Annotated in this window: 60 protein-coding genes (1 of these 60 running past the window's edge); 11 read left to right on the top strand and 49 right to left on the bottom strand. The window is 46.9% G+C overall.

Annotated features, from left to right (window positions below):
• Window positions 1–17 precede the first annotated feature (17 nt).
• The 20 genes from ACH97_RS08240 to ACH97_RS08335 form a co-directional block, all read right to left on the bottom strand.
• A complete protein-coding gene (locus tag ACH97_RS08240; RefSeq protein WP_050820750.1) occupies window positions 18–1526 on the bottom strand; it encodes a S8 family serine peptidase in 1509 nt (502 codons plus the stop codon).
• Window positions 1527–1896: 370 nt separating this feature from the next.
• Window positions 1897–3030, bottom strand: coding sequence for a cell division protein FtsZ (gene ftsZ / locus ACH97_RS08245; RefSeq protein ID WP_020451308.1), 1134 nt, complete (start codon window positions 3028–3030; stop codon window positions 1897–1899).
• A 34-nt stretch (window positions 3031–3064) separates the two neighbouring features.
• On the bottom strand, window positions 3065–4363 hold the full coding sequence (ftsA, locus tag ACH97_RS08250) for a cell division protein FtsA (RefSeq protein ID WP_020451307.1): 1299 nt from the start codon (window positions 4361–4363) through the stop codon (window positions 3065–3067).
• Window positions 4364–4546: 183 nt separating this feature from the next.
• Complete coding sequence (locus ACH97_RS08255; protein ID WP_003181559.1) at window positions 4547–4900, bottom strand: small basic family protein; 354 nt, start codon at window positions 4898–4900, stop codon at window positions 4547–4549.
• Complete coding sequence (locus ACH97_RS08260; protein WP_020451306.1) at window positions 4900–5625, bottom strand: DUF881 domain-containing protein; 726 nt, start codon at window positions 5623–5625, stop codon at window positions 4900–4902. Before ACH97_RS08260 ends, ACH97_RS08255 begins: the two co-directional genes overlap by 1 nt.
• Before the next feature lie 25 nt (window positions 5626–5650).
• A complete protein-coding gene (locus ACH97_RS08265) occupies window positions 5651–6310 on the bottom strand; it encodes a DUF881 domain-containing protein (protein WP_371268716.1) in 660 nt (219 codons plus the stop codon).
• A 29-nt stretch (window positions 6311–6339) separates the two neighbouring features.
• Window positions 6340–7128: a cell division protein FtsQ/DivIB gene (locus ACH97_RS08270; protein ID WP_020451304.1), complete on the bottom strand. Its 789-nt coding sequence runs from the start codon at window positions 7126–7128 to the stop codon at window positions 6340–6342.
• Between the two features lie 205 nt (window positions 7129–7333).
• A complete protein-coding gene (gene murB, locus ACH97_RS08275; RefSeq protein WP_020451303.1) occupies window positions 7334–8245 on the bottom strand; it encodes a UDP-N-acetylmuramate dehydrogenase in 912 nt (303 codons plus the stop codon).
• A 28-nt stretch (window positions 8246–8273) separates the two neighbouring features.
• The gene (murG, locus tag ACH97_RS08280; protein ID WP_020451302.1) at window positions 8274–9374 is read right to left on the bottom strand and encodes an undecaprenyldiphospho-muramoylpentapeptide beta-N-acetylglucosaminyltransferase; all 1101 of its coding nucleotides are present in this window, start codon (window positions 9372–9374) and stop codon (window positions 8274–8276) included.
• A gap of 71 nt (window positions 9375–9445) precedes the next feature.
• Window positions 9446–10546 (bottom strand): stage V sporulation protein E, encoded by a 1101-nt coding sequence (spoVE, locus tag ACH97_RS08285; protein WP_020451301.1) that lies wholly within the window; start codon window positions 10544–10546, stop codon window positions 9446–9448.
• A 52-nt stretch (window positions 10547–10598) separates the two neighbouring features.
• On the bottom strand, window positions 10599–11954 hold the full coding sequence (murD, locus tag ACH97_RS08290) for a UDP-N-acetylmuramoyl-L-alanine--D-glutamate ligase (protein ID WP_048350611.1): 1356 nt from the start codon (window positions 11952–11954) through the stop codon (window positions 10599–10601).
• Window positions 11955–12929 (bottom strand): phospho-N-acetylmuramoyl-pentapeptide-transferase, encoded by a 975-nt coding sequence (mraY, locus tag ACH97_RS08295; protein WP_020451299.1) that lies wholly within the window; start codon window positions 12927–12929, stop codon window positions 11955–11957.
• A gap of 127 nt (window positions 12930–13056) precedes the next feature.
• The gene (locus ACH97_RS08300; protein ID WP_020451298.1) at window positions 13057–14523 is read right to left on the bottom strand and encodes a UDP-N-acetylmuramoyl-L-alanyl-D-glutamate--2,6-diaminopimelate ligase; all 1467 of its coding nucleotides are present in this window, start codon (window positions 14521–14523) and stop codon (window positions 13057–13059) included.
• Between the two features lie 207 nt (window positions 14524–14730).
• On the bottom strand, window positions 14731–16665 hold the full coding sequence (locus ACH97_RS08305; RefSeq protein ID WP_020451297.1) for a stage V sporulation protein D: 1935 nt from the start codon (window positions 16663–16665) through the stop codon (window positions 14731–14733).
• A 145-nt stretch (window positions 16666–16810) separates the two neighbouring features.
• Window positions 16811–18946 carry a penicillin-binding protein gene (locus ACH97_RS08310; RefSeq protein ID WP_057957828.1) on the bottom strand — a complete coding sequence of 712 codons (2136 nt, stop codon included), beginning with the start codon at window positions 18944–18946 and terminating at the stop codon, window positions 16811–16813.
• Window positions 18947–18952: 6 nt separating this feature from the next.
• A complete protein-coding gene (gene ftsL, locus ACH97_RS08315; RefSeq protein WP_020451295.1) occupies window positions 18953–19306 on the bottom strand; it encodes a cell division protein FtsL in 354 nt (117 codons plus the stop codon).
• A 31-nt stretch (window positions 19307–19337) separates the two neighbouring features.
• A complete protein-coding gene (rsmH, locus tag ACH97_RS08320; protein ID WP_020451294.1) occupies window positions 19338–20276 on the bottom strand; it encodes a 16S rRNA (cytosine(1402)-N(4))-methyltransferase RsmH in 939 nt (312 codons plus the stop codon).
• Between the two features lie 66 nt (window positions 20277–20342).
• Window positions 20343–20774, bottom strand: coding sequence for a division/cell wall cluster transcriptional repressor MraZ (gene mraZ, locus ACH97_RS08325; protein WP_009328555.1), 432 nt, complete (start codon window positions 20772–20774; stop codon window positions 20343–20345).
• 125 nt (window positions 20775–20899) lie between these two features.
• Window positions 20900–22516 (bottom strand): bacillithiol biosynthesis cysteine-adding enzyme BshC, encoded by a 1617-nt coding sequence (bshC, locus tag ACH97_RS08330; RefSeq protein WP_020451293.1) that lies wholly within the window; start codon window positions 22514–22516, stop codon window positions 20900–20902.
• A gap of 78 nt (window positions 22517–22594) precedes the next feature.
• Window positions 22595–23482 carry a 2-dehydropantoate 2-reductase gene (locus ACH97_RS08335; RefSeq protein WP_026579764.1) on the bottom strand — a complete coding sequence of 296 codons (888 nt, stop codon included), beginning with the start codon at window positions 23480–23482 and terminating at the stop codon, window positions 22595–22597.
• A 182-nt stretch (window positions 23483–23664) separates the two neighbouring features.
• Here ACH97_RS08335 and ACH97_RS08340 point away from each other — a divergent pair, with 182 nt between their 5' ends.
• Window positions 23665–24144 (top strand): N-acetyltransferase, encoded by a 480-nt coding sequence (locus ACH97_RS08340; protein WP_020451291.1) that lies wholly within the window; start codon window positions 23665–23667, stop codon window positions 24142–24144.
• A gap of 36 nt (window positions 24145–24180) precedes the next feature.
• On the opposite strand, the gene gerR is transcribed toward ACH97_RS08340, so the two are convergent.
• The 3 genes from gerR to ACH97_RS08350 all read right to left on the bottom strand — a co-directional run bounded on the left by gerR (window position 24181) and on the right by ACH97_RS08350 (window position 25647).
• Window positions 24181–24786 carry a sporulation-specific transcriptional regulator GerR gene (gerR, locus tag ACH97_RS08345; protein ID WP_020451290.1) on the bottom strand — a complete coding sequence of 202 codons (606 nt, stop codon included), beginning with the start codon at window positions 24784–24786 and terminating at the stop codon, window positions 24181–24183.
• A gap of 148 nt (window positions 24787–24934) precedes the next feature.
• Window positions 24935–25108, bottom strand: coding sequence for a 50S ribosomal protein L32 (gene rpmF, locus ACH97_RS22795; protein ID WP_003181522.1), 174 nt, complete (start codon window positions 25106–25108; stop codon window positions 24935–24937).
• Between the two features lie 23 nt (window positions 25109–25131).
• A complete protein-coding gene (locus ACH97_RS08350) occupies window positions 25132–25647 on the bottom strand; it encodes a YceD family protein (RefSeq protein WP_020451289.1) in 516 nt (171 codons plus the stop codon).
• Window positions 25648–25864: 217 nt separating this feature from the next.
• On the opposite strand from ACH97_RS08350, the gene ACH97_RS08355 reads away from it, so the two are divergent.
• Window positions 25865–27115, top strand: coding sequence for a nucleotidyltransferase (locus ACH97_RS08355; protein WP_020451288.1), 1251 nt, complete (start codon window positions 25865–25867; stop codon window positions 27113–27115).
• A 19-nt stretch (window positions 27116–27134) separates the two neighbouring features.
• Here the strand turns inward: ACH97_RS08355 and ACH97_RS08360 are convergent, their stop codons facing one another.
• Window positions 27135–28157, bottom strand: coding sequence for a SepM family pheromone-processing serine protease (locus ACH97_RS08360; RefSeq protein ID WP_048350116.1), 1023 nt, complete (start codon window positions 28155–28157; stop codon window positions 27135–27137).
• 322 nt (window positions 28158–28479) lie between these two features.
• On the opposite strand from ACH97_RS08360, the gene ylbJ reads away from it, so the two are divergent.
• Window positions 28480–29700: a sporulation integral membrane protein YlbJ gene (gene ylbJ, locus ACH97_RS08365; protein ID WP_020451286.1), complete on the top strand. Its 1221-nt coding sequence runs from the start codon at window positions 28480–28482 to the stop codon at window positions 29698–29700.
• Window positions 29701–29708: 8 nt separating this feature from the next.
• Here the strand turns inward: ylbJ and coaD are convergent, their stop codons facing one another.
• The 10 genes from coaD to ACH97_RS08405 form a co-directional block, all read right to left on the bottom strand.
• Window positions 29709–30203, bottom strand: a complete 495-nt coding sequence (gene coaD, locus ACH97_RS08370) for a pantetheine-phosphate adenylyltransferase (RefSeq protein ID WP_020451285.1) — start codon at window positions 30201–30203, stop codon at window positions 29709–29711.
• Window positions 30196–30762 (bottom strand): 16S rRNA (guanine(966)-N(2))-methyltransferase RsmD, encoded by a 567-nt coding sequence (rsmD, locus tag ACH97_RS08375; protein WP_020451284.1) that lies wholly within the window; start codon window positions 30760–30762, stop codon window positions 30196–30198. The genes coaD and rsmD overlap by 8 nt, the downstream gene beginning before the upstream one ends.
• 48 nt (window positions 30763–30810) lie before the next feature.
• Window positions 30811–30945, bottom strand: a complete 135-nt coding sequence (locus tag ACH97_RS24200; RefSeq protein ID WP_256163752.1) for a hypothetical protein — start codon at window positions 30943–30945, stop codon at window positions 30811–30813.
• Between the two features lie 108 nt (window positions 30946–31053).
• Entirely contained in the window at window positions 31054–31326 is a 273-nt protein-coding gene (locus tag ACH97_RS08380) for a YlbG family protein (protein ID WP_009328559.1), read from the bottom strand.
• Window positions 31327–31396: 70 nt separating this feature from the next.
• On the bottom strand, window positions 31397–31846 hold the full coding sequence (ricF, locus tag ACH97_RS08385) for a regulatory iron-sulfur-containing complex subunit RicF (RefSeq protein WP_020451283.1): 450 nt from the start codon (window positions 31844–31846) through the stop codon (window positions 31397–31399).
• 72 nt (window positions 31847–31918) lie between these two features.
• On the bottom strand, window positions 31919–32047 hold the full coding sequence (locus ACH97_RS24205; RefSeq protein ID WP_256163750.1) for a hypothetical protein: 129 nt from the start codon (window positions 32045–32047) through the stop codon (window positions 31919–31921).
• Between the two features lie 78 nt (window positions 32048–32125).
• Entirely contained in the window at window positions 32126–32365 is a 240-nt protein-coding gene (locus ACH97_RS08390) for a YlbE-like family protein (protein ID WP_020451282.1), read from the bottom strand.
• A gap of 14 nt (window positions 32366–32379) precedes the next feature.
• A complete protein-coding gene (gene ylbD / locus ACH97_RS08395) occupies window positions 32380–32778 on the bottom strand; it encodes a YlbD family protein (protein WP_020451281.1) in 399 nt (132 codons plus the stop codon).
• Window positions 32779–32956: 178 nt separating this feature from the next.
• Entirely contained in the window at window positions 32957–34000 is a 1044-nt protein-coding gene (locus ACH97_RS08400; protein ID WP_020451280.1) for a CAP domain-containing protein, read from the bottom strand.
• 141 nt (window positions 34001–34141) lie between these two features.
• Window positions 34142–34588: a CBS domain-containing protein gene (locus tag ACH97_RS08405; protein WP_023857262.1), complete on the bottom strand. Its 447-nt coding sequence runs from the start codon at window positions 34586–34588 to the stop codon at window positions 34142–34144.
• A gap of 168 nt (window positions 34589–34756) precedes the next feature.
• Here ACH97_RS08405 and ACH97_RS08410 point away from each other — a divergent pair, with 168 nt between their 5' ends.
• Window positions 34757–35116 carry a YugN family protein gene (locus ACH97_RS08410; RefSeq protein ID WP_020451278.1) on the top strand — a complete coding sequence of 120 codons (360 nt, stop codon included), beginning with the start codon at window positions 34757–34759 and terminating at the stop codon, window positions 35114–35116.
• A gap of 56 nt (window positions 35117–35172) precedes the next feature.
• Here the strand turns inward: ACH97_RS08410 and ctaG are convergent, their stop codons facing one another.
• The 6 genes from ctaG to cyoE all read right to left on the bottom strand — a co-directional run bounded on the left by ctaG (window position 35173) and on the right by cyoE (window position 41235).
• Entirely contained in the window at window positions 35173–36072 is a 900-nt protein-coding gene (gene ctaG, locus ACH97_RS08415; protein ID WP_025811368.1) for a cytochrome c oxidase assembly factor CtaG, read from the bottom strand.
• Between the two features lie 34 nt (window positions 36073–36106).
• Complete coding sequence (ctaF, locus tag ACH97_RS08420; RefSeq protein ID WP_020451276.1) at window positions 36107–36436, bottom strand: cytochrome c oxidase subunit IVB; 330 nt, start codon at window positions 36434–36436, stop codon at window positions 36107–36109.
• A 2-nt stretch (window positions 36437–36438) separates the two neighbouring features.
• On the bottom strand, window positions 36439–37062 hold the full coding sequence (gene ctaE, locus ACH97_RS08425) for a cytochrome c oxidase subunit III (protein ID WP_020451275.1): 624 nt from the start codon (window positions 37060–37062) through the stop codon (window positions 36439–36441).
• Entirely contained in the window at window positions 37062–38930 is a 1869-nt protein-coding gene (ctaD, locus tag ACH97_RS08430; protein WP_020451274.1) for a cytochrome c oxidase subunit I, read from the bottom strand. Before ctaD ends, ctaE begins: the two co-directional genes overlap by 1 nt.
• A 32-nt stretch (window positions 38931–38962) precedes the next feature.
• The gene (gene coxB / locus ACH97_RS08435) at window positions 38963–40030 is read right to left on the bottom strand and encodes a cytochrome c oxidase subunit II (protein WP_020451273.1); all 1068 of its coding nucleotides are present in this window, start codon (window positions 40028–40030) and stop codon (window positions 38963–38965) included.
• A gap of 278 nt (window positions 40031–40308) precedes the next feature.
• Entirely contained in the window at window positions 40309–41235 is a 927-nt protein-coding gene (gene cyoE / locus ACH97_RS08440) for a heme o synthase (RefSeq protein ID WP_020451272.1), read from the bottom strand.
• A gap of 402 nt (window positions 41236–41637) precedes the next feature.
• Here cyoE and ACH97_RS08445 point away from each other — a divergent pair, with 402 nt between their 5' ends.
• Window positions 41638–42546: a COX15/CtaA family protein gene (locus ACH97_RS08445; RefSeq protein ID WP_020451271.1), complete on the top strand. Its 909-nt coding sequence runs from the start codon at window positions 41638–41640 to the stop codon at window positions 42544–42546.
• An 81-nt stretch (window positions 42547–42627) separates the two neighbouring features.
• Here ACH97_RS08445 and pyc read toward each other — a convergent pair whose 3' ends face one another.
• The 4 genes from pyc to glsA all read right to left on the bottom strand — a co-directional run bounded on the left by pyc (window position 42628) and on the right by glsA (window position 49053).
• Window positions 42628–46071: a pyruvate carboxylase gene (pyc, locus tag ACH97_RS08450; protein WP_020451270.1), complete on the bottom strand. Its 3444-nt coding sequence runs from the start codon at window positions 46069–46071 to the stop codon at window positions 42628–42630.
• Between the two features lie 78 nt (window positions 46072–46149).
• Complete coding sequence (locus ACH97_RS08455; protein ID WP_020451269.1) at window positions 46150–47361, bottom strand: FtsW/RodA/SpoVE family cell cycle protein; 1212 nt, start codon at window positions 47359–47361, stop codon at window positions 46150–46152.
• A gap of 333 nt (window positions 47362–47694) precedes the next feature.
• Window positions 47695–47976 carry an Fpa/YlaN family protein gene (locus ACH97_RS08460; protein ID WP_003181465.1) on the bottom strand — a complete coding sequence of 94 codons (282 nt, stop codon included), beginning with the start codon at window positions 47974–47976 and terminating at the stop codon, window positions 47695–47697.
• A 132-nt stretch (window positions 47977–48108) separates the two neighbouring features.
• Window positions 48109–49053, bottom strand: coding sequence for a glutaminase A (gene glsA / locus ACH97_RS08465; protein ID WP_371268713.1), 945 nt, complete (start codon window positions 49051–49053; stop codon window positions 48109–48111).
• Between the two features lie 102 nt (window positions 49054–49155).
• On the opposite strand from glsA, the gene ACH97_RS08470 reads away from it, so the two are divergent.
• On the top strand, window positions 49156–49638 hold the full coding sequence (locus ACH97_RS08470) for a hypothetical protein (protein WP_020451267.1): 483 nt from the start codon (window positions 49156–49158) through the stop codon (window positions 49636–49638).
• 142 nt (window positions 49639–49780) lie between these two features.
• On the opposite strand, the gene ACH97_RS08475 is transcribed toward ACH97_RS08470, so the two are convergent.
• Window positions 49781–51109, bottom strand: a complete 1329-nt coding sequence (locus tag ACH97_RS08475) for a PhoH family protein (RefSeq protein ID WP_020451266.1) — start codon at window positions 51107–51109, stop codon at window positions 49781–49783.
• Window positions 51110–51264: 155 nt separating this feature from the next.
• On the opposite strand from ACH97_RS08475, the gene ACH97_RS08480 reads away from it, so the two are divergent.
• From ACH97_RS08480 to ACH97_RS08495, 4 genes are all read left to right on the top strand, one after another.
• Window positions 51265–51879, top strand: coding sequence for a YhcN/YlaJ family sporulation lipoprotein (locus tag ACH97_RS08480; protein WP_020451265.1), 615 nt, complete (start codon window positions 51265–51267; stop codon window positions 51877–51879).
• A 119-nt stretch (window positions 51880–51998) separates the two neighbouring features.
• Window positions 51999–52205 carry a YlaI family protein gene (locus ACH97_RS08485; RefSeq protein WP_003181456.1) on the top strand — a complete coding sequence of 69 codons (207 nt, stop codon included), beginning with the start codon at window positions 51999–52001 and terminating at the stop codon, window positions 52203–52205.
• 138 nt (window positions 52206–52343) lie between these two features.
• Window positions 52344–53840: a monooxygenase gene (locus ACH97_RS08490; RefSeq protein ID WP_020451264.1), complete on the top strand. Its 1497-nt coding sequence runs from the start codon at window positions 52344–52346 to the stop codon at window positions 53838–53840.
• A gap of 72 nt (window positions 53841–53912) precedes the next feature.
• The gene (locus tag ACH97_RS08495) at window positions 53913–54419 is read left to right on the top strand and encodes a MarR family transcriptional regulator (protein ID WP_023857268.1); all 507 of its coding nucleotides are present in this window, start codon (window positions 53913–53915) and stop codon (window positions 54417–54419) included.
• A gap of 21 nt (window positions 54420–54440) precedes the next feature.
• On the opposite strand, the gene ACH97_RS08500 is transcribed toward ACH97_RS08495, so the two are convergent.
• Together ACH97_RS08500 and typA are read right to left on the bottom strand one after the other, a co-directional pair.
• Window positions 54441–54761 (bottom strand): YlaH-like family protein, encoded by a 321-nt coding sequence (locus ACH97_RS08500; RefSeq protein WP_003181448.1) that lies wholly within the window; start codon window positions 54759–54761, stop codon window positions 54441–54443.
• A gap of 57 nt (window positions 54762–54818) precedes the next feature.
• Window positions 54819–56657: a translational GTPase TypA gene (gene typA / locus ACH97_RS08505; RefSeq protein ID WP_020451262.1), complete on the bottom strand. Its 1839-nt coding sequence runs from the start codon at window positions 56655–56657 to the stop codon at window positions 54819–54821.
• A 160-nt stretch (window positions 56658–56817) separates the two neighbouring features.
• Here typA and ACH97_RS08510 point away from each other — a divergent pair, with 160 nt between their 5' ends.
• Entirely contained in the window at window positions 56818–57006 is a 189-nt protein-coding gene (locus ACH97_RS08510; protein ID WP_020451261.1) for a YlaF family protein, read from the top strand.
• Between the two features lie 77 nt (window positions 57007–57083).
• Here ACH97_RS08510 and ACH97_RS08515 read toward each other — a convergent pair whose 3' ends face one another.
• Entirely contained in the window at window positions 57084–57380 is a 297-nt protein-coding gene (locus tag ACH97_RS08515; protein ID WP_020451259.1) for an anti-sigma factor family protein, read from the bottom strand.
• Window positions 57381–57384: 4 nt separating this feature from the next.
• On the bottom strand, window positions 57385–57671 hold the 3' portion of the coding sequence (locus ACH97_RS08520; protein ID WP_048350114.1) for a sigma-70 family RNA polymerase sigma factor. It continues 229 nt past the right edge of the window; only the last 287 of its 516 coding nucleotides appear in the window; its start codon lies beyond the right edge, outside the window; the stop codon is at window positions 57385–57387.

Here is a 57671-nt window from a genome sequence, read left to right on the forward strand (position 1 = left end):
GGTTTTGTCCTTTTTTATCATTTTGTTTTTTTAGCCGCGTCAAAAGCTTTTACAGCGTTGACCAAGCCGTATCCGTAGCCGTTGTTCGGCGATTTTTTAAACGTTTTGTCAGTCAGAGGCGTCGCCGTATTCAGCAGGATGCGCTCGATTTCATCGACTGTGAGGTCCGGATTGGCTTCCCTCATTAAAGCGACGATCCCTGATACATGCGGGGTCGCCATCGATGTTCCGCTCATCGCAGCATACTTGTGTCCCGGATAAGCAGAGCGGATGCTGACGCCCGGTGCCGAAATATCGGGCTTGATTTCGTCATATGGCGAAGGTCCTTGCAATGAAAAATCGGCTAACGCGTTTGCGCTGTCAACTGCGCCTATCGCGAAAGATTGCGGATAGTTGGACGGATTCTCAACTGAACCCGGTCCGCCCGGTTCCAATTCGCTGACATTACCTGCTGCGAATGCAGGAAAGATATCAGCTGACCGCCAAGCTTTGACAATATCCAAATACCATTCATTGAGTCCGCGTTCACCCGCCCAAGAATTGTTGACGACATCGGGAGCCTTTTCGGGGTGCCCTTTTCCTTTCGCATCTTTCGGAGCCAAAATCCATTCTCCTGCAGCCAAAAGGGATTTTTCGTCTCCACCGTCCTCTGAAAAGGCTTTGACAGCGATCCATTTCGCAGTCGGTGCGACACCGATCTGGTTTTTGCCGCCGGCTTCTGAGCCGACCATCGTGCCTGTCACATGTGTGCCGTGGCCCAAGTCGTCATATGGCGTTTTCTTATTGCTTGTCGCATCAAACCAGTTGAACTCATTGTCTGGACTGTTCGGTTTAGAAGGGTTGTAGCCCCTGTACTTTGTCTTCAACGCCGGATGATCCCACTCAACGCCGGTGTCAATCGAAGCGACAACGGCTCCTTTGCCTTTATAGCGCTTTTTCCAGACATTAGGCGCATGAACCTGCTGAATGTTGGAAGCGGGGGAACGATCCGCAGACGTTTTCGATTCTACCGTGGGTTTTTCAGTGTTGCCGAGCTTAATTTTTTGATTTGGCAGCACTTTTTCAACCTCCGGAAATGAAGCCGCTTTTTCCATAACATCCTTTGTCGCTGTCACGGCAATGCCATTTACAATATAAAAAGATTCCACTTGCTTTGCTGTTCCTTTTTTCTCTTCTTTTTCTAAAAACGATTTTAAGTCTTTTTGCGTTCTCTCAGCTTTTGTACGCAGGGACGTCAGCACGGCTGAACGTTTGATTTCTTTTACTTTTTTCACGGTCATCACGCTTGCTTTCGCCCGGTTTTCAGCCGCTGTCGCCGCTTGCTGAAGATTCGCCTGGTTTTTCATTTTGATTAAAAAAGTCACTTTATCTTCTTTCTCAAAACGTTTGTAAAGAGCGCTTGATATTTTGTTTTGTTCCTTGGCCTTCGCTGTCGTGCCTGTTTCAGCCTGCACAGCGGCCGGAGCGAGAAGTGAACCGATGAGTGCAGCGCACATGAATGTGCTGAATAATGGCTTTTTCTTCACATGACATCCTCCTTTAAGCAATAGCAAATATAGTCGTTTCTTGCGTTTCTTTGTCTAGAAACAGAAACTATTAATAATGGTAAAAGAAAAGACTTATAGACATTGTCGTATTTTGTCATTTTTCCTTTGTCGGTTTGTAAATTCGTTCTTTTTACATATGACTTGTTCACTGTTCATAGTTCGGCCAGATGACAAGCTGAAAGGAAAATCCGTGCATCCGGGAGAAAAGAGAGAGGTTAGATGCAAGGCTTTTGAGGGAGGCGCTTCGATCAGAATGACAATTGATGCTTTTGGAGGGGAGAATCCGTTCCAGCGCATAAAAAAAGCCGCCGACTTCTTGTCGGCAGCTTTCCAATGTATTATATACGTTTTAGCGTTTATTGCGGTTTCTTAAGAAAGTCGGGATGTCAAGCGTATCCTCGGCAGGCTGTGATTGGCTGCGATGCGGCATGCTTGGCTCCTCGCGCTTCGGCTCCCGTTTCGGAGCAGGCTGATGATGCTGTTTTAAGCCTTGGTTTAAAGGTCTCTGCGGCTTAGATGCATCTTGATCCTGTTCGATAAAGCCGGTCGCGATGACCGTAACGACGATTTCGTCTTTCAAGTTTTCATTGATGACAGATCCGAAGATCATGTTGACGTCCTGGTCAGATGCAGCCGCCACAATGTCCGCTGCTTCCTGAACTTCGTAAAGGCTTAAGTTGGCTCCGCCTGTAATGTTCATCAGCACGCCTTGGGCACCGTCAATCGCCGTTTCAAGCAACGGGCTGGAAACAGCTTTTTTAGCGGCTTCTGCAGCGCGGTTCTCACCTGTCGCTACACCGATACCCATCAGTGCAGAACCTTTGTTGGACATGATTGTTTTGACGTCGGCAAAGTCAAGGTTGATCAGTCCAGGTGTTGCGATCAAGTCTGAAATGCCCTGAACACCTTGGCGGAGAACGTTGTCCGCTTCGCGGAACGCTTCAAGCATCGGTGTGTTTTTATCGACGATTTCAAGAAGACGGTCATTCGGAATGACGATCAGGGTGTCGACGGCTTCCTTCATTGCTGAAATACCGCCTGCCGCCTGAAGCTGTCTTTTTCTTCCTTCAAAGGTAAACGGCCTTGTGACAACGCCGACAGTCAATGCGCCCAGATCTTTTGCGATTTGTGCGATGACAGGTGCCGCGCCCGTTCCTGTTCCGCCGCCCATTCCGGCTGTGACGAACACCATGTCTGCACCTTTCAGCGCTTCTTCAATTTGTTCTTTGCTTTCCTCTGCGGCTTTTTTGCCGACTTCCGGATTGGCTCCTGCGCCGAGCCCGCGCGTCAGCTTCGCACCAATCTGCATTTTCGTTTCCGCTTTTGACAGGTTGAGAGCCTGGGCATCCGTATTGACTGCGATAAACTCGACTCCCTGAACGTCATTTTCGATCATCCGATTGACGGCATTGTTACCGCCGCCACCTACTCCTATTACTTTAATCGATGCTAAGCCGTCTATATTTGTTTCAAACTCTAACATGCTAAATCCTCCTAATCCGTCGAATGACTAATCTCTATTCCCAAAAGAAGTTAAATATTTTCTTCATTTTGCTCGGCTTTTTCTCAGCTTGAGCGTGCTGCTTGGATTTTGGCTTCGGTCGCTGCTGCACTTCTTTTTGATGTGTTGCCGCGACTTCCTGAACCGCTTGTTCCGGCATCTTAAAACCTACTTTTCTGCCTTGGATTTTTGCGTTGCGGTAAGCGAATTGGATGAGGCCGACTCCTGTCATGTATTGAGGTTCTCTTACACCGATATAATTCGGGCTAGCCACTCTGACGTTATTTTGAAGAACATCCTGTGCGAGGCTGAGGACACCCGGCATTCCAGCCTGTCCCCCTGTAAGCACAAACCCTCCCGGCAATTCTTTTATTCCCATGTTCCGCAGTTCCTCTGCCACGAATAAAAAGATTTCTTCGAGCCTGGCTTCTATAATGTCTGCCACTTCCCGCTGAGAAAAGGTCTGCTTTTGGTCTGTCCCGATCACGGCGACTTCAAATGTTTCCTCTTCCGACGCTTCTTCATAGAAAGCATGTCCAAACTGCTTCTTCACCCGCTCAGCTTCGTCTGTGGAAGTGCGCAATCCGATTGAAATATCCTTGGTGATGTTTTCTCCTCCCAGGGGTATGACGCGGGTCGCAAGAAGATGTCCGTCCTCAAATACGGCAACCGTTGTCGATCCTCCCCCGATGTCGATTAAAGCCACTCCGAGGTTTTTTTCGTCCTTTGATAAAGCGACAGATCCGGCAGCCAGCGGCTGAAGACAAATATCCGTTATTTCAATTCCCGCTCTTTCCACACAGCGCAGCAGGTTATGTAAGATCGTTTTAGAGCCCGTGATCAGCGATCCTTCCACTTCAAGGCGGACGCCGAGCATCTTTTTCGGATCTGTAATATCGCCTCTGCCGTCAACGATAAACTGTCTCGGAATCACATCGACGATCAGCTGTTCAGGCGGGATGGAAACGACTTGAGCGGCCTCCATCACCCGGCGCACGTCTTCAACGTGGATCTCTTTATTCTCGCTTGAGACAGCCACAACACCGTTCGTATCTTGAATATGGATGTAGTTCCCATTAACCCCGACGATCGCGTGGGTCAGCGGAAAACCTATCATTCTTTCTGCTTGTTCAAACGCTTTTTTTATAGAATGAACCGTTTCATCTATATCAACGATTGATCCTTTTTTCAGCCCCTCTGAGGGAACATTTCCGACTCCGATAATGTTAAGAGAATCGTCTGACATTTCACCGACGATCACTTTAATATTGGACGTACCGATGTCTAGACTGACGTAAAGTTCATTGTTGTTCATTCTATGGCACCTCCTCACATTTCAGTCAATTCTATTCTATTATTTGCCGAACAACAATACAATGAATCTGGTTTTACAAGTGTGTAACAATCAATACAAACCAATACGCTTCGTTTTTAGTTTTAGGATTACTGTGAATATTCGTGATATCCTATGTATATCCTCTTTTAAATCCGATTTTTTTTAATTTTTTCTCCTCGAGGCCGTCCATTTGGCGAGCAGTATTCTTCTGATGACCGCGATGTTTTGAAAAAGCCTCACGCCAAATGCAAACATACCGACTAAATACAAGTCTACACCAAGATGAACGCCCAGAAAAGCCAAACTTATGGCGAGAATAATATTGAAGAAAAAGCCCGTCACAAAAACTAGTTCATCGTATACACTTTCCAAATGGGCCCTTATTCCCCCGATCAAAGTATCAAGGGATGCAAGAATCGCCAGGGACAAATAATTTGAGTATTCATCCGGAATGGTGAAGTTCGTGCTGAACCCGATTGTAATTCCGAGCAAAAGCCCTAAAACCGGAAGCCACATTAGGAATTCTCTCCTTTTGATTTCTCGAGCGGTTTCAATGGCGCAACTTGCATTGAACCTTCGTAAGCTTTGATTTTGATTTGTTTTTCAGGCCTTTTGATTTGCAAATCCAGATTTTCTCCCGCGAACAGATCCTGCAGGGATGAAGCATTCATTCGGCTATATAGTTTATCGGCGTTTTTGCCGATGACTTTTACCGTTATCGGATAGTTGTCCAAAGGATATCCGTCGATTTTGGTTGTTCCGTTGATATCCCTGATCACCGTCGTGTTGACAACCCTTCTGTCATTGATCGATATTTCTTCCGCTTCATACATATTCAGTTCATTAATCAGCTTTTTCAGAAGGTCTGGCGGCGGATTTTGAATGGATTCTCCCGTGAGTTCTTCCGAGAAAAGCTGAGAAATGGTGATGATGATTCCGTTCCCTGTAACATCTGTGAAGCCGGCCTGTTTTTTTAAGTTTTGAAGCGTTTCATTCAACGCTTTTGTCCGCGAGGTTTCTTCTTGATGACTGTATGTGTTCAGCATTTTTTCATATTTGTCAATTTCGCTGATCAGCTCAAGCTGTTTTTTCTGTTCTTTCTTCAGATCCTCCCTGAGGTCCCAAATGTCCCGCGTATCGCGGACTTTCGGCGCTTTCAGCGAATTGAACTGCACGGACAGCATAATTCCGAAAATGAGCATCAGGATGCTCAAACTGATGAAACGATTATTTTTCTTCAACGTCCGCCCACCAACTTTTCAACGTTCATTCCCCCTGCTTTAAAAGGGGCTCCATCTCGATTTGGTCTTGTTTTTCGATGCTGACTGAAATATGATCGCGGCTCAGCTGGTCCACAAGCCCTCCTGCAATGTTCAGCGCCGGCATCAGCACATCCGGATCCCCGATGGCCGAAATGACAAACGGCGCGGGATACTGGTTGCCGTCAACCGTGATGACAGGACCGTTGCACGATATGTAAGAATGATGTGTCACACGCTGTCCGTTGATCGACACCGCGGCCGCCCCGGAAATCCACAGCTCATTGAGCAGGCGGAATATGTGGCTTTCATGTACGATATAGTTGTTGACATTCTCACCTTCCGGTATGTAAGAAGCGTCTTTCAGCGTCACCTTGATTCCTTCGCCCTGAACGCCGATTTCCCCGACGAACATTCTGTACCTTTCAACATCTTCAACAATATTGTAATACTCTTTTTTTTCCTTTTTCAAAGCCGTCTCTGTTTTCTGTACTTCCTGCTGTTTTTTGTAAAGCTCCTGTTCCAGCTTCTTATTTTGCTTTTCCTGGGAAATCAGCCGGTCGCGCAAGGAATACTCCTCTTTCCAATTTTCAGCTGTTTCTTCATGGTCTTTGTTTTCCCTGGCGAATTGATAGGAGAAAGACAGCAGGAATCCGAGGACAAGCATGGCGAGTGAAAGATTGACTGTGTGCCTCTTCAATTTCCGTCTCCCTTTTTGCTTTCATCCGTTTTTTTCAGAGGTTCAAAATAAGTCGCGACTTCCATATGGATAATGCCTTTTTCCCCTTTCGGCAGCTCTTTTACGATCGCCGGATAGCTGTTCATTTTCTGTCCGAACGTTTTCAGCGAAGCCGTCACGATATAGCCGTCGTTCATATACAGTCTGATCAGCCAAGGATTTGATTTTTGAGGCGTATAGTTAATCTCGGAAATCGATTTTTTCACGGAATCGGAAAGCTTGTTCAGCTGTTTTGCCATTTGAACGAGCTTTTCGTCTTCCTCCCAGTTATTAAGGGTCGGTCCGATGTCAGTCGGCGTCACCTCTTCAGGAAGCACCGTGCCGTTTTCAAGCACGGAGTAGTACACATTGTGTTTTTGCAAAAACGCAATGCTTTTATACTCTTCGATGGAGATGGCGATTTTGTTGGGCAGCTGTTTAGAGATTTCGGCTTTTTTGATCAATTTATTCTGCTCGATCTTTTCTGCGGCCTTTTGCTTGCTCAGACTCCAGAATTCCGTCTGTCCTTTATGGATCGAAGACAGGGAAATGATCTGGTCTTTTGAAACGTTTTTGTTTCCTTTGATCTCTACCGTCGAAACTTTGCTGATCGGCGTCTGCAGGTAAATGATGATCAGCATCATCGTGAAAAAGAGCAGAATAAAGGTGATCAGCCGGCGGTTTGCCTTTTGCTTTCGCTGTTCTTTGATTTTGGGAATCCGTTCTTCTATATTCACTACTTTTTCTTTATCAATACCGGGTTTCACGTAGGCTCACCTCAGGTTAATAAAGCAGACAAAAAGACTTTTATTTGCTTATTTTTGTTCGGAAAAATGACGCGCTTTTCGACATATGAAAGCACGGGGCAAGCTAAAAAGCTTCCATTTAGCGAAACAAACGACATACTAGGATGCCGTTTGCTTGTTTGTTTCATACATTATATCATAAGGCGATCTGAAGTAGAGAGGCCGTTTACCGTTTTTCTCCGATAATTTCGACCTCAGTGTGCATGTCGATATCGTATTTTTCTTTAATCGTTTTTTGAATGAATGCAATCAAATCCAGGACGTCTTGTGCTGTTGCGCCGCCTGCGTTGACGATAAAATTGCCGTGCATCTCTGAAACCTTTGCCCCGCCGATCTGATGGCCTTTCAAACCAGCCTCATCTACTAGCCGGCCCGCATGTTCAGGCAGCGGGTTTCTGAAGATGCTCCCTGCGCAAGGGTTGGACACAGGCTGCGTTTCTTTTCGGTAGTCTTTGTTTTTCTGCATTTGCGCAACGATCTCATCGCGTTCTTTTTGCTCCAGCTGGAGAACGGCTTCAAGACATATGCCCGGCCGCTCGTTTTGCAGGATGGACGTGCGGTAGCTGAACGCCATCTCTTCATTCGTCAGCCAATCGATCGTTCCGTCTTCAAACAGGATCAATGCTTTCACCAATACCCTGCTGATATCAGAACCGTGGGCTCCGGCATTCATGTAAACCGCTCCGCCGACCGAACCCGGAATGCCCGCGGCAAACTCGAGGCCGGAAAGCCCTTTTTTGCTGATGCCTGTCGCAAGCCTTACGACAGAGTAGCCGCCGCCGACCGTTACTTGCTCGCCGTCGATTTCCATATGGTCAAGCCCCTGTCCGAGCTTGATGACAACGCCTCTTATCCCTTCATCAAGGACAAGAAGATTCGAGCCTCTGCCGATGGCCGTCCACTTGACGCCGTGCTTCTTGATCACCTTCATCGTATCTTTGACAGCTTGAATGTTTTTCGGAACCACCAGCACGTCAGCCGGTCCTCCGATTTTAATCGTAGTATGGTTGCTGAGCGGCTCGTTTTCCAGAACTTTGCCGACTTCAAGTTCTTTTAATTCTTGTATCACCTTATCCATCGAAAACCTCCAAAATCCTTCTGTCTTATCATTTTGCATGATGTTTCAGTTCTTTCAGCACATTGTACAAGCGTTCGGCCGCGTCCGGCACGCCAAGCGACTTCGCGCGGCTCTTCATCTCTTGCAGCGTCTTTTCGTCTTGTAAAATATGATCGATCGCCTGAATTAAGCGGTCTCCATTAAGCTCTGATTCTTTTAAAACGACAGCGGCGTTCTGCTCTCCTAGTGAGCGTGCGTTCACTTCCTGGTGGTTGGCCGTAACGTACGGACTCGGAATCAATACGCTTGGAATACCGAGCGCGGTGATTTCCGCTATTGTCGTTGCTCCCGCACGTGCCACGACGACTTCGAACTCTTTTAAGTACTCGGGCATTTGATGGAGAAATGGCTGAACGACCATATTCGGAGCGGGGCCTTCTTTTTTAAGCGCAGCTGTTACTTTATCATAGTGAACTTCCCCTGTGACATAAAGAACCTGGTAATCCCGCTTTTTTAATTCGTTTTGCATCGCGATAACCGCTTCATTGATCGGAGTGGCACCGCGGCTGCCTCCGAAAATAAGGACCGTTTTTTTGCCTTCTGAAAGGCCCAAAGTGGTCATGGAACGGCCCCCTTTTATAGAGACGACTTCAGACGCCCTCGGGTTTCCTGTAAAAACAACTTTTTCTGCAGGAAAATGCGGTTTCGCTTCATCAAAACAAATGGCTACCTTATCAACATATTTGGATAAAAACTTATTGGTGAGTCCGGGAAGGCTGTTTTGTTCGTGGATAATCGTCGGAATCCCCAGTTTTGAAGCGGCGTATACCACGGGTCCGCACACGTAGCCGCCCGTGCCGATCACCGCGTCGGGCTTAAACCGTTTTAATTCTTTTTTGCATTCTTTTACACCCTTTAAAAAACGCATGACGGTTTTGACGTTTTCAAATGACAGCTTTCTTTTAAAACCCGTAATTTCAATCGCCTTGAAAGGGATCCCTTCCCGCTCGACGATATTTTTCTCCAGGCCTTTTTCGGTTCCGATATATAAAAACTCAACATCTTCATGATGCCGTTTCACTTCTTTAATAAACGCAAGGGCGGGATAAATATGGCCGCCCGTTCCGCCTCCGCTAACAACAATCCGCATCTGTTCTCCCCCTTATTCCTTATGTACACGCCGATAACCCTGCTATCTCGCAACAGGGTTATCGCCAAAATCTAGTATCTAGAATACCTGCTGACATTCAGCAGCACGCCGACCGCCATAAGCATCAAGGTCAGTGATGAACCGCCATAACTTAAAAACGGAAGCGTGATGCCTGTAACAGGAATCAGGCCGGTCACGACGCCAATATTGATCATAACCTGAATCGCTATCATCGAAATGACGCCGACGGCGACAAAACTGCCGTATAAATCGGGCGCACCGAGCGCGATTCTGATGCCTCTCCATAATAGAACGCTGAAGAGCAAAAGAATCAGCGATCCGCCGATAAAGCCGAGCTCCTCTGATAAAATCGCGAAAATAAAATCTGTCTGCGGCTCAGGCAGATAAAAAAACTTTTGCCTGCTCTGGCCGAGGCCGAGGCCGAACAGCCCGCCGGGCCCCACCGCATAAAGAGACTGAATGATTTGAAAGCCGCTCCCCAAAGGGTCCTCCCAAGGGTTCAAGTATGAAGTGATCCTTTTGATCCGGTACGGCGCCGACAGCACAAGGCCGACAAAGCCGCTCAGACCCAGAAGACCGAGAAAAACGAAGTGTGAAATTCTCGCACCCGCGACGAAGATCATAATGATGCATGTGCCGACCATTACGGTTCCTGTTCCAAGGTCAGGCTGCATCATGATGATCAAAAAAGCTGAAAAGACAATACCCAGCGCCGGCACAAAGCCTTTTCTAAACGATGTAATATTCTTTTGCTTTTCAGATAAAAACTTGGCCAAAAATGCGATCATCGCGAGCTTCATAAACTCGGACGGCTGAATGCTGAAAGCGCCGACTCCGATCCAGCTCCTCGACCCGTTCCGTTCCATGCCGATCCCGGGAACAAGGACGATGATGAGCAGAAAGAAACATACTATGATCAGTATTTTCGCATAAGTTCTCCACGTCCAGTAGTCGACATTCATGATGAAAAACATGGCGATGACCCCGATGCCGGCAAATAAAAGCTGCCGTTTCGCAAAGAAAAAGGAGTCGTCGTATTTGTAAGTCGCCCATACTGCACTGGCGCTGTATACCATAATCAGTCCAATTGTTAAAAGCAATAGCGTAATGATAACCAGCAAAAAATCCGGTGACGTTTTTTTTGTTTGCAAAGCCGAACACCCCAAGCTCTAATTCTTAGGGCTATCTTTACGAGACAAGCCCTTATTTAAGCATATGCACGGCGTTTACAAACATGTCACCACGTTCTTCAAATGTTTTGTACTGATCCCAGCTTGCACAGGCCGGGGACAGAAGAATGACATCTCCTTCGTCTGACAGGCTGAACGCCGCAGTTGCTGCTTGTTCAACATTATCGACACGTTTAACCTGTTGTATTCCCATTTCTTCGGCCAGCTTCTCAAACTTCGGTGCGGTCTTGCCGAATGTGATCACCGCTTTGACAAAAGACATATGCGGCTTTAGTTCATCGAATTCATTTCCGCGGTCAAGCCCCCCTGCCAGCAAAATGACCGGCTTTTGAAAGGCGGACAGCGCTTTTTTGGTCGCAAGAATGTTTGTCGCTTTGCTGTCATTGTAAAACAGTCTGTTTTTGATCGTCGCGACGTATTGCATCCTGTGCTTTACACCGGTAAAGCTCGTCAGCACCTTGCGGACGGCCTCATCGGAGACGCCTGCGGTTTTAACAATGCAAAGGGCGGCCAAAATGTTCTCCAAATTGTGCTCTCCCGGCAAAACGACGTCTTCAAGCGGCATGACCGGTTCACCGTTAAACATGATCACGCCGTCTTTCACGCACGCTCCGCGCTCAAGTGTCCGGCGGACCGAAAAATACACCTTCTCCGCTTTTGAACACTCGGCAAGCCGTACGACTGTCTCATCGTCCAAATTGACAACGGCAACGTCTGTTTCCGATTGATTTCGATAGACCTGCTGTTTGGCAAGCTCATAATTTTGGCGGGAATGGTGATAATCGAGATGGGCATCAAATACGTTTAATAACAATCCGATTTTCGGTCTGAATTGATAAGTCCCCATGAGCTGAAAACTCGACAGCTCTGTCACGATCCATTCGTCTCCGCCGGCCTGATTGGCCACTTCGCTTGCCGCCGTGCCGATATTACCAGCAACGAGCGCTTTTTTCGAATCGGCTTTCAGCATTTCATAAACAAGCGTTGTCGTTGTCGTCTTTCCGTTTGAACCGGTAATGCCGATGAACGGAGCATCTGTCAGATGATAGGCAAGTTCAACCTCCGTCCAGACCGGTATGCCCCGCTTCAGCGCTTCTTCGACCATCACGTTTTCATAGCGGATGCCCGGATTTTTAATCAGAATGTCGATCGAATGAAGATCAAACAGTTCCGTCGGATGAGAGCCGCAGACGACTTCCACCCCTTTTTCCGCGAGAATCCGCGCAGGTTCATTCTCCTCAAAAGGCAGCTGGTCATTCACGACAACCTTTACGCCTTTTTCATGAAGGATCGAAGCGGCAGCATATCCGCTTTTCGCCAGCCCCAGTACGAGCACATTTTGATTTTGCAATAAATCTTGAGTATCCACTTATAACCACACCTCGATGTAAATTCCTAAGACGGCAAGCAGAAGTCCCGCTGTCCAAAAAGTGACGACAACTCTCCACTCAGACCATCCGACAAGTTCGTAATGATGGTGAAGAGGGCTCATTTTGAAAATTCGTTTGCCGGTCGTTTTAAATGAAATGACCTGCAAAATGACGGACAGCGTTTCAATGACGAATACGCCGCCGATGATGACAAGCAGGATTTCCAGTTTCGTTAAAATCGCGATCGTCACAATCGCCCCTCCGAGGGCAAGCGATCCTGTATCTCCCATAAAGACTTTCGCGGGGTGCGCGTTAAACACAAGAAATCCCAACACCGCTCCGACAACAGCAACCGCGAAAATGGCGACATCGTATTGCGACTGGTTCCATGCCAAAATTGCAAACGCACCGAACGCGATGGCAGCAGTACCAGACAACAGCCCGTCAAGCCCGTCAGTCAGGTTGACAGCATTTGAACCGCCGACAAGCATAAAGATGACGAGCACCGGATAAATCCAGCCGAAATCAAATGACAGCTCTGTTCCCGGAATGCGGATGTCAGTCGGCAGCCCTTGGAAGTGGTAGACGGCATAGAATACCAGAGCAATCACGATTTGGCCGATCAGTTTTTGTTTGGATGTGAGTCCAAGGTTGCGCTTCATCACGACTTTAATATAATCATCCAAAAAGCCGAGCAAGCCGTATCCAACCGTAACAAACAAGAGAAGGATCATGTTCATGCTGACTTCGGAAAATTTCATTGTCATGACAATGGTCGTCGCGATAATCGACAATATGATCATGACGCCGCCCATCGTCGGCGTTCCCGATTTTTTCTGATGGGATTTCGGACCTTCCTCACGGATGCTCTGCCCGAATTTCAGCCTTCTTAAAAACGGAATGAAAATCGGAGATAAAAGAACGCTGATTAAAAAGCCCATGATAATGGTAAATAAAATTACTTGTTCGAGCATCGTTCTTCTCTCCTTTCCGCGTGATATAAGTAGCAGCATACGCATTTATCATATTCACTGTTTTTTTTCATATGTTGATTTATTTCATCCATCATTTCAACAACTCTTTCCTGTAGTTCTTTTTCGGTTATTTCAGCTCAAGAATGGCTCTTTTGGCCACCTCAGCATCATCAAAATCAAAGGTTTGACCGCCGATCTGCTGATAGGTTTCATGGCCTTTGCCTGCGATCAGGACGACATCGCCTTTTTTGGCGTTTGCAATGGCAAAAAAGATCGCCTGCTCACGGTTGACGATGCTGTGATAGTAAGCCCCTTTTACGCCTTCCTCCATATCGTTTAAAATGGCGAGCGGGTCTTCGCTTCTCGGATTATCGGCTGTAAAGACCGGTTCATCGGCAAGGTCAACGGCAATTTTCGCCATTTTCGGACGCTTCGTCTTATCGCGGTCCCCTCCGCAGCCGACGACGACAAACAGCTTTCCTTCCGTTAAGCCTCTGCACGTGTTCAAGACATTTTCGAGGCTGTCAGGAGTATGGGCATAGTCGACGATTACCGGAAAGTCCTGGCCGGCGTCCACAAGCTCAAATCTTCCTCTGACGCCTTTCAGCCCTTCAATTCCTTCTGTGATCGTGGCAAACGGGATATCCGCTGCTAGTGCGATCCCCGCGGCCGTTAAAACATTGTAGACGTTAAAGAGGCCGACAAGCGGAATCGTTACTTGTGCAGTACCTTTGGGCGTCACCAGATCAAAGGTTGTCCCTTTCGGAGCCATTTTGATATTTTCAGCCATGACATCGGCATCGTTTTGAATTCCGTATGTCAAAAGGTGTGCTGACGTCACTTGGGCGAAATACGCTGAAGCAGGGTCATCCGCATTCAGCACGGCCCACTTCGGTGTATCGTGGTTAAAAGATCCGCCGAGCTGAGAGAAAAGCAGACTTTTCGCATGTTTATATTCTTCCATTGTCCGGTGGTAGTCAAGGTGGTCCTGAGTCAGGTTCGTAAATGCGGCGATATCGTAATCACACCCGTGGACCCGGCCCATGTGGAGAGCGTGTGAAGACACTTCCATGACGGCTGTATCCACATCCTGATCAACCATTTTTCTAAACGTTTTTTGAAGTGTGACGCTTTCCGGCGTCGTATTTTTTGCATCGAACGTTTCGTCATGGATTTTCGTGTACATCGTGCCGATCAGTCCTGTGCGGCTCCCGGCTTTTCTAAAGATCTCCTCCACCATGTGAGAAGTCGATGTCTTGCCGTTTGTGCCTGTAATGCCGATCAGCTTCAGCTGCTTCGTCGGCTGTCCGTAAAAGGCGTCCGACAGCACGGCAAGCGCTCTCTTCGTATGGCGGACGATGATCACCGGCACATCGGCGTCAACTTCCCTTTCCGCCACGATAGCGGCAGCCCCTTTTTCAGCGGCTTGCCGGGCGTAGTCATGCCCGTCGACTGTATAGCCTTTTATACAAACAAAAAGACTCCCTGTCTTGACTTCCCTGGAGTCCATCTCAATTGAAGTTATATCAGGGTCTTCTTGGCCGGCATAGGAAGGTGCATTTTTTAAATATGTAAGAAGCTTTGTTAATTTCATCGTATCAAACCTCTCAAGTCTAATCATTCTTCATTCGTTGTCATATGTTCCTGCGTTGATTAACCGCACGAGCTGCATGCAGACATACAGTTCATATTTTAGCGTAAAAAAGAGGATACATCCAGCTAATCCTTTAAAATCTATATATTTTTTAGGAGGAACGGCCCCCGGACATCAGCCGGTTGCCGCTCCTTATCATGATCCGAATTAATCAGAGGCTCCGTCTTTATTGTCAAGGTAAATGCGAATGGTCGATCCTTCTTTTACTTTTTCGCCCGGCTTAGGGGACTGCTGAACGACGACATCGCCTTTTCCGGAAGCTTTCAGCCTGAGGTTGATCAGCAATGGTTCAAGCTCTGTCACGGAAAGCCCTATAAGGTTCGGGACCTCGATCAGCTTTTTGTCCAGCCATTGATATTTGCGTTCAATCTGATCTTTCCGCTTCTTAACGCCGAGCTGTGGAAGGCTGTCTCTCATGATGTTTCCGACGATCGGCGCTGCAACTGTACCCCCGAATTGAATCGTGCCTTTCGGATTGTCGACGGCGACGTAAACGACGATGCTCGGATCATCTGAAGGAGCCGTTCCGATAAACGAGACGATGTGATTGTTTTTTAAATATTTCCCGTCCTTGACTTTTTGCGCCGTACCGGTTTTGCCGCCCACCCGGTAGCCGTCGACAAAAGCGTTCCGCCCCGTCCCCTGGGCGACAACGCTCTCCAGCGCGTACCGGATCTGTTTCGATGCCTCTTCAGAAATCACTTTTCTTTTGGCGATCGGCGTCTGTTTTTTCACTGTTTGTTTTGTTACGGGATCAATCCACTCTTTGGCAATATACGGCGTATACAGCGTTCCGCCGTTGACAGCTGCAGAAACAGCTGCGACCTGCTGGATCGGTGTCACCGATACCCCCTGGCCGAAAGCGGTTGTCGCCTGCTCTACAGGACCGACGCGGTCAAGCGGGAATAAGATGCCCGTTCCTTCGCCTTGTAGATCGATCCCGGTTTTTTGTCCGAAGCCGAAATTTTTAATGTAGCTGAACAGTTTTTCTTTGCCGAGCCGCTGACCAAGCTCAACAAATCCCGGGTTGCACGAATTTTGGACGACTTCAAGAAACGATTGTGCGCCGTGTCCGCCGCGCTTCCAGCATTTCAGCCTTGCGCCGTCCACTTCAACGGAACCCTTATCATAGAAGTGATCTTTTTGGAGGTTGACTTTGTTCTCTTCCAAAGCTGCGGCAAGCGTGATGATTTTAAAAGTCGAACCGGGCTCATATGTGCTCCATACAGGCAAGTTCCGATTATAGACTTTAGGATCGATTGATTTGTAGTTTGCGGGGTCAAAGTCCGGCCGGCTGACCATCGCCAATATCTCCCCGTTTTTCGGGTTCATCGCAACACCGACCATTCCGTCCGGGTTATACTTCGCTTCTGCGATATCAAACTCCCGCTCCATAATCGTCTGCACCTTTGAATCAATCGTCAGCTTCATATCAAGCCCGTCTTTCGGCGGTGTATAGTCATCCGCCTCCCCCGGCATCCTCTTGCCTTTTGCATCAGAATAAAATTTCACATAGCCCTTTTCACCTTTCAACTCTTTGTCATAAAAAGCTTCGAGGCCAAGCAGACCCTGGTTGTCAATGCCCGCGAATCCGAGCACATGGGACAGATAGCTGCCGAACGGGTAATGGCGGATCGAATCTTCTGCAATGTATACGCCTTTCAAGTTGAGATCTCTGACTTCTTTTGCTTTCTCATGGGAAATTTTCCGGCCCTCGGGATTAATCCTTTCAATTGACGTTTTTTTCGTGACATGTTTGTACGCTTTTTCTTCCGACATATTCAACACGCTGGCCAGCAGTTTGCTCGTTTTGATCGGATTTTCAACCTGCCTCGGTACAACCAAAACCGATGGCGCGCTTTGGTTTGTCGCCAGCTTGACGCCGTTCCTGTCCAATATTTCGCCCCTTTCCGGCTCAAAAGGAAGGTTCCGGCTCCACGAATCTTTAGCTAATGTCGTCAGTTTATCCCCCAGAACGAACTGAACGTATCCGAGCCTTGTATCAATAATCAAAAAGATGATCACACCAAAAAGCAGAACGAATATTAAACGTTTTCTGACCGTTACATTGGAAACGCGCAAGAGACCGTTCACTCCTTATTTAGGCTTGTTTCATTTTATGCCTTGGAGCGTTTTGATAGAACGGCCCTTATTTTTATATGCTCAGGAGGCGCCGCGCCCAAACGGAAGGCTATCGACTCTGAGCCGATAGCCTTTTAGACGGGATCTATTCGTTTTTCAATCTGACTTTTACGACCGAGTTGGCTTTTAATTCTTTGCCTGCTTTTACATTTTGGCTTTTCACATAACCCTGGCCGCTCGTTTCGATATGAATGCCTGCCATGGCGCCGAAGCGGAGAGCGTCACGCTTTGACCAGCCCGTCATATCAGGCAGTGTGATTTTCCCGTCGGCCTTCAGGAAGACCCTCTGATTCGGCAGGACGGCTTCTCCCGCTTTCGGGTACTGTTCTTTCACAGCCAAGCCATCGCCGATCGTAACCGGAACAAGGCTGCTGTTTTGCGCCTCTTTTTCGGCGGATTTGGCTCGTTTGCCGGTGAAATCAGGCATTTCCAGCTGTTTTTCTTCCTGCTTTTCTTCTTTTTTGGTCTCTGTCGGTGTGATATTTAAATAGTGAAGACTGTTTTTCATCACCGGATTGAAAATTTTTGATACCGGAGCAGAACCTGTTTCCGTAGCCTTTAATTGCGGCTGCTGTACGGCTACATAAACGAGAAGCTGCGGATCGTCCTTCGGCGCCATGCCCATGAAGGAGAACACGTAGTTTTCGCGGCCGGTCAAATATCTGCCGTCTTCTCCGGCAATTTGCGCCGTACCGGTTTTTCCGGCGACATCAAATCCTTCGATCTTGTACGGCTTCCCCGTCCCTTTATCAGATGTGACGACTTTTCCCAACAGGTCGCGCACTTCTTTTGCCGTTTTGGCAGAGATCGGCTGTCCGACTTTTTCCGGTTTATATTGATAAATCGTTTTGTTTTTGTCAGAATCAACGACATGATCGATGACATAAGGCTTCATCATTTTTCCGTTATTCGCGATCGCTGTCGCGGCCTGAAGCTGCTGGATCGGCGTGACCGCTGAACTTTGACCAAAGGCAGTTGATACTTTATCACGCAAATATTCAAAATTGATTTTGCTGTTCGCTTCTCCAGGCAGGTCGATGCCCGTTTTGTCGTAAAAATGGAACTTCCGCAAATATTGATTGAAGCGGTCTGTGCCGAGTTTATCATTGGCAAGGATCGCAAACGCGACGTTTGAGGAGCGTTCAACACCTTCATTAAATGTGATCGGGCCCCAGCCGTTGCCGCCATTATGGTCTTTAATCGGCTTATCTTTTTTAGACACCGAATATGATCCAGACTTGTATTGTTCTCCTCCATTATATACGCCTTCTTGGATGGCTGCCGCCAATGTGAAAATCTTCATCGTCGAGCCTGGCTCAAAGCTGTAGGAGACAAGGTCGTTGTAATAGTTCGTGACATCGCGCACGTTCGGGTTGAAGCTCGGCCTTTGCCCCATCGCGAGCACTTTGCCCGTTTTCGGATCAACGACCGCCGCCATAATCTTCTTCGGCTTGTATTCTTTTTGGACGGTCGTCATGCTGTCTTCCAAAAACGCCTGGATTTTTTGATCGATCGTCAAATACACGTTGTCTCCGTTGTTTGGCGCTTTAATATTTTCGTTGCTGTTCGGCAGGCGCCAGCCCGTTCTGTCGGTGTCGTACGTCATGTATCCGTCCGTTTCTTTCAAATAATCGTTGAGCGTTTTTTCAAGGCCCATCATGCCTTGCATTTCACCTGTTTTTGCGTTGATCTGCGAATAGCCGATGAGATTGGAAGCGAAGATTCCGTTTGGATAGTAGCGCTTCGTATCGCGGGTGAACACGATGCCAGGCAGCTTCAGCTTTTCGATTTTTTCTTTTTGGGCATATGTCAAATCCCGCCCCGCCGATCCGAATTCAACCTGAAACGCTCCTTTTTTATTGAGAATATCGAGCACTTTCCCCTCATCCATACCGAGAATCGGCGCAAGCTTCTCAGCCGTCAGCTGCTTGTTTTTCACGTATTGAGGTTCCATCTTTTTGCTCATAATCGCGACGAGCTTGTATGTCGAAGTGTCTTCGGCAAGCACTTTTCCGTTCCGGTCAAGGATCGATCCCCGGTGGGCTTCGATCGTCCGCTTTTTCTCATACTGTTCGTTCGCCTTCTGTGCAAGAACTTCGCCGTTCACTTTTCCCGTCGCTTGAATAAACGCAAATCGTCCTACGATAACAAAGAAAAAGAGGGCAAAACAAATACTGAGTATTGCCGCTCCTCTGTTCATGAATTTATTTTTTTTCGGCATTGTGCATCATTCCTGTATGTCTTTCACTTTTTTATCACCTAATTTAAGGCCTTTTTTCCGGGCGATGTCCATGATACGGTCCGGCTCTTTCAGCATATCGGCTTCTTTTTCGAGGTCACCAACTCTGCTGCTTTCCGTTTCAACCTTCTTTTCGAGCTTTTGAATTTCAATATTGGTCTGATACGCGGCAAAAGCCTTTGAAATCATAAAAAGTGAAGCGCTGAGTACAGCCAGGGCAAAAAGCACAATCAGTACCTTTTCCCCAAGCGTTATCGATGCTCTTCTCCGGATGATAACGGATTGTTCTGCACTGTTTGTCTGTCGTTGCTGTTTTTCTACTTTATAAGCCAAATTGCTCATAGACTGATGACCTCCTTTTAATTCGTACAGCTCACTCTCGTGCTTTTTCCGCGATGCGCAGCTTCGCTGAGCGCGCACGGTTATTGTGTTCAAGCTCCTCTTCAGAAGCTGTGATCGGCTTTCTGTTGACTAACTTTAATTTCGGTTCAAACTCCTTGGGGATCACGGGCAGTCCGTGAGGCAGTTCAGGAGGCGATGACATCTCTTTAAATGTCGATTTGCAGATCCGGTCTTCCAGCGAGTGGAACGTGATGACCGATACCCTTCCGCCCGGCTTCAGTACCTCAATCGCCTGTAAAAGCGCTTCTTCAAACACTCTCAATTCATCGTTTACCGCAATTCGAATCGCCTGGAAGATCCGTTTAGCCGGATGCCCGCCGCTTCTTCTTGCCGGTGCGGGAATCGCCTCTTTGATGATATCGACAAGCTGGCCTGTTGTTTCAATAGCCGATTGTTCTCTTGCTTTTTCGATTTTCCTGGCGATTTGCTTGCTGAACTTCTCTTCTCCGTATTTAAAGAAGATTTTCACGAGATCCTCATAAGGCCATTCATTGATGACTTCCTTTGCCGAAAGGCCCGCCGACAGGTCCATTCGCATATCAAGAGGTGCATCATGATGATAGCTGAAGCCCCTTTCAGGTGTATCCAGCTGAGGAGATGAGACGCCTAAATCAAATAAAACACCGTCCACTTTCGTGATGCCGATTTCGTTTAGACGGTCTTTTAAATACCGAAAATTGCTTTTTATGAAAACGACTTGTCCTTCATGATCCGCCAGTTTTTCCTTCGCGTGGCGGAGTGCGGTTTCATCCTGGTCAAAAGCGACCAGCTTTCCTTTTTCAGACAGCTGTGAAAGCAAATATTCGCTGTGACCGGCACCGCCTAATGTACAGTCTACATATGTACCGTCTTCTTTTACATTTAAACCGTCAACTGTTTCTTTTAATAATACTGTTGTATGCTCAAACATTTCTTTACTAGTCCCACCTTTATTCAAATGAACTGATTGCAGAAGCGCCGCATGCGCAAAGATTCATTATATATCAAATCCGATCATGTTTTCAGCTATTTCGGCAAATGAATCTTCCTGCTCTTCTACGTATTGTTCCCAAATCTCTTTGCTCCACAATTCAATTCGATTTGAAACTCCGATGACCACGCATTCCTTCTCAAGCTTTGCATAATTTAAAAGCGGTGATGCAATGTTGATCCGGCCCTGCTTGTCCAATTCGCATTCGGTGGCTCCGGAGAAAAAAAAGCGGGTAAAAGCGCGTGCATCTTTCTTCGTAAGAGGAAGAGCCTTCAGTTTTTCTTCGATGAGTTTCCATTCGGACATCGGGTAGCCAAACAGGCACTGATCAAGCCCGCGCGTCAGAACGAACTGCTCGCCGAGGCCTTCTCTGAATTTCGCCGGAACGATCATGCGGCCTTTTGAATCAATCGTATGCTGGTATTCACCCATAAACATGATCTCGGCCCCCACTTTCGTTCCTCAACTCACCACTATCCACCACTTCTCTCCACAAATTTATTTTACACTGTTTTAGAACAAAAAAAAACCCTGAACTACTCAGGGTTTTTTAAAAAATTATTTCAAAGTTTGACAACTTGATGCATGTTTTGAAATGAATATGGCAAATCCTTGTATTTTTCCAAGAAATTCGGACCGTATTTGTTCAAATAATACACGATGTTCCAAATTCTCTCCTGCGGAGCGTCTAAAGGCTTGATGCTCGTTTGAATTTTGTCAAAATCACGCAAAATGTAGTTTTCTCTTTCTTCAATCCTTTTAATAACCGTTTTCTCCAAAAATTCGAGCTGGTCTTGAATGAAGCCTGAGTTTTTTTCTAAAAGGGGGCCGAGGCTCCCATCGATTTCGAGGGCTTCAGCGCGCACAGCGGAATGGATGTTTTCGATTTTTTCTTTCGCCTGTTTGACCGAATCGGTAAAACCGCTCGGAACCTTATCTTCAAAATACTGCTCTTTTTTGGCGCGGGCTCCCTTTTCAATCGATTCACGGAGTTCGATTCCCCGCTCGCCCAGCTTTTTTTCGATGTGCCGCTCAAGGAATGTAACCTGAAGCCTCGGTATGACAGGCGGCATTTTATAGCCCATAACCTGAAAAGCGCCTTTCAGCTCGCCCCAATAATTGATCTCTCCGGGACCGGCGATGAACGCCAATGTCGGAAGAAGGTATTCCTGCATGAGCGGCCTTGTTACGACATTATTGCTGAACGCTTCCGGCTTTTGGCAGATCAAATCGCAAAGCTCTGCTTCAGACCACTGAAGGTGAAGCTCTTTTATAAAAAACGCCCCGTTTTCTTTTTCGATTAAAAAGCGCTCGCCGTCGTGCTCATAAAAAAGGTTCGCATGCTGTGCGGCTCCTTCGATAATCGGTGTGTAGCCCAGTTGTTGCATGAATTCCTGCTGCCGTTTGACAGAATCGGTCAGCTCGTCGTTTCTGTTCAGCAGCTGCCGGAAAAAACGCGCTTCAAGGGCTCTGATGCCCGGGTCGCCGGAATTCAGAAGGATCAGTCCGTCTTGTTCAAACATGCCGGCAACAAGATATTCGAAAAAATCGGTGAAGGAAAGAGACTGCCTTAAACATCGGCGCAAATGGCTGAGAAGATCATTCGTATACTCCGTTTCTTCAAATGAGGCAAAAATCCCGTCCAGCCACTTTTCAGCTTTTTCGGCATCGAGCGCCGTTTTTGACGCCTGGCTTTTTTTCCAGTGAGACTGCGGGAGCTTGTGCTTTTTCACCTTGCCCCCGTCAGAAATGTAGACGTGATTGATTTCTTCCAGATCGTGGTCTTCCCCCGCAACCCAGAATACCGGAATGACCGGAACGTTCAGCTCTTGTTCTTTTTGCTTTGCAAATACAAGGATCGATACGATTTTATGTATAGTGTAAAGAGGACCTGTTAAAAGGCCGGCCTGCTGCCCTCCGACAACGACGACGCTTTTCGGATCGCGAAGCCGTTCGATTGTTTCATTCATGCTTGCCGATTGAAATTTGCTGTGATAGTCGAGCAAATAGTCAGCTAAAGCATCGCGGTCATACGTCCGGGAGGAAAGGTCATCCAAACGGACACTCCAACTTTCATTGCTCAGGCCGTAATCGAAAAACGGCTCTATCTCCTTTTTTCCATTTATATAGTCTCGAACAAAAGGGTTTTGACTTTGTATGGAAAGTTCAGTAAGCTGCATCTTTAGAACTTCCTTTCTCCAGTAAATAGTTAGCTTTCCGAAACGAGTATAGCACGTTCCGCGATTCGGTCAAAAGATTTAGCTCCATTCGTTTTCAAGCGCCTTGATACTGCGATATAAAAAGGTAAGGTGCGGAGCAGACTCCTCTGACTCTTTTGCCCGCTTCAGCAAATAGCCCATGATCGCATCGGCTTCCGTTTTTCTTCCGGCCAGCACATCGGCAAGCATCGAAGACGTGTTGCTTTTTGTCCGGCGGCAAACGGAAAGAACATGGTCCCATGCTGCTTGGCGGTCTTCAAGTTTCAAAATCCGGCTCGCTTCTTCAAAGACGAGCTTCATATAGGCCTCATACATCGGCTCTTCAAGCAGTGCGCCGTTTTCCACCCGCAAAAGAGCCGTCAGCGGATTGATGCACGCATTGACAATCAATTTTCCAGCGAGGGTCTTATACCAGTCTTCGCACCAAATAAAAGGGAACGCTTCATGAACTGAAGCGAGCTCTTTTTTCAGCCGGGAGGCGGATGGGCTTCGGAACGCGCTCCATTTTACGGCCCCTTTTCCCGTGTGCCGGAATGTGCGGTCATCCACCCTGACTGCGCCGTGTTCCACAGATCCCGTATAAATGCGGTGGCCCGTCTGCCATTTATCAAGCACGGGAATATGGGCCATTCCATTTTGCAGGAACATGATATCACGAGGCGCGGCCTGTTCCAGTTCCGGCAGAACGCCTCCGAGCTGATGCTCCTTTACGGCAACAAAAAGAAGATCGCAGTCAGGATCAAGTTCAGTCCTGCCTCTGACGTTCCTGATCATCTCTTGTTCGTCTTCAAGAAGGCGGATTCCCTTTTCTTCAATCGCTTCAGCCTGTTCCTTTCTCCGAGCGATCACCGTCACTTCATGGCCGAATGAAAAATAGTATGCAAAAAGGAGGCCGACCGAGCCTCCTCCGATGACTCCGATTTTCACATGCTCACACCCTGATTTTTTCATATACTGTATATCATAGCAGAAATGTTCGCCGTTGACTTGTAAGTTGTTTCAAATATTCAGAACCATTTCGCTTCATTATATTAGAAAATTTTTATCATTTGGATTTTTTGAAAAAAGCGTTTACAATAGAAGTAGACCACAAACAAGGGGGTAACATAATGGTCAAAGTCGAACGTTTGCTGATCAATTACAAAACGCTTGAAGAATTTAAAAAGTTCAGGGAGTACGGGATTCAAGAGCTTTCCATGCTGGAGGACCTTGAAAGCAACATGATTGAAAACGACAGCAATTCACCTTTTTACGGCATCTATTACGGGGATCGGCTCGTCGCAAGAATGAGCCTGTATAAAGCGGATGGAAAAACCAACCAATACTTTGAAGAAGGCCAGGATTACCTCGAGCTCTGGAAGCTTGAAGTTTTGCCGGGGTATCAGCGCAACGGCTACGGTACGATGCTGGTGGAGTTCGCCAAATCATTCGGACTCCCGATTCGCACAAGCCCGCGTGTCAAATCATCCGATTTTTGGAGCAAGATGGGCTTTACACCGGTTAAATACGATATGGCCCGGGATAAAGGGGAAAATCCGCTCGTTTGGCATCCTGCGAGCGAACCAAATCAAAGTTCTGAATCAGCCTAAATGAAAAAAGCCGGCCGAAAGCGGATGGCCGGTTTTCTATTTTTCAAGTGGCTCGAGATTTTCATTCGGCTCCGGCTGGAGCTTCACCTTTTTGTTTCGTTCGCCTTCCTGAAGAACGACCATTTTTCGGGCTCTCTCCATGATTTCAATCAAGGCTTTATAGTCCTCTTCCGTCAATTCAAGCCGTTTTTTCAGCGATTGATTTTCGCTTCGCAGCTTTTCAACTTCTTGTTTCAGCTCATTGATTTCTTCAGCGAGCTTTTTCTTCTCATCTATAAAGTCTTTTTGAACAGGGGCTTCTTTCAGCTTTTCAAGGTATTGAATAACATCATCGAGCGTCAGATTTTCCGCATTGCTCCCGGAAACCGTTTTGACAGATCCAGGAAGATTCGCAGAATGGACGCCTATTTTTTTGCGCAGCTCTTTACGCTGCTTTTTTGCCAGTTCAATACCTGATTGGTATTGCTTTCTGACAAAGGAATTCCAGCGGAATCCGCAGGCAGCGGCCGTTCTGCTTAAAGCCTTGCCCACTTCTTCAAAGGCTGAAAGCTGTGTGCCGCCTTCCCGAATGTGCCTTAAAACAACCTCAGCCAGCAATATATCTTCATCCTGTGTCCATGCATCCTGCCTTGTAATCGTCAAATGTTATCCCCCTCCATGACTTTATGAATTTACCTCATACATATGCGGCTGATAGAGTAGATAGACTATTTTCTTTACAGGAAATAAAAGGATGAAGGGAATAAAAAAAACACAAGACCTGAAGTCTTGTGTTTTTCATTGTTGACGATTAGTTGCTTTTTACGTCTTTTCCTTTGTATGATCCACATGCTTTGCAGACGCGGTGTGAAAGTTTCATCTCACCACAGTTTGGGCATTCTACCATACCAGGCACTTGCAATTTAAAGTGTGTACGACGAAGTCTTTTTTTCGTTTTAGAAGTTCTTCTAAAAGGTACAGCCATTATTCCCACCTCCTTAAAGAGCGTTAAGATTCATCATCTTGTTTTAAGAGCTTCTCGAGTCCGGCAAGTCTCGGATCGATCCGGTTTTTCCGGTCATCTTCTGTAATGACCTGCCAATCCTTGCCCTCCTGCGGAGCACCTTCTTCTTTTTGAACAGACTCACAAAAGATTTGCATAGGGATCTCAAGAAGGATTTCTTCTTTCACGACCGGAGTCAAGTCGATGAGGTCATCCTCAACAATATGGACGTCTTCATCTTCCAATTCCTCGGTCTTATGAAATATAAACAGTTCTTTTGTAGAAATACTGAATGGATAACGAACATCAACAAGCGTTCTTGAGCAAGGCAAGATCATCTCGCCTGAAATGGTAAAATCAAATGCAGCCTGCTTTGAGCGGAATTCCGCGCGCCCCTTCACCCGCACCGGTGAAATGCTGCGTATTTCCGAGCTTTGAGAGAGTTCGCTTAAATCAACTGTTTCATCAAATTCAAAGTCTTTCTTCGGCATTTGATTCAGCTGATGTATCGTCCATTTCATTGTATCACCTCTGAGTGAGCAACAAACATGATTATAGCTTTCATCATGTTTTTTGTCAATATTTTTTCTTTACAGATATGCGCCTGCGCTTTTCATTCGTTGACATCGTGAACAACAATTCATACACTTAGAAAAAACGCTGTTTTCGCGAGGCGTCTGGACATTCCATGTGTAAATGTATCATAACTATTTCAAGAGATGCAAGAGAGGTGAAAAAATGAAAGCGGTCGGCCTTGTTGTGGAATACAACCCTTTTCATAACGGACATTTATATCATATAAAGGAAGCAAAATCAGAAACGCGGAGCGAAGTGGCAGTTGCCGTTATGAGCGGCTCCTTTTTGCAGCGCGGCGAACCCGCCATCGTCTCAAAGTGGGCGCGAACGAAAATGGCGCTCGCATCTTATGCCGATGTCGTCGTTGAACTCCCTTACATATTCGCCGTTCAAAAAGCGGAAACGTTTGCTGAAGGCGCCGTCGCGATTTTAAATGAGTTAGGGTGTGCTTCTTTGTTGTTCGGAAGCGAGCACGGCGATATTGAGGCGTTTCTCAATACAGCCGCACATACGATAGAGCACGAAGACGGGCTCAACGAAGAAGCAAAAAAACAAATAGCGTTTGGGCTGAGCTACCCGCAAGCGATGGCAAAGGCGTTCCGGGCTGTAACCGGAGACGGCAGAAACATTGTTGACCTTTCAAAGCCGAACAACATACTCGGATTCCATTATGTGAAAGCCATCGTGCAAAAGCAATTGAGCATGAAGCCTGAAACCGTCAAGCGCCGATCCTCGGGCTATCACGATTCGGCCTTCCCGGAAGCGGACCGAATCGCAAGCGCCACAAGCATACGCAAATCGATCTTTGAAATGGGAAGCCTCGCGAACAGCCGCTTCTACCTTCCAAAGCCATCGATCGACGAGCTTGATGAATACGCCCGGACTTTCGGCATGTGGCACTCGCCCGAAGATTATTTCCCCTTTTTGAAATACAGCCTCCATACAATGGATACAGAAGAGCTGAAAGGGATTTATGAAGTGGAAGAAGGACTTGAGCACCGCGCCAAAAAAGCGATCCGAAAAGCAGGCTCATTTAAGGAATACATGGAGCTTTTGAAAACGAAGCGCTATACATGGACAAGGCTGCAGCGCATGAACACCCATATCCTCACAAAAACGAAGAAAGCCGACGTCAAGCGCATGTTAAGCGAACCGTATCCGGCATACATCAGACTTCTCGGCATGACAAAAAAAGGACAGGCCTATTTAGCGGAAAAGAAAAAAAGCTTGAGCGTACCCCTTATTACAAAGACGGGATCTTTTTCCCACCCTTCCCTTCAGCTCGACATAAAAGCGGGTCAAGTATACAGCGCCCCGCTCAAAGAGCCGGGGCGGACGATGCTGACAGAGCAGGAATATTCCCTTTCGCCGATCAGATATGACGAAGACAGCCGGATATTTTTGCGCAAATAAAACCGCCTGATGTTGCTCATCAGGCGGTTTTCACTTTATCTTCCAAATAATGAATCGCATCATCCATCGTGTCGACAGGGACGATTTTCATATCGGTTTTAATATCTTTTGCCGTTTTGACCGCTTCTTCGTAGTTAGATCCTTTTTTTCCGCCTTCGTTCGGAGCAAAAAAGATGTCGGCTCCCGCCTTATCTGCGGCAACGACTTTCTGGCTGATGCCGCCGATCGGACCGACTTTGCCTTCGTCATCGATCGTTCCGGTTCCCGCAATATGGTGTCCTTTCGTCTCGTCTTCTTTTGTCAGCTGATTATAGATCTCCATTGACATCATCAGCCCCGCCGAAGGACCGCCGATGTTTTCAATGTCCATATCGACCTCCGGCTTCACCTTGACATTGCGGTCTGTGATGAGGGATACGCCAAGCCCGGCTCTCTTCGGATCTTCTTTAAATGTTTTCAGCTTCATCTCATATGTTTTTTCTTCTTTATCCCGTTCAACTACGATTTTCACGGGGTCTCCGGCTTTTTTTGATTCGATGTAGCGGACGAAGCTCTCCGCTGAACGGAACGTTTTTCCGTCAGCTTTTTTAATTTTGTCTCCGACTTGTATTTTTCCTTCTGCAGGCATGCCGCTGACGACCGTCATGGCATATACGCCGTTAAACGTGTAGCTGACTTCTTTTCCGGCCCGCTTATAAGCGGCGATCATCGCATTTTCCTGGGAATCTCTCATCATTTGCAGCTGGCGCTTCATATATTCCTGATCAGATTCGCCTTCTTGTTTGAAATTTTCTTCCGGAAGAATTTCGTGATAAGGGCGCACTTTTGCCCACATGTATGTAAGCGGATTTGCAGAGCCGACTTTCACTGTCATTAAAGAAAAGCTCCCTTTTTCAGGATAGCCGTTATCAACTTTAATTAAAGGTTTCAGCTCAGTCGCTTCGCCGGGTTCTGTGATGTAATAAGGCAGCTTCACAAATGACAGCGCGGCCGTGATGATAACGATCAGTAATGCGATGCGTATAATTCTTTTTTTCAGCATGTATATGTAACCCTCCATCTTTATTTTCACCGGCTCACATCTTCGGTCCGGTTCCAAATTTTCAGCCTGCATGAATTCACAGATGTATGCCATACCTTCTATTGATGCTTATTAAGGAGAAGGGCTTCAGCAAGTCTCAAGCAGCTTCCGGTTCATTTGTATCGCCGATCTGCAATCTGGTGGTCTAAAATGAGGACCAGCCTTCGTATAATGATAAAGAAGTTTCACGGAGAAGGCTTCCGCACAAATCGGGCAAGCTTTTCGTTTATTTTATCATGATCCTGTTTCCAATGTGTATTCACAGCCGCAAAGGGGGTTAGAAATGGACATGTCAAAGGTAAAGACACTTATGATTGCCGTTTTGCTGCTTTCGTTTACAGCCGCCGTCATCACCCATCCGCAAGAATCATTTGACGCTTCTAAAAGTGGACTTGCCATGTGGTGGGAGGTCGTATTCCCTTCCCTTTTGCCTTTTTTTATTTTATCAGAGCTCTTGATCGGATTTGGTGTCGTCAGGTTTGTCGGGCTGCTGCTAGAGCCTTTCATGAGACCGGTGTTCCGCGTTCCCGGCGTCGGAGGGTTCGTGCTTGCGATGGGAATGGCATCAGGAAATCCGGCCGGTGCAAAACTGACTTCAAGGCTGAGACAAGAGCGGCAGATTTCACGGGTCGAAGCAGAGCGGCTCGCTTCGTTCACCAACTCATCTAACCCGCTGTTTATTTTCGGAGCCGTTGCGGTCGGCTTTTTCCATAATCCTTCTCTCGGCGTCGTGCTTGCGGCAGCCCATTATTTGGGCAATTTCGCAGTCGGGTTGACGATGCGTACTTACGGAAGAAAAGAAGAGAACCGCACCGCTGTGCGAAAGAAGCTTCCTTTGCCTTCTATTAAAGAAGCCTTAAAAGCGCTCCATCAGGCAAGACTTGAAGAAAAGCGGCCGCTCGGCAAACTTTTGAGCGATGCTGTCATCTCTTCTGTCCAAACGCTGTTAATGGTGGGCGGCTTCATCATTCTTTTTTCGGTTTTTAATAACATTCTTTCTGTGATGCACATCACCGACATTCTTTCGCACGCCACACGAATGATTTTGACTGCTCTTCAATTCCCCGGTGATTTTGATAAACCGTTATTATCGGGATTGTTTGAAATTACGCTCGGCAGCAAACTGGTCAGTGCTACGGATGCGGCGCTTCTCCAGCAAGCGGTGATTGTCAGCTTTATTTTGGGTTTCAGCGGCTTCTGCGTTCAGGCGCAGGTTGCAGGCATTCTTGCTGAAACCGATATTCGCTTTAAGCCGTTTTTTATCGCCCGCATCCTCCAGGGCATTTATGCAGCGATCTTTGTTCTTATTCTTTGGAAGCCTCTTTATACATCGTTCTATTCTCCGACGGAGCCGGCCTTCTCCTTTCTGACGGCCGGGAAAACGGAATCTTTCTTTCTGCAGATGTGGAACGCGTTGGCAGAGATTGGTCCGCTCCTTACGATCGGCACCCTTCTCATTTACAGCATTCTTTATGCCAAATCTTACGCCCCTGCTAAAAAATGAGCAGCCGGTTACGGCCGCTCATTTTTTGCAAACTTTTTTTCAAGTGCAGCCTCGACCGCTTCCGGCACGAGTTCTGCGACTGAACCTTTATATTTTGCCACTTCTTTGACAATGCTTGAACTAAGGAATGAGTATTGGTTATTCGTCATCATAAAAAACGTTTCAATATTTTCATCAAGCACTTTGTTCATCGAGGTTCCCTGCATCTCGTATTCAAAGTCAGATACCGCTCTAAGCCCTCGCAGGATGACGTTCGCCTGCTTGCTCTTTGCATAATCAATCAATAGCCCCTGGAAAGATTCCACTTGCACATTCGGGATATCCTTCGTCACTTCGCGAAGCAGCCCACAGCGTTCTTCCACCGTAAACAGCGGCTTTTTCGAAGAATTGTTCAAGACGCATACATACACTTTGTCAAACACTTTCGCCCCGCGCCTGATGATATCCAAATGTCCAAAAGTCACCGGATCAAAACTTCCGGGACAAACGGCAATGCTAGCCATCCCCATTCCCTCTCTTTCTGTATATGGTCACGCCTGTTAAGCCGTATATTTCCTGACGGGCAAGCTGAAGTCCGCCCGCCTCGGTCGGAAGGATAACTTCCTTCCCATGCTCAGCTACAATAAAACCTCTGTCAGTCAGCATATCCGCTTCATCAATCTTCGATAAAAGCGCTTCCAGCTTTTGTTCTCGATATGGCGGGTCCAAAAAGACGGCGTCAAAGCTTGCGCCCCTTTTCACCAGCGCATGGAGAGCCCGTTCAGCGTCATTCCTGTATACCTCGGCCCGTTTTTCCAAGCCCAGTGTTTTCAAATTGCCTTTTACGGTTTGAATCGCTTTAAAATCACGGTCGACAAAAATGAAGCGGTCAAACCCCCGCGACAGCGCTTCAATCCCCAATCCGCCGCTTCCCGCGTACAGATCAAGACCCGTGCCGCCTTCAAAATACGGGCCGATCATATTAAAGATGGATTCCTTTACTTTATCAGTCGTCGGCCTTGTCGACGTGCCGGGAACCGCTTTTAAGGCACGTCCCTTATACGTCCCAGAAATCACTCTCATACTTCCACCACTTTTTCTTAAAACTCGAAAAAAATCATTCCTATCTTATCATAAAGTGTTTTCTGGCACAAACACCCAAAGTACAAATTCATATGTATAGCAAAAAGGCTCAGTGGTGATAATAATAGCAACAGCATCGATTGATGTTGTTGCCAACCGCGGAGAAGACTTACGTTTCCCCATAAGTTCTTCCTCCGGTTTCTCCTCTCCCTTTGCCTTCTCCTTGATTTTTAAGGAATAGAAGGACCCCGCAGAGGTATTTCTGCGGGGATTTTTTTAAAATAAAGCAAGTTAGAGCCCGGCTTTATAGTCGTATTCTTTCGCTTTATCCTGCTTGGATTCAAACTCCATTTTCAAGAACGGTTTGTATGAAAGATCCACCTGTTTGACAAAAGAGTACGAACGTATTTTAGCGATGATTCTTTCGGCATCTTCCATATTGCAATAAACCACTACATATTTCAGCCGCTTTGAAACGTAATGAACATTTCCGAATTTCCTGAGCATTTTCGCCTGCTTCAAGGAGTGCAGCCAAACGATTAAGCCTTGACGCCTGATTTCCAAATTGTTCACCTGCCTGTCGCTCTGTGCATGAAGTTCTAAAAAAAACGAGACTCGGGGCGACCGAGCCTCATCAGGAAACTTTACAGCCGCAGCTTCCGCCTGACCCGCAGCCGCCGCCGCAAGATGAAAGATTATCAAAATAAGGGTTTCCAGTCGGTACTTTGATATGTTTTGATACAGCCTGACCGATTTCCACGCTGACTTCATCTAGGATAGATTGCAGCTCGGTTTCCGCCTTTTTAAATTCGGCTACTGTATCGTGAAGGTCAAGCTCCCGTTTGATTTCCCTCATTTTCTTGGATATCTCTTTATAATCAGGATGATACTTGCCAAAGCGCTGCACATCCTCATACTGTTCTTTTATTTTCGTAAACGAAGCGATAATACGTCCGGCCTCTTCATCTTCGCGGAGACGCTTGTAGCATTTTCTGTAATGTTCAGCCGCCTCTGATTGAAGAATCATGTTGGCCAAATCATATGCTTCATTTTGAAGCCGCAACGATTCCATTGTGGCAAACATAGACATGCACCTCCAGCTATAGTGTATCACAAAACAGCCGTTTTCAAAAATGTCTGTGCCGCCTCCAAACTATTATTTTCCAAAAACTTCGCTTGCACAAGCTGCATCGCGCCATTCTGAAACGCCCTTGGGTTTTGGTTTATGGGTGGCGCAGCCGGCCAGCAAGAGGCACAACATGATTACAAGCCAGCACTTTTTCATCACAGATCAACTCCTTTACACCTAGCTTTGCCAGAATGACGCGATTTATCATCATAAAAAAAAGACTCAGGCTTTAAATTAATCCTGAGTGCGCATCGCATGAAACATTTGAAGCATCATCTGGGCCATCTGAATGCCGCCCGATAGCTGGTTGACCCTGTGAGGAATCGTTTTTTCATAAAAGTTCATCATATCGAGATGAAAGGCTGACAAGTCATTCGGATTCCGCGAAAGCTTGCGGTACCAGACCGGCTGCTCACGGATGAACCGGCGGCGCTCTTCATCAGCGAACACATACTCTTGCACTTCTTTACGCATGTCTGACTCCTTCCCTAATCTTTTCGGAAAGAAAACGGATGCTCGCCGCCGCTTTGATTCTGCTGTTTTTGGCTTCCGCCCGAAAACTGGCTGAGCAAGCTTTGCAGCGAAGAAATAGACTGGCTCATTTTATTGATCTGCTCATTCATTTGATTGGCATCCATCTTTCGGACGGCCGTCACCATTTTTGAAATGAAATCGTTTTTGCCGCCAGCAGAAGGCTCCTTTTCTGCCGAAGCTTCTTTTTCCCTGTACGGATCCCAAATCGAATCGTCTTCCCCGAGCAAAACCCAGTTTTCATATACTTCCTGCCAGCTTTTTTCTTGTTTCCGGACTTCGGAAATCAACTTAGGATGCCGTTTAATAAATTGCTTAAATTCATCAATGGATGATTGCGCGTTTTGATTTGCCAACGTCTACACCCCCTCCGAAAACATATGCCTGCTATAGTGTAATCCGCCCCGGCAAAATGTGTTCGCCTAAAAATTCCTCTTTTTATAGGAGTCCGTGCGGAAGAGTGAGCAGCAGACCAAACATTAAAAGTTTCATGGTTTTCTCTAAAAACTAAAAACCCGGGTATGATCCCGGGCTCTAGTGCCATTCTTTAATAAAGTTCTGCGTATAATATTTCTCGTCCACCCCGACTCCGAGATGAGTATAGTCGGCATTTAACAGCGCTTTTCTGTGTCCTTCGCTGTTTAACCAGCCTTCAACCGCCGCAGGCCCGTCGACATAGTTGAGCGCGATATTTTCCCCCGCCTGCTCAAAGTTCACTTTCCCTTTTTCCAGCCTGTCTTTGAGCGTGCCTTCTGTTTCTGACACATGGGAGAAATAATGGTGCTCTTTCATGTCGCTGCTGTGGCCGTATGCCACTTTTGATACGCCTTCATCCCAAGAGAGCTGGGAAAGACCGTGTCTTGCGCGGATGACATTCGTCAAATCAAAGATCTGCTTCTCATTTGCTTTCTCGATTTTTTTCCAATCCGATTCTGTCAATGCTTGAGGTTCGATCAGGGTGCCTCTGTAGACAACTTCATACGGCCTTTGCTTGATGAAAGTCGGCGCATCAAATGCCCTGATGCTTGACAGCGTCCCCTCGAATTTATCCATATACAGCTGAACATAAATGTCTCCGACTTTCACCGTCGGCCTTGTATTCATGTCTTCCTCAGAAAACTCAAAACGGTATGAACTGCCTTTATATTGAACATTGACATACGGGGCGATCTGGGCGGTTTTGAAAACTTCCCTTGACGGCCGTCCAATTTTAAACGGAGCGGTGTTCAACCCGTCGCCTGTCGCAAACAATGTCACGGCCTTGCCGCCAAGCAAGCCGATTTGAACGTACTGTTTTGCCCCTTGGCTATAGACCCACCATTCATAATCATATGCTGAAGGATCGACCCTGTCCGGTTTCCCCAGTTTCTTTTCGATCGTCTCAGCCGACTCTCCGATAAAAGAAAGCAAGCCGGAATCGGGAATGTTCAAGGATTTCTCTTTTTTCGCATCCTCGTTTGAGACTTGCGGCTTGTCTTCCTTCACAATTTTCTCAGGTGTTGAACCGTATTGAATAAACAGGGTGTATGAAGCCGCAACGATGAGAAGGATCACAATCGCTCTTAATATATTTTTCAAACTTTCACCTCCGACTGACGGATCAATCTATCCATAAAACGGCGCACCGCATCAAAAACTTGCCTTTAGTGTCATTTAAACAGAACTGACATGAATTTTCAATGATAATACAGCCTATTAAGATGTGCGACAAAATATGTTTTAATGAAGAAAATCTCCAGGCCTCTCTTCGTTTTCCGATATAAATGTCAGCGCGTCGCCAGCCTGCCGGTTTGATTTTTTGTGGGTTGAAACATCGCCTAGCGTAATGATGCCCGCAAGCGTCTTTCCCCGTGTAACCGGAACCCTCCTGATCTGATAATCTCCCATGAGATCAACCGCTTTTTCAATTGAATCGTCTTCACTTACCGTAATGAGATCCGTCGTCATGACATTTGTAATTTTTTGCGAATTTGGTTTTTTAACGGCGATCCCCCGCAGCACCAAATCCCGGTCAGTAACGATCCCAACCAGTTCCAAACCGTCATCAAGCACAACCGGAATCGCTCCGACATTTCCGTCTTTCATTTTCACGGCAGCCTCGTACACATTATCAAGAACTGTACAATATAATATTTCCTTTGTCATAATATCTTTCACACGTGTCAATCAGAAGACCTCCTCTTGTCTTTCGTTTGTTCATATTGTCGTCAAGCCGCCCGCGATTCATACTGTTCACAAAAATATTTATATATCGGCTAAAGCCAGGATTGAAAGTTTAACGCTTTCATACTATGATTGTCAGTAAAGGTAATTTTTTAAAGGGGGTTTTACGGGATGAAATTTGAAGAATCCGGTATCGAAGGCTTGACTGCTGACCTTAACCGGTTAGACGACATCATGGAAAACGAAGGGTTCGTAAGAGCTGGCCAATGGGATTATGAACGCGTCACATATGACCGCAAATTCGATATGGTGGAAGGCAGGTACTACCTCCGCGTGTTCGGATATGCCGTCGAAGGCGATGTGGGCGCCCGGCGCGCGGTCATCAAACTGATGACACCGCTTCTGGGCAAATATTATTATCCGCATGGAGTGGAATACGGTGAAAACGAACATTTCCCGCCGCAGCTCCTCAAAACAAGCAAGACGGTGCTGAATTCAATCAAAGAAAAAGTTTCAGCGCTTGAAGTGTAGCAGACGTACATAAAAAGGGTACAGCCCCTCTGATGAGGCTGTACCCTTTTTTCATCTTAATGAACCGTAGACGGCGAGTATCGTTCTTCTTCCAGTTCTTTTTCGTCTTTGGCTCTTTCCTTCCTCGCCCATCCGAAAAAGATAATCGCCAAAAATGTCCCGTACACGATTTCCTGTAAGATTTTCATGACGATCGCGCCAAGCTGCTGATCTTCCAGAACAGGCATGCTGCTGAACATTTCCGGACCTGTAAGCGTCATTCCGCTCAGCGTATCGAGAGGAACGCACAGTTTCATTGCCTCCGCCCATGCGGAAGGATCTGAATATGTCGAATACAGGGTCGTATCGCTGAACATGATCAGCGCGCACGCCGGTGTCAGCAAAATGCCGTCAGCCATAATGTAGCCGAGTTTCAAAAGTCCGTTCATTTGCGGAAGCTCCTCGACCTTGTGAACGAGCGGCCACCACATGAAAAACGCCGCAATGAAGATCAGCACCGTAATGACGGCATGATAAACGGCATCTGTCTTAATAAAATCAAACACCAAAGGAATGTGATACATCGAAAATAAACCGTTAAACACGATAATCGCGATCAATGGTTTTGAAAAAAACCGGAACAGCGGCTTGACGACCGGCAGAAAAATGACCTTTTTCCAAAACCAAGGCGGTATGCCAAGGATGATCAAAGGCGGTACGATCAAATACAAAACCGCCATTTGCGCCATATGCGCGCTGAACATAATATGTCCCAGCAAATCAATCGGACTGCCTTTAGACGCGTATAAAAGAAACATCGCTGTCACGAATAAACCGATTTCTTTCCTGGATGCCCGCTCTTCTTCTGATCCAAATCGTTTCATCAGAAAAAAGTAAAGGACGGTTATGAAAACGACAGCCCCTAGGAAATAGGGGCTCCACAGGGCGCGAAAACCGAATATTTCAAGGCTGCCCAACATGAGGCATCCTCCTTTCTGTATGTCGGTTCGATTACCACCAGATAAGCGTTACAAAAGCCAAAACGGTAACAAAAGCGACCAAAACGCCCGAATAAAGGAACAAAGTCGGCGCTTCATGCCCCCGCTGACTCATATGCATGAAGTAGTACAGCTGAAATGCAACCTGAATAACGGCCAGCAGCAGAATGAACGGCACCGTAAACCATACGCCTGCATCTGAGGCGACCGTTAAAAAAGCGACAAGGGTCAAGCCGATCATCAAACCGAATGAAATAACCTGATATCTCATGTCCTCCGCGTTTTTCTTTTTGCGGTAGGCAAGATCTGTTTTGGGATTCCCTCTGTTTTCGTTATTCACCATTTTTATCCCACCATCCCCATCAAGTATACAACGGTAAAGATAAACACCCAGACAACGTCGATAAAATGCCAATAGAGGCTTGCGACAAAAAACTTCGGCGCGTTGTAAAGGCTTAATCCGCGGCGCGCATTTCTGATCATCAAAGAAAGAATCCAGAGCAGCCCGAACGTAACGTGCGCACCGTGCGTGCCGACTAGCGTATAAAAAGCGGAGCCGAGAGCCGAGCTTTGAATGGTGAACCCATATTCGTGAATATAATGGGTGAATTCATATATTTCAAGCGCCAGGAAGCCTGCACCGAGCAGAACAGTGATTCCGAGCCAAACCTGCATCTTTTTAAAAGCAAAGTTCTTCATATGATACATGGCATATACGCTCGTTAAACTGCTCGTTAAAAGGAGCATTGTCGCCAGAAAGACCAGCCCCATGTCAAACATCTCAGTCGTTTTCGGCCCTCCTGCATTTGAATTCTTCAGCGCAAGGTATGTTGCGAAGAGAGACGCGAAAAGAACCGTCTCTCCTCCGAGAAATAGCCAAAAGCCGATAAACTTATTTTTTCCTTCTAATGTAGCTTTTTCAGGAGAAGCCGGGAAGGTTTCAGCCGTTAATTTCTCTTCTGTATGCATTATGCCTTCACCCCTTTGTCGTCATCATCCATCAGTTCTTCTTTATGAATATGATACCCGTGGTCATCAATTACAGACCGGAGAAGCATCATAAATAATGTGATTCCTAATCCAATCAGAATGACAGGCAGCCCCCAGGCAAATTCCGTCCGGTACATGAAGCCGAAAGCGGATATAAACAGCCCGAGTGACATGATGAACGGGAGAATCGATCCGTTTGGCATATGGACGTCCTGAAGCGGCTCCGCGGCGGTCATTGACTGCTTGCCGGCTCTTTTTTCGATCCATAAAGCATCAAGGCCTCTGACCAGAGGCAGCTGTTTAAAGTTGTATTCAGGAGGCGGTGAAGAAACGGCCCACTCAAGCGTTCTTCCGTCATGCCAAGGATCGCTGCCGACTTTTTCCCCTTTGGCAGTCGTCACGATAATATTGATCACGAGTATGATGACAGCAGCCGCCATAAACACAGCTCCGATTGAACTGATTAAGTTCGCCATGTCAAATCCCTGATTCGGCAAGTATGTGAACACGCGTCTCGGCATTCCCCACAACCCGAGCCAATGCTGGATGAAGAAAGTCAGATGGAACCCGATGAAAAAGAGCACAAATGTTATTTTGCCCAACGCTTCGCTCAGCATTTTCCCGAACATTTTCGGCCACCAGTAATGAGCGCCGGCGAGGATGGCAAACACCACTCCGCCGATGATGACGTAATGGAAGTGAGCCACGACAAAGTACGTGTCGTGGAACTGATAGTCAGCCGGTGCAGCAGCAAGCATGACACCTGTCACCCCGCCCATGACAAACGACGGGATAAAAGAAATCGCATAAAGCATCGGCGTTGTAAACTTAATGCTCCCGCCCCAAGCCGTGAGCAGCCAGTTGAAGATTTTAATTCCGGTCGGGACGGCAATGGCCATCGTCGCCACCGCAAAAATGGCGTTCGCCACAGGCCCGAGTCCCGTTGTAAACATATGGTGGGCCCAAACCATGAAGCCTAAAAAGCCGATCAATACGGTCGCAAATACCATTGAAGAATAACCGAACAGCCTTTTTCTCGCAAAAACCGGAATGATTTCCGAAAAGATTCCGAACGCCGGGAGTACGAGAATATAAACTTCAGGGTGTCCGAAGATCCAGAACAGATGCTCCCAAATGATCGTATTACCGCCTAATTCCGGATTGAAAAAGCTCGTTCCGAACAACCGGTCCAGCATCAAGAGCGCGATGCCTACGGTCAGCGGCGGGAACGCGAATAAAATCAAAGCCGAAGCGACGAATGTCGTCCATGTGAAAAGCGGCAGCCTCATGTATGTCATGCCCGGCGCCCTCATATTGATAATCGTCGCGAGAAAGTTAATTCCGGCAATCAGCGTACCGATCCCGGCAATTTGCAGACCGAGAACATAGAAATCGATCCCGTGCCCTTCGGAATGAAGGGAAAGCGACGCGTAAGACGTCCAGCCGGCATCGGGTGCCCCTCCCAAAAACCAGCTTAAATTCAGAAAGATGCCGCCGAAAAGGAACAGCCAGAAGCCGAGCGAGTTCAAAAATGGAAACGCAACATCCCTCGCGCCTATCTGCAGCGGAACGACGGCATTCATCAGTGCGAACAAAAGCGGCATCGCTGCCAGGAAAATCATCGTTGTACCGTGCATCGTCATGATCTCATTGTAGACTCCGCCGCTCATGATGTCATTGTTCGGTATCATCAGCTGAACCCTGATCAGCATCGCTTCGATTCCGCCGAGCACAAAGAAGAACCCGCCGCCCAGCAAATAAAGGATGGCAATCTTTTTATGATCGACAGTCGTTAAATAGTCCCATAATACAGCCCCAAAACCTTGCTTTTTCTTAAGCGTACTCACAATGTAACCTCCCTCATTCTCCCTTTGAAGCGTTAGTCTTCCGTTTTTAACCCCTTTAAATATTCAGTCAGTGCATCAAGTTCCTTGTCGCTCAAATCAGGGTATGTGCCGGTCATTTTGTTGCCCGGTTTTATGCTTTCAGGATCCTTGAGCCACGCTCTCAAGTTTTCATCGCTGAATTCCTTCACACCGGCGATCGTCGACCGGTCTCCAAAAGTCGCGAGGTTCGGAGCCGTTCTGGCCGCTTCCGCCCTTTGGTCTTTTGAATCGGTCGCATGACAGCTCAGGCAGTTTTTCTCTTTGAACACTTTTTCTCCTTCAACAGCGAGATCGGTTTTCGCCCCCGCTTTATAGTTTTCCATATCGCTCATCCATTCCTTGAACTCATCCTTCGAAACCGCTTTAACTTTAAAGTCCATTAAAGCATGGGAAGGTCCGCAGAGCTCGGCGCATTTCCCGTAGAAATAGTCTCCGGCTTTTTCAGCGCGTTTTGAATCGAACGTTAAGAAGAATTTGTTTTCATTGTCTGTGTTCGTATCAATCTTACCCCCGACTGAAGGAACCCAGAATGAATGTTTGACATCGGAAGCTTTCAGCTTAAAGTAAACGCGTTCATCGGTCGGCACGACCAGCTCCTGGCTCGTCACCACGCCGTAGTCAGGATATTCGAATTCCCACCAGTAAAGGTTCGCCCGGACATTGACGACCAGCGCCTTCTCCGGATCCCTGTTTTTCTTATCCATCGGTTTTGTATCAGCAAGATCAAAGGTCTGTGCGACAACAGGAACAACCAGGATAAGAAGGAGAAGAATTGGAATAACAGTCCATAAAATTTCTAAATTGCGGTTTCCTTCAACCTGTTTCGGGATGTGGTCATCACCGAGCTTAGATCTTCTGTACCTGACGATGACAAATACGAAAATGAAACTTACCACCACTACAACAACAACCATGATCAGCGTGCTGAGAATCATTAGGAAATACTGCTGATCAGCCACCTCGCCCGCCGGCTGCAGCGTTGATATGAACGGTTCTCCGCACCCTGCTAAAACGAGCGCCAAAATAGTGAACAGCGACATCAGACGCCATTTCTTTAACATTTCTTCCCAACCCCTTTTCAATCAATCCTTTTGAAACTTTCACTGTTCAAACGTTTATAGGACACCTATTCATTCATCTGACTCCCCACTTAAATTAAAGCACTTACATTTCCTCATTTCTTAAATAATGAGGTTTTTTACTCAAAATACCATCTATGTATGAACGTAAAGCCGCCTTGTTAAACATAATCGAAAAAAATCGATAAGGCGGCTTTTACATGATTGTTGTCTGTTTGAAGTGTTAAGTGACAGCCTTCAATGTGATGAATTATAGAGTTCTATCCAATTTTAAAAAGTGTGAATACGACCATGGCAACGAAGAATATGGTCAAGTAATTTAATGAATATACAAACATGAGCGTTGCCCACTTCATGATATTTTTGCTTCTGTAACCGACCAGACCGCAAACGAGCCAGCCGATATTGAGTACCGTTCCCAAAATGACGATCGGCAGTCCGAGTCCGCCCAGGAAAAACGGCAGCGGCATTAAGCAGGCAATCCAAATGATGATTTGCCTTTTCGTCACTTCAAAACCGTGTACAACAGGCAGCATCGGTATATTTGCAGCTCTGTATTCCTCCGTTTTCTTAATCGCAAGCGCCAGAAAGTGGGGAATCTGCCAAATAAACATGATTAAAAACAGCACCCATGCCTCAACTCCGATGGAGCCTTGGACAGCGGTCCATCCGATCAAAGGAGGAACAGCCCCTGACACACTTCCGATAATCGTATTAACGGTATAGCGGCGCTTTGACCACATCGTGTATAGAAACACGTACGTAAAGACGCCGACAAAGCCTACTGCGGCAGTTGTCAGATTGGTCATCAGCAGCATGATAAAACCGAGCGCAGTCAGCAGAATGCCGAACCACAATGCCTGTGAAGGCTGGATTTTACCAGTCACCGTCGGCCTTGTTCTCGTCCGCTGCATAAGCTGGTCAATATCACGGTCATAATAGTTGTTGATGACGCATGATCCTGCGATAATAAGCGAGGATCCCGCTAAAGTGAACAGCACGATATCAAGGTTTCCTAGAAAGCTCAGATTTGAAAAGTAAAAAGCGAGCCACAAGCCCGTAAAAGTTGTTATCAGGTTCGAGTAAACAATCCCGACTTTGATAAGGGCGAGGAAATCTTTCCATGCTGTCGTCTCTTCTATTTGTCCATTCATTGCTGTATCAGCTGTAATTCTTGTTTCAGCCATAATACTAACCCCCCTTACTCAAACCTTCATCACGTCAAGAGAAGCGGTATATTCATAAAAAACCTACAACTCTATCATACAAGATTACCGGTTGGAAAAAAACAGCCTATTAAATATTAATCGACAAACCGGTTTATATTTGTGAACTTTTTATGACTTTCTTTACAGATGAAGGAAAAATTGTGAACAAGAGCGGAAAACCACTGTCATTCTAATATAGTTCTATCAAACGAAGCCACAATTATCAAGTCTTCAAAACCAATAAAAATGTGAACGCCTTCTATTGCATTTTTGTGAACAATAATCATTATGAATTGCAGCAGAACATCAATTCGCTTACACTTGAAGGTGGCAAATATCTTTTTATTAGTCAGTTTGCATTAAAAAAGGAGAATTGAATTTATGAATAAAGCATTAAAAGGCTTGGGAATTATCACAACTATCGCCATGCTTTTCGTGCTGATCGGCGGCGCCCTCGTCACAAAGACGGGTTCGGGAATGGGCTGCGGCAGATCTTGGCCGCTTTGCAACGGAAGCATATTCCCGGCTCTAACCCTTGAATCGATTATCGAATGGAGCCACAGGTTTGTCAGCGGCACATCCGGCGTCCTTGTGCTGGCTCTCGCCATTTGGACATGGAAAAAAATCGGCCATATTAGAGAAACGAAATTTCTTGCGGTGATGTCGGTCGTCTTCCTCATTCTTCAGGCGCTCCTGGGCGCTGCGGCGGTCGTCTTCGGGTCTTCGGCCCTGATCATGGCTTTGCACTTCGGAATCTCGCTTATTTCCTTTGCATCTGTTCTGCTGTTGACGCTCCTCGTGTTTGAAGCTGACAGCAAGCAGAAAGCCGAATCGTTTTATATAGGAAAAACCATGCAGTTTCATATGATAGGAATCATTATATACACATATGTCGTCGTTTATACAGGCGCATATGTCCGGCATACGAAGTCAAGCCTTGCGTGCCTTGACTTTCCGATGTGCAGCACACAAAACGGCTGGCTCCCAGGGAAGTTTCACGAATGGGTGCAGATGGGACACAGGGCTGCGGCGCTTCTTCTGTTCGCTTGGATCATTGCGGCAGCGATACATGCGGCCAAACAGTATAAAAATCAAAAACGCATTTATTGGGGCTGGATGATTTCCCTGATCCTGATTATCCTTCAGGCTGCCTCAGGAATTGCGGTTGTCTACAGCAGGCTGGATTTGGGATTTGCACTCGCCCACGCTTTCTTCATTTCCTGCCTGTTCGGAATCCTTTGCTACTTCCTGCTGCTTGTTGCGCGCTATCGCAGACAGGCGCAAAAATAACAATAAACGGTTGATCCCCCGCCTGTTGCGGGGGATTTTTTCATAAAAAAAGGCCGCCGACAAAAGTCAGCGGCCGCACTTTTATTTTTTCAGCTCAATGAGGAGGTCGCCGGTTTGAATGGCTTCTCCGTTTGTCACATGAATGTTTTCAACAGTTCCTGAAAACGGAGCCTGAACGGTCGTTTCCATTTTCATTGCTTCATTGATCATTAAATGATCGCCCTTCTTCACTTGGTCCCCTTTGCTTACAAGAAGCTTAATCACCGTTCCCGGCATGGACGCCGCGATATGATTCGGGTTTGAACGGTCGGCTTTCACCTTTTGATGAACGGACGATTTAATGCTTTCGTCTTTAATGACCACTTCGCGAGGCTGGCCGTTCAGTTCAAAGTAGACGACTCTCGTTGCATCAGGACGCGGTTCGCCGATAGAGACAAGTTTGACGATCAGCGTTTTCCCTCTTTCGATCTCGACTTCGATTTCTTCGCCGAGCGTCATGCCGTAGAAGAAGGTCGGTGTATCAAGCACTGAGATGTCCCCGTACAGTTCCGCTGTCTTAACATACTCGGTAAACACTTTCGGATAAAGCGCATATGCAACAGCATCCTGATCGGAAAGCTCCAGATCATGCGTTTCCTTAAACTCCGCTTTTATATCGTCAAACGAAACGGGTTCGAGAAGTTCTCCAGGGCGCACTGTAATCGGCTCCTGCCCTTTCAAAATCAGCTTTTGCAATTTCTCAGGGAATCCGCCGTGAGGCTGGCCGATATACCCTTTAAAAAGCTCGACTACTGAGTCAGGAAAATCGAGTGATTCTCCTCTTTCGTAAATATCATCTTCCGTCAGGTTATTTTGCACCATGTAAAGTGCCATATCCCCGACGACTTTAGATGACGGCGTAACCTTTACGATGTCCCCGAACAGGTGGTTGACCCGGCTGTACATTTCTTTCACTTCATTCCAGCGATCACCGAGGCCGACTCCCTTAGCCTGCTGCTGAAGGTTGCTGTATTGGCCGCCAGGCATTTCATGCTTGTAAATTTCGGTATGAGGCGCGTTCATGCCGCTCTCAAACTCGCTGTAGTATTTTCTGACAGACTCCCAATATTGAGACAGCGACTCTACCGCATCGACATTCAGCTGCGGACGGCGTTTATCGCCTTCAAGCGCATGATAAAGCGAGCTTGCGCTTGGCTGTGATGTCAGGCCCGCCATAGAGCTGACCGCTACGTCGACGATGTCGACGCCTGCTTCTATCGCCTTCGCGTACATAAAAATACCGTTGCCGCTCGTGTCGTGTGTATGCAAGTGGATCGGAATATCGATCGTCTCTTTCAAAGCTGACACCAGTTCGTATGCTGCTTGAGGTCTCAGCAGGCCGGCCATATCTTTAATGCCGAGAATATGCGCCCCCGCTGATTCAAGCTCTTTTGCCATTGACGTATAATATTCAAGGTTATATTTTGTTCTGTTCGGATCGAGAATGTCTCCGGTATAGCAGATCGCGGCTTCGGCAAGTTTGCCCGACTCGCGCACTGCATCAATGGCGAGCGTCATCCCTTTAACCCAGTTCAAGCTGTCAAAAATGCGGAATACATCGATTCCGGCCGCAGCGGATTCGCTGACAAACTTTTTAATCAGGTTGTCAGGGTAGTTTGTATACCCGACGGCATTCGAAGATCTCAACAGCATTTGAAACATCGTATTTGGAATTTCCTTCCGCAGCTTCTCAAGCCTTTTCCACGGGTCTTCTTTCAAGAAACGGTAAGCGACATCAAAAGTGGCGCCGCCCCACATTTCAAGGCTGAAAAGCTCAGGCCAGAGCGCAGCTGTCGGATTGGCGATTTTCTCCAAATCATGCGTTCTGAATCTTGTCGCAAGCAGTGACTGATGGGCATCGCGGAACGTCGTATCAGTGAGGAGCACTTCCTCTTGATCTTTCACCCATTTGACGAGCCCTTCAGCTCCGCGTTCATCAAGAATCTGTTTTGTTCCGCTCGCGATCGGCTGATCGACATCCGTTTTGACGATCTGGGGCTTGTCGAACTCCGGCTTCTTCTTTTTATCAATGCCCGGGAAGCCGTTGACCGTTACGTTCCCGATATACGTCAGCATTTTTGTTCCACGGTCTCTCTGCTTAGGAAAGACAAAGAGTTCCGGTGTTGTATCAATAAATGACGTGTCGTATTGCCCTGTGAGAAATTTTTCGTGTTTCGCCACGTTTTCAAGGAAAGGAATATTCGTTTTGATTCCCCTTATCCTGAATTCCTGTAGGTTGCGGACCATTTTGGCCGCCGCCTGTTCAAACGTCAGCGCCCAGGTTGAAAGCTTAACAAGCAGCGAGTCATAATAAGGCGTAATGACAGCGCCCTGAAAACTGTTTCCGGTATCAAGCCTCACCCCGAAACCGCCGCCTGAGCGATATGCCATGATTTTGCCTGTGTCAGGCATGAAATTGTTTGACGGGTCTTCAGTCGTAACCCTTGACTGGATCGCATATCCGTGCAGCGTGATGGCATCCTGGTTCGGAATGCTGATTTCGCTGCTGCCCAGACTGAGTCCGGCAGCAATCAGGATTTGTGTCTGAACGATATCGACACCCGTCACCATTTCCGTAATGGTGTGCTCCACCTGAACACGCGGGTTGACTTCAATAAAGAAAAACTCATCGTTCGCAACTAAAAATTCGACCGTACCGGCATTGACATAATCAACATTCTTCGCAAGCTTAACGGCAGCATCGCAAATCTTTTCCCGGAGGGACTCAGAAAGCGAAACGCTCGGCGCTATTTCGATAACCTTTTGATGACGCCTTTGCACAGAGCAGTCACGGTCGTAAAGGTGAACCACGTTACCTTCTTTGTCTCCGATGACTTGAACTTCAATGTGCTTCGGCTTTTCGATCAGCTTTTCGACATACACTTCATCATTACCAAAAGCGGCTTTCGCCTCTGATTTTGCCCTGTTATAGGATTCCTCCAGCTCCGATTCGTCTCTGACGATCCGCATGCCGCGGCCGCCGCCGCCAAGCGACGCTTTGATGATAAACGGATATCCGAACTCCTCCGCAAATTGTTTGACCTCCGCGATATCAGCCACTGGGCCGTCGCTCCCCGGTATGACGGGAATTCCTGCTTTTTCAGCTTGTTCACGGGCTTTTACTTTGTCTCCAAACATATCGAGGTGCTTGGAGGTCGGTCCGATAAAGATGATGCCTTCCTCTTCACACCGCTTGGCAAACTGAATGTTTTCAGACAGGAAGCCGTAGCCCGGATGGATGGCATCCACATGGTTGCGTTTCGCAATCTCGATGATCCCTTCAATATCAAGATAAGCATCAATCGGCTTTTTCCCTTCGCCGACCAAGTATGCTTCATCGGCTTTGTATCTGTGGTATGATCCGCTGTCTTCTTTAGAATAGATCGCTACCGTACGGATATTCAGTTCTGTGCAGGCGCGAAATACGCGGATAGCGATTTCCCCTCTGTTTGCAACAAGAACTTTTTGAATAGACTGTTGTGACATGTCGTTCCCCCTCATCCGCTGTTTTAAGTATGTATCTATTCTAAATGAATCGGATGGACATTGTACACGCTTAGTTTTTTAAAAATTTATACTTTTTTTATATTGATTTTCTTTGGTTTTTGTAGTATCGACAGGCTGTTTTCGTTTGAACCGGTCAAAGTATTCATTAAACATGCTGATGTTCACCAATATCCCCGCGCTTGCCATCAGCAGAATGAGCGATGACCCTCCATAGCTGATAAACGGAAGCGTCACCCCTGTCAAAGGAATCAAGCCGGATATGCCGCCCAGGTTCACGAAAGACTGGATGGCGATCATGCTTGATATCCCGATCGCAAGCAGGCTTCCAAACGGGTCGTCGCATTTTCTCGCAATATAAAACCCTTTTAAAACGATGAAAGCGAGCAGCAGCACGACAAAAAGGACGCCGAAAATGCCGAGCTCCTCGGCGATGACCGCCATAATGAAATCGGTGTGCGTTTCAGGCAGATATCCATACTTCTGCACGCTTTCGCCGAGACCCAGGCCGAACAGCCCTCCCGAACCGATCGCCAAGTAGGAGTTGACGACTTGAAAACCAGATTTCTGTGCGTCTTTAAACGGGTTTTGGTAGCTTTCAAACCGATTCATCCGTCCTTCTGTTAAAATGCTGTCCCAGTTGAAATAAATGAGCGGGCTGACGAGCACAAGGACAGCCCCGGCCAAAAGTACGAGCTTTAACAGCGTTTTGCCGCTGAATCCCGAGCACAAAATAATGCACAAAGCGATTAAAGCGATGATAAAGGCCGTTCCCACATCCGGCTGAGCAGCGACCAGTGCGCAAATGAAAAGCGTGATGATCGCGGGAGGGGCGATTCCGGCTCCCAAGTTGTCAATATAGCTTTGCTTTTTGGCATAGACGGAAGAAAGATACAAGATGACGGTCAGCTTGACAAACTCCCCCGGCTGGATGCCGTAATTCGAAACCCTGAACCAGCTTTGGGCATTCCCGGCCACGTGTCCGACAACGAACAGCCCGAACAAAGCGACAACGGAAATGAGCAGCAAAAACTTTTGGAATTTTTGATTGGCAAAAGCCTTATACGGAAAAAGCGCCGCGCATAAAAATATGACGGTTCCGAGCACCAAAAACATCAGCTGCCTGTCAAAAAAGTAGCTGCTGTCTTGTCCGTACCTTGTCACGGCTGTGATCATGCTTGAGCTGTACACCATGACGAGCCCGAACCCGCACAGCAGGAATACAGCGAAGATTAATGAATAATCATAGGATTTGAGCATTCTTTTTATCATATTATTATCCTCTTCCTTACTTGCCTTCAAAATGTGTTTGTGGTAACTCCTTCGTTATTTTACTACACTTTCTTAAAAAGCACGAAAGATACCCTTTTCATAAGACTTCGAATCTCGTCTGAAAGAAAAGTCCGTCTGTTCCAAGACTGCCGTTCTATTTTTTTATCGGCATACCATGCGTCTTCGTTTATTCGGCACGAACAGCATTCATTCCTTCATCAGCGGACGTTTTCTTTCTCATTCCATAACAAAAAAAGCCTGCCGGCAGTTTGTTTCTATCGAAACGTCGTCGACAAGCTGACTCAGACAGAAAGATTCTTCTGAGGTGTTCATTTATTTTTTTGTAAATGCATCATGTAATGCAGACAATTCACGTTCCAGCCTGTAAAGCAGTTCTTTACCCTCTTCTTCATCCACTAATCCAAGGCGGACAGCAAAATCAATTTCCCTAGAGAGTCCGAACATTTGTGTATCTAAAACCTCTTCATAAAGAGGACATTGAGGCATCGTTAAGTTGTCCATTTGCACTTGAATCAGCTTTAAGATTTTATCAGCATCACGTTTTAACAGGGCAAGTGCTTTTTCACGATGGTCGACTACAATCTCAGACGCCAAAAGTATCCCTCCGTTCCCCAGGCGAGTACCTAATTCTTCTATTTATGATAAAGCCTCAGCCGAAAAAAAGCAAGCTATTTCTGTCCTTTCGCCGTATTTCAAAGACTCGCATTTTAAGCTTCCGCTCACGTTTTAAAAAATGCTTAAACTGTAGTTCGCCGATAACAGCTCTAAAAGCCGGATTCCAGCGATGCTGTTTCCCTTTTCATCAAGCGAGGGCCCGAAGATGCCGATGCCGAAACGGTATGGGGATAGACCCATGATTCCCCCTGAAACCCCGCTTTTGGCGGGTATGCCGATTTTGATTGCGAATTCGCCGCTGGCATTATACATTCCGCATGTCACCATAAATGTTTTGCAAATTCTCGCGATATCCTTCGGTATGATTTGTTCTCCCGTTTCGGGATGCTTGCCGTTCAAAGCAAAAACAGAACCGATTTTCGCCAAGTCTAAGCTGTTCATTTCAATGGCGCACTGCTTTGTATACACATCCATGACATCCTCAACCTCAGCCTGAAAAATACCGTGCTCTTTCATGTAGTAGCACATCGCCCTGTTGACCATCGAGGTTTCAAATTCAGATTCGGCGACCTTCTCACAAAAGGTAATATTCCGGTTATTTGCCAGTTTTTTAATAAAATCAAGAAGCCTGCCGATCTTATCGGCATTCGTCTCTCCTTTAATCATGCTTGTCACCACCAATGCTCCGGCATTTATCATCGGATTCAGCGGCTTCCCCGGGTTGACGGTTTCAAGTTTGATGATGGAGTTAAACGGATCACCAGTCGGCTCTTGTCCTACATAATGAAACACTGTTTCCGGACCGTGATCGATCAGGACGAGAGCAAGCGACAATACTTTTGAGATGCTTTGCAGAGTGAAGGCTTTTTCCACGTCTCCCGCTGATATACACGTCCCGTCCGTAAAGTAGACCGCCGCCGATAAATCGTCCTCCGATAATTCAGCCAAAGCCGGTATGTAAGATGCAACCTTTCCTTTGTCCGTCACTTTTTTCGCTTCCGTGACAAAATATTCAAGCTCCTCATTATCCCGGCAATTCAAGTTTTTTCCCTCCATCCGAGCGTCGTTGCTGTTATCTTTCCCGGAGAGGGCTTTTGTTATGAGAAGTGACAATTTGAAAGAAAGCGCTTATAATTTTTGTGAGGGAGTGGTAGAGACATGAGCATTGTAACGATCACAGGAAATGTAAAGTATTCGATTACGCTCGATCCGAGCGTTTGGATTTTTGATGACCGAAAATTTGATCTCGATCAGTTCTTTTCAGATTTCAGAGAGGTAAAAGATGAAGAAGACGACCTTGTGATTGACCGGGAACGGCAAATCAGGGAAGGTACTGTATCGCCGCCGACACTGAAATCAGAGAAAAAATATGAAAAGGAGAAATTGCTTGACGGCACTTTCGGGATCAAGCTTGAACCTTTTTTAAAAAATGCGGAGGTGACAGGCTCCGCCGTCAAATGCCTCTTCAAAACGGAAGGTGAAGACGTTTCCGTTCCGATCGAAGAAGCGGGCGGCATGATTCTCTGCTTCAGCAACAATGGCAAGCCGCTTGGCGAAGACGGGCCTGTACACGTTTATTTTCCCGACGGTTCAAACAGGATGACTCCTGTGAAACGAGTAAAAGAAATTCACATTGTTTAAAGCTACAACACTGCAACGGGTGCGCCGGAGGCGATGAAAAACTCCGCCTCCTCTTTCCCGGCCGGGCTATCGGCACTTGCCGGCAACCCGGCCCGCGGGCCATGCAAGTTGCAACCCGGGTTAAACGCCCGGGTTTTTTTATTTACAGCAGATCGGCTGCAAGCCTGGCGAGCCGGGAGCGCTCTCCTTTTAAAAGCTTCACGTTTCCGGAAATTTTTTGATCCTTAAAGCGCTCGACAACATAGGCCAGGCCGTTGTTCATCGCATCTAAATAAGGATGGTCGATCTGTTCGGTGTCTCCCATCAATACGATTTTACTGCCTTCCCCGACGCGGGTCAGAAGCGTTTTGACTTCATGCTTGGTCAGATTTTGAGCCTCATCAATGATGATGAATTGGTCAGGAATGCTTCTGCCCCTTATATATGTGAGGGCTTCGACTTGAATGGAGCCCATCCCCGCTAAAATATCATCAAGCTCCCCCGGCTTTTTTGCATTGAACAAGTATTCCAGGTTATCAAAAATAGGCTGGACCCACGGACGAAGTTTTTCTTCTTTTTCACCCGGAAGATAGCCGAGATCTTTTCCGACAGGAACGATCGGCCTTGTGACAACAAGTTTTTTAAAATTCCCCAGGTCTTCTGTCTGCAGCAGCCCTGCTGCCAACGCAAGCAGGGTTTTTCCTGTGCCGGCTTTTCCAATCAGGGTGACAAGCGGAATATCTTGTCTTAAAAGAAGTTCCAAAGCCATCGTCTGCTGTACATTTCGCGAACGTATGCCCCAAACCTGTTCCTGATCGAAAACAAGCTTTTTAACGGCTTTTCCGCTTTGATCTACGATCCCTACGGCAGAGGATGATCCGCCGAGCGCGTCCTTCATGACGACAAACTGGTTCGGACGCAGCATCTCACTGCTGATTTCGTGAAGCGGCAAATCGTGATGTTCAAAAAAGGAATTCATCTGATCCGGGCGAATGTACACGTCTGTATAACCGCTGTATATATCATCATTGTCGACAACCCTGTCGTGCAAAAAATCCTCTGACATCAAGCCGATGGCATCGGCTTTGACACGGATCAGCATATCTTTGCTGACAAGGATAACCGGCCTGCCGTCTTCTTTCGTTTCCTCTTCCAGGCTGAGGTTTTTCGCTACGGCTAAAATACGGTTGTCGCTTGTTTTTTCGATAAAAATTTCTTGAAGCTGCTGAAAAGAGCGATGGTTCAGCTCGATTCTCAAGCTTCCTCCGTTTGGTAGGGGAACATTTTCATACAGCCTTCCTTTTAAACGCAAATCATCTATCAATTTAGATACGCGCCTTGCATTCCTCCCAATTTCATCCATGTAGCGTTTCTTTGAGTCGACTTCCTCCAATACGACAGCCGGGATGACAACCTCGTTATCTTCAAAAGAAAAGATTGAATTCGGATCCTGCAATAACACATTCGTATCCAGCACATAAATTTTACTCAATCTTCCGCCTCCTGATCAGGATTTTTAGCCTTTTCTTTTCAATTGGGTTAAAAGCTGATGGAGCGCCCGCTAAAATATATGTTTTTGTGAATAAAGATAGAAGGTTAATTCAACAATAAAAATTAATGAAAGCATTTTTAAGGAGGCAACCTCAAGTGCGAATCTTTTTTTTGATCCTAATTCAAACCGTTATGCTGCTTTCAGCCTGCGGCATTCAAAATAATGCCCGAAATGAAGCGAACGAGCTTCCCGGCAACAAACCGATTCAAGTAAAAAACAGCTCCCAAGAGCCGGTGAACCGTAAAGACGGGCAAGCCATCTCGCGGCGCCTTGTGAAGATCACCGAAAGCGTTCCGGGTGTCAATGATGCAACCGCCGTCGTGCTCGGCAGGCTAGCCGTCGTCGGAATTGATGTGAAAGACAATTTGGAGCGCAGCAAAGTCGAATCTATTAAGTATTCCGTGGCTGAAGCGCTGCAGAATGACCCTTACGGAGCAAACGCCGCCGTTGTCGCAGATCCCGACACCGTCAACCGCCTGCGGGCAATGGGCAGGGAAATTCAAGCGGGACGCCCTGTCAAAGGGATTCTCGACGAGCTGGCAGCCATCGTCGGGCGCGTCCTTCCTGAAGTGCCGAACGACGCAACAGACAATCAGCAAACAAATCCTACAAAATCCAACAACGACCAGTTGAATGACAGAAACCAGAAACAGCTTGAAAAGGAGCAGAATAAGCAATCAAACAAGCATATGAAAAATCGGCAGCCATAACTTTTAAAAGCCTGTGCCACTGTTTTCTTGACGGCACAGGCTTTTTCCTTTTTTCTATAGGAGAAAATTTATTTGTCCGATTGATTAAGGTATAATGAATCGTAAGTGAGGTGAATCAAGTGAGGGTAAAGTGTTCATTGTGTGACAAAATCGAAAAAATCGATGATGACACACTCATTGCCAAACGTCTCCGAAACCGGCCGATACATACTTATATGTGCCATGAATGCAGCGAACGAATTAAAATCAAAACAGAAAACCGGATGAAAACCGGCCGTTTTAAGCTATATCCGCACAGAAAAGATAAAGAGCAGATCAAGTCATGAAAGCATGGACAAGCTCCATGCTTTTTTATCGGCTTTTTTGTTACACGAGTAACAAAATTAAAGATTATAGTTGATAAACATTTTCATTTGTAGTATGTTAAAATTGTTTCATGCGTAACAAAAAAGGAGTGATTCATCATGGATTTTGATGTACTGATTGCAGGCGGCGGCCCCGTCGGTCTGATGACGGCTTCCGAGCTGGCTTTGGCCGGTGTCCGGACCTGTATTGTCGAACGGCTGAAAGAGCCTTCGCCATTCTCAAAAGCGCTCACGCTGCATCCGCGCTCAATCGAAATACTTGAAATGAGGGGGCTTGGAGAACGGTTTAAGGAAATTGGCAAGCCGAGCCCTTCGGGGCATTTTGCCGGTCTAAAGACTGGATTGGACTTTTCTGCGCTTGATACGCAAGCCAATTTTACATTGATCATCCCTCAGTACGAAACCGAGAAGGTGCTTGAGGAACATGCGCGAAATCTCGGTGTCTGCATCCTTCGCGATCATGAAGTTCTCGCTTTCCGCGAGTATGAGGAAACGGCCGAGCTCGTCGTCCAGGGACCCGACGGCCTGTCCTTTCTAACCGCTTCCTATATCGTCGGTGCTGACGGAGCCGGAAGTACCATCCGCAAGCAGGCGCGTATCGCTTTTTCAGGAACTGATGCGAATATCACCGCAATGCTTGCGGATGTGTCGCTTGAAAATCCGCCGGAATCGCATTTTTATACTTGCGTGAACCGTGAAGGCGGCGTTGTGATCGTGCCTTTAGACGACGGCATTTTCCGCGTCCTCATAACGGCGCCGCACATGCCTCAAGCTTTGCTTCACGAGCCCGTCACACTGGAAGAATTAAAAAAAGAACTCAACCGCATCTGCGGCACGGACTTTGGAATTGACAGCCCGGTTTGGATGTCCCGCTTCGGAAATGCCAGCAAGTTGGCAGAGCATTACCGCTCCGGCAGAATTTTCTTGGCTGGAGATGCCGCGCATATTCATTTTCCTGCAGGAGGGCAAGGTTTAAATGTCGGACTTCAGGACGCAATGAACCTTGGCTGGAAGCTCGCAGCAAAGATCAACGGACGGTGCCCCGACTGGCTGCTTGACAGTTACCATAATGAAAGACATACTGTCGGGGAAGCGCTGCTCGTCAATACACAAATCCAAACAAAGCTGTTTGATTTTACACGTGAAGGCCTGTACCTCCGCGAATTATTATCCGGCATTCTCGGATTTTCAGACGTCAATCGCTATCTGGCAGAACAAATTGCGGCGCTCAGCGTGAAATACAAAGCAGATGAAAAGATGCCTGAACATGAGCTGAACGGAAAACGTCTCCCAGATATCGATCTGACCCTTTCAGATGGTACTGTCAAACGGCTCTACACTTTTCTCCGTGATGGACGCTTTTTATTAGCAGCATTCGGGATAGAAACGAAGGAATTTTCCACCATTCCTCACGTCCGCCGTATACAAGTGAAAGCAATTGACGGCAGGCCTGAATGGAATGGGGTAAAAGCAGCGCTGATCCGTCCCGACGGCCACGTGGCCTGGGCTGTCGACGAATCCATGGAAAACGCGGAGCAATTGATTGCCGATGGTATCCACCGCTGGTGCGGGAACTCTCACATTCAGTCTGTTTAATCATTTTGTTTCATGCGCAACAAAATGATATAATCAAAGCAGAAACATCGATTAAAGGAGCCGATTTTCTGCATGGAGCATTTAACACACGCAAAACAAGAAATATTCGATTTGTACATCAGGCTCATTCATCAGCAAGAGCAGCAAGAAACCGTCATGAAAGAGCGCATCTCCGCTGAAATGAAAAAGATGGAACGCGAATTCGGAGCTGAACTGAAACTCAACATGTCTGACATCCATACGATCAGCTGCATTGGCGACCACGAACCGATCAACGTCACCTCGATTTCCGAGAAAATGGGATTTTCAAAAGCGACGGTCTCAAGGATCACCGCAAAGCTGACCGAAAAAGGCCTCGTCAGCAAGACACAGCTCAGCGACAATAAAAAAGAAATCTACTTCCGCTTAAGCCATAAAGGGAGAAGTATTCATCACCTTCACCAGCGTGAGCACGAAAAAATCGAACAAAGGTTTAAACGATTTTTAAGCCGGTATTCAGCAGATGAGATTCTTTTTGCCAGGGCTTTGTTTCGGGACTTATTAACAGCGGATTTTCTGGCGGATACAAAAAAGACATAGCCTTCTTTGGCTATGTCTTTTCTACGTATTCGCCCCCGTCTGCTCTTTTTTCGAACGGTGCAGACGGATTTTGTAAATCGAAAGGATTAAAACGGCTACGATCAGCCCTTCTCCAACCGGCAGAAAAACGCCGAAAAAAGTTAAAAACGTACAGCCTAGCGCCAGAAAAAAGTAAATGATCGCCGTTTTCAACAGCGGCAGCCGTTTGGCGAACCCCAGTTTAAAGACGACCGCAGACAGGACGAAGATGGTGGCATAAAGCCACCACATTCCCGCCTCAGGATTCTGGTCCACTTTATAAAGAGCGGCAAAAAACGACAGCCGTTCACTTACATCAGTCAAAAAGATTCCCCTCCCCTTTGCTTAGTTGGGTTGCTCTTTTTTTAGGTTCTGCAAATGTTACGACAATCCTGCCAGCTTTTTCTTTTTCGCTGCTTTTTCGCGTTCGTTTTTGTCGAGAATTTTCTTTCTCAATCTGATGGATTCAGGCGTGACTTCGCAGTACTCATCCTCGTTCAAGTATTCAAGCGATTCTTCAAGCGACATGATACGCGGTTTTTTCATGCTGACCGTCTGATCTTTCGTCGCTGAGCGCACGTTTGTCTGCTGCTTCATTTTATTGATGTTGACGACAAGGTCGTTTTCACGGTTGTGCTCGCCGACGATCATGCCTTCATATACTTCTGTGCCCGGCTCGACAAAAATCACGCCGCGTTCTTCAACGCCTTGAATGCCGTAAGCTGAAGCTTTCCCGGTATCCATTGAAACAAGCACACCTTGGCGGCGTCCGCCGACTTGCCCAGGCTCAACAGGCTGATAGCTGTCAAACGTATGGTTTAAAATCCCGAAACCGCGTGTAAGGGAAAGGAATTCGGTTGAGTAGCCGATTAATCCGCGTGAAGGAACGTTGAAAATCAGGCGGACCTGCCCGTTTCCGTTATTGATCATGTCGATCATTTCACCTTTGCGCGCGCCCATTGATTCCATTACAGATCCGGTATGCTCTTCAGGCACATCGATTTGCACACGTTCAACAGGCTCACAGCGAACGCCGTCGATTTCTTTAATGATGACTTCCGGCTTCGATACTTGCAGTTCAAAGCCTTCACGGCGCATGTTTTCGATTAAAATCGACAAATGCAGCTCACCGCGACCGGATACGACCCAGGCGTCAGGAGATGGCGTCGGATCGACTCGAAGGCTGACATCTGTCTGAAGCTGCTGTTCAAGGCGCTCTTCAATCTTCCTGGCCGTGACATATTTTCCTTCGCGACCGGCAAAAGGACTGTTGTTAACCGCGAACGTCATTTGAAGCGTCGGCTCGTCAATGCGCAGAACCGGAAGCGCCTCTTGATGCTCAATCGGGCAGACGGTCTCTCCGACATTGATGTCTTCCATTCCTGATACCGCGACAAGGTCGCCGGCTTTCGCTTCTTCAATTTCGACTCTTTTCAAGCCCTGGAAACCGAAGATTTTCGTTACGCGGAACGGCTTGATAGAACCGTCAAGCTTCATTAAAGCAACTTGCTGTCCGACCTTCATCGTTCCTCTGAACACGCGTCCGATTCCGATACGGCCGACATAATCATTGTAGTCAAGCAGAGCGACCTGGAACTGCAAAGGCTCCTCATGGTTATCGACAGGACAAGGAATATGGTTGACAATCGCTTCGAATAAAGCTTCCATATTTTCATCCTGCTGCTTCGGATCAGCTGAAGCGGTGCCGTTGATCGCAGAAGCGTAAACAACCGGGAATTCAAGCTGTTCTTCATTGGCATCAAGCTCGATAAACAAATCGAGCACTTCGTCAACGACCTCTTCAGGCCGGGCAAAATCGCGGTCGATCTTATTGACAACAACGATTGGCGTCAAGTTTTGCTCAAGTGCTTTTTTCAGCACAAAGCGGGTTTGCGGCATGCAGCCTTCATAAGCGTCAACAACAAGCAGAACGCCGTCGACCATTTTCATGATCCGCTCAACTTCCCCGCCGAAATCTGCGTGTCCCGGAGTATCCAAAATATTAATGCGTGTATCTTTATAGTTAATCGCTGTATTTTTCGCTAAAATCGTAATGCCGCGCTCTCTTTCCAAGTCATTGGAATCCATGGCGCGCTCCGCCACGTTTTCATTTGCACGGAATGTGCCAGCCTGATGGAGGAGCTGATCCACAAGCGTCGTTTTTCCATGGTCAACGTGGGCGATAATAGCGATATTGCGAAGATCTTCTCGAAGTTTCACATTTTCATCTCCTAAAAAATTTAGATAATCTTTCATATTATAACTGACGAACGAAGTTATTTCAATTTCTTTCAAATATCCAGCTTCGGTTGACCCTTTCTATTCAGCGCGATTTTCTGTAAACTAAGAGTAGACTTCATACTAAGGGGATGGGAAAACAGTGAAACAAATCAAATGGATATTCTTATTATTCGCACTTGCTGCAGTGATCAGCATCATGATGATCGGCGTTGCAGTCGCCGAAAAAAGCGCTGCCGGCGTCGCAATTGCCGTCGCAATTCTGATCGTCATTATGGGGAGCGGTTTTACTCTCAAAAAAAGAATGCGCGAAAAAGGCCTGCTTGAATAAAAAAGAGCCCCTTCCGGCTGAAGGGGCTTTTGATTATTAAATTCCAAAAAAACTGGCGGCAGGTTGCCCGCCAGTTCTTATAAAAAGAATAAATAAATCAAAAGCATCAGCAAGTAGCCTCCGCCAAAAAGCGCTGCCCCTTTGAGAATCAGCCTTTGATAGTATGCTTTCCTGAATTTTTGTTCTTCCGCTTCTCCTGCTTCCGTTGGCAATCTGTCGTCATCATGAAAATTGACAGGTTCCCTCATCATGTCATACATTTCCCGGCAATCTGCACACGTTTTGATGTGCGCCATAACCAAATGTTCCGTTTTGCGGCTGCAATCGCCTTCTATGTATAGAGGCAGTAAATCTCTCACAAGATGACATTTCATATTGTTAAACCTCCCTGCCTTCCAAGCTTTTTTTCAGCTCAAGGCGGGCCCGGTGAAGATTGGTTTTTACCTTTGACAGTTTCCAATCGAGCACTTCCGCTATTTCCTCATAGGAAAGCTCCTGAAACTCTCCTAAAATAAGTACGGTCTGGTAATGTTCTTTCAGCCGGTCAATGTGATGTTTCAGCTCCTCCTGCCTTATGGCGTTTGCCAAATGGCGCTCAGGCATTTCAAACGTGTGCTGTTCCATGTCGCCGCAGGCCGTCACATCGGAAAACCGGATTTTTTTAT

This window comes from Bacillus paralicheniformis (assembly GCF_001042485.2).
GTDB lineage: Bacteria > Bacillota > Bacilli > Bacillales > Bacillaceae > Bacillus > Bacillus paralicheniformis.

What these genes read in the sequence shown, in the direction of transcription:
- murG (WP_020451302.1), bottom strand. Translation starts at nt 9,374, where the DNA reads ATGCGGATTGTTGTTAGCGGAGGCGGAACGGGCGGCCATATTTATCCC.
- ctaF (WP_020451276.1), bottom strand. Translation starts at nt 36,436, where the DNA reads ATGGTGAATAACGAAAACAGAGGGAATCCCAAAACAGATCTTGCCTAC.
- glsA (WP_371268713.1), bottom strand. Translation starts at nt 49,053, where the DNA reads ATGGAGGGAAAAAACTTGAATTGCCGGGATAATGAGGAGCTTGAATAT.
- ACH97_RS08355 (WP_020451288.1), top strand. Translation starts at nt 25,865, where the DNA reads ATGAAAGCGGTCGGCCTTGTTGTGGAATACAACCCTTTTCATAACGGA.
- ACH97_RS08300 (WP_020451298.1), bottom strand. Translation starts at nt 14,523, where the DNA reads ATGAAATTAACAAAGCTTCTTACATATTTAAAAAATGCACCTTCCTAT.
- ftsZ (WP_020451308.1), bottom strand. Translation starts at nt 3,030, where the DNA reads ATGTTAGAGTTTGAAACAAATATAGACGGCTTAGCATCGATTAAAGTA.
- bshC (WP_020451293.1), bottom strand. Translation starts at nt 22,516, where the DNA reads ATGCAGCTTACTGAACTTTCCATACAAAGTCAAAACCCTTTTGTTCGA.
- ACH97_RS08445 (WP_020451271.1), top strand. Translation starts at nt 41,638, where the DNA reads ATGAATAAAGCATTAAAAGGCTTGGGAATTATCACAACTATCGCCATG.
- ACH97_RS08350 (WP_020451289.1), bottom strand. Translation starts at nt 25,647, where the DNA reads ATGAAATGGACGATACATCAGCTGAATCAAATGCCGAAGAAAGACTTT.
- ctaE (WP_020451275.1), bottom strand. Translation starts at nt 37,062, where the DNA reads ATGCATACAGAAGAGAAATTAACGGCTGAAACCTTCCCGGCTTCTCCT.
- ylbJ (WP_020451286.1), top strand. Translation starts at nt 28,480, where the DNA reads ATGGACATGTCAAAGGTAAAGACACTTATGATTGCCGTTTTGCTGCTT.
- ftsA (WP_020451307.1), bottom strand. Translation starts at nt 4,363, where the DNA reads ATGAACAACAATGAACTTTACGTCAGTCTAGACATCGGTACGTCCAAT.
- mraY (WP_020451299.1), bottom strand. Translation starts at nt 12,929, where the DNA reads ATGCTCGAACAAGTAATTTTATTTACCATTATCATGGGCTTTTTAATC.
- ACH97_RS08340 (WP_020451291.1), top strand. Translation starts at nt 23,665, where the DNA reads ATGGTCAAAGTCGAACGTTTGCTGATCAATTACAAAACGCTTGAAGAA.
- ACH97_RS24200 (WP_256163752.1), bottom strand. Translation starts at nt 30,945, where the DNA reads ATGGGGAAACGTAAGTCTTCTCCGCGGTTGGCAACAACATCAATCGAT.
- ACH97_RS08455 (WP_020451269.1), bottom strand. Translation starts at nt 47,361, where the DNA reads ATGATAAAAAGAATGCTCAAATCCTATGATTATTCATTAATCTTCGCT.
- rpmF (WP_003181522.1), bottom strand. Translation starts at nt 25,108, where the DNA reads ATGGCTGTACCTTTTAGAAGAACTTCTAAAACGAAAAAAAGACTTCGT.
- ACH97_RS08490 (WP_020451264.1), top strand. Translation starts at nt 52,344, where the DNA reads ATGGATTTTGATGTACTGATTGCAGGCGGCGGCCCCGTCGGTCTGATG.
- rsmD (WP_020451284.1), bottom strand. Translation starts at nt 30,762, where the DNA reads ATGAGAGTGATTTCTGGGACGTATAAGGGACGTGCCTTAAAAGCGGTT.
- ACH97_RS08310 (WP_057957828.1), bottom strand. Translation starts at nt 18,946, where the DNA reads ATGCCGAAAAAAAATAAATTCATGAACAGAGGAGCGGCAATACTCAGT.
- coxB (WP_020451273.1), bottom strand. Translation starts at nt 40,030, where the DNA reads ATGTTAAAGAAATGGCGTCTGATGTCGCTGTTCACTATTTTGGCGCTC.
- ACH97_RS08390 (WP_020451282.1), bottom strand. Translation starts at nt 32,365, where the DNA reads ATGCGTAAAGAAGTGCAAGAGTATGTGTTCGCTGATGAAGAGCGCCGC.
- pyc (WP_020451270.1), bottom strand. Translation starts at nt 46,071, where the DNA reads ATGTCACAACAGTCTATTCAAAAAGTTCTTGTTGCAAACAGAGGGGAA.
- murB (WP_020451303.1), bottom strand. Translation starts at nt 8,245, where the DNA reads ATGGATAAGGTGATACAAGAATTAAAAGAACTTGAAGTCGGCAAAGTT.
- cyoE (WP_020451272.1), bottom strand. Translation starts at nt 41,235, where the DNA reads ATGGCTGAAACAAGAATTACAGCTGATACAGCAATGAATGGACAAATA.
- ACH97_RS24205 (WP_256163750.1), bottom strand. Translation starts at nt 32,047, where the DNA reads ATGAAAAAGTGCTGGCTTGTAATCATGTTGTGCCTCTTGCTGGCCGGC.
- rsmH (WP_020451294.1), bottom strand. Translation starts at nt 20,276, where the DNA reads ATGTTTGAGCATACAACAGTATTATTAAAAGAAACAGTTGACGGTTTA.
- ACH97_RS08360 (WP_048350116.1), bottom strand. Translation starts at nt 28,157, where the DNA reads ATGCTGAAAAAAAGAATTATACGCATCGCATTACTGATCGTTATCATC.
- ACH97_RS08255 (WP_003181559.1), bottom strand. Translation starts at nt 4,900, where the DNA reads ATGTGGCTTCCGGTTTTAGGGCTTTTGCTCGGAATTACAATCGGGTTC.
- mraZ (WP_009328555.1), bottom strand. Translation starts at nt 20,774, where the DNA reads ATGTTTATGGGTGAATACCAGCATACGATTGATTCAAAAGGCCGCATG.
- ricF (WP_020451283.1), bottom strand. Translation starts at nt 31,846, where the DNA reads ATGTTTGCCACAATGGAATCGTTGCGGCTTCAAAATGAAGCATATGAT.
- coaD (WP_020451285.1), bottom strand. Translation starts at nt 30,203, where the DNA reads ATGGCTAGCATTGCCGTTTGTCCCGGAAGTTTTGATCCGGTGACTTTT.
- ACH97_RS08495 (WP_023857268.1), top strand. Translation starts at nt 53,913, where the DNA reads ATGGAGCATTTAACACACGCAAAACAAGAAATATTCGATTTGTACATC.
- ACH97_RS08515 (WP_020451259.1), bottom strand. Translation starts at nt 57,380, where the DNA reads ATGAAATGTCATCTTGTGAGAGATTTACTGCCTCTATACATAGAAGGC.
- ACH97_RS08410 (WP_020451278.1), top strand. Translation starts at nt 34,757, where the DNA reads ATGAAATTTGAAGAATCCGGTATCGAAGGCTTGACTGCTGACCTTAAC.
- ACH97_RS08265 (WP_371268716.1), bottom strand. Translation starts at nt 6,310, where the DNA reads ATGCTTGTCCTCGGATTCCTGCTGTCTTTCTCCTATCAATTCGCCAGG.
- ACH97_RS08470 (WP_020451267.1), top strand. Translation starts at nt 49,156, where the DNA reads ATGAGCATTGTAACGATCACAGGAAATGTAAAGTATTCGATTACGCTC.
- ftsL (WP_020451295.1), bottom strand. Translation starts at nt 19,306, where the DNA reads ATGAGCAATTTGGCTTATAAAGTAGAAAAACAGCAACGACAGACAAAC.